Genomic DNA, 57,671 nt, shown 5'->3' with positions numbered 1-57,671 from the left:
AGCGTCAGTAAGTTAAATAATTGTTTTATTGATAATTTAAATATGAAACAAGACATAAATTTTCAGTCATAAAAAAAGCCAGTTCGAAAACTGGCTTTTGTTGTTCTGTTTAAACTGAATTATTGACCAGAACGGATGATGTAATCAAAAGCAGATAATGATGCTTTCGCGCCTTCACCTGTCGCAATGATGATTTGTTTGTAAGGTACTGTTGTACAGTCACCGGCAGCAAATACACCTTTCACATTGGTTTCGTTGCGCTCGTTAATTACGATCTCACCACGTTTTGAAAGTTCAACTGCTGTTTCTTTTAAGAAATCAGTGTTTGGTAACAAACCGATTTGTACGAAGATACCAGCCAATTCTATCGTTTTGATTTCATCTGTTGCACGATCTTTGTAGTTTAGTGCAGTCACTTGTGAACCATCACCGACCACTTCTGTAGACAATGCATTCATGATTACAGTGGTATTCGGTAAGCTGTTTAACTTGTCTTGAAGCACTTGGTCAGCACGAAGCTTAGTATCAAACTCAACAAGTGTTACATGTTCCACAATACCTGCAAGGTCAATCGCCGCTTCTACACCTGAGTTACCACCACCAATCACTGCAACACGTTTACCTTTAAACAATGGACCGTCACAGTGTGGACAGTATGCAACACCACGAGTACGGTATTCTTGTTCACCCGGAACGTTCATTTCTCTCCAGCGTGCACCTGTTGAAAGAATCACTGTTTTAGATTCAAGTTTTGCACCATTCTCTAAAGTCACTTCAACTAAGCCATTGGCTGTTTGGTCAGCACCTTTGATGTCAGATACACGTTGCAAGTTCATGATGTCCACACCGTACTCACGGACATGTGCTTCCATTTCAGCAGCAAACTTAGGACCTTGTGTCTTTTGAATCGACGTGTAGTTTTCAATGTCCATGGTATCCATAACCTGACCGCCCATGCGTTCAGCCACGATACCTGTTTTGATACCTTTACGTGCAGCATAGATTGCAGAAGTATTACCTGCAGGGCCACCACCAATCACAAGGACATCAAATACCTCTTTGGCATTTAGCTTTTCAGCATCTTTTGCAGCAGAGTTGGTGTCTAATTTGGCAATGATTTCTTCCAAGGTCATACGACCTTGACCGATGTGGTTGCCGTCTTGGAATACCATTGGTACAGCCATGATTTTGCGTTCTTCCACTTCGTCTTGGAAGAATGCACCATCAATCATGGTTGCAGTTGTGCCAGGGTTGTAAATTGCGATCAAGTTTAGTGCTTGAACTACGTCAGGACAGTTATGGCAGCTTAGTGATACAAATACATCAAAATCAGCTTTAAGACCTAAACCTTTAATGGTATTCAGTACTTCGTCAGAAACTTTCGGTGCATAACCAGAGGTTTGTAACAATGCCAAAATCAAAGAAGTGAACTCGTGGCCCATTGGTAGACCTGCGAAGAATACACGTGGTGTTTCACCTGCTTTTGCAATACCAAAGCTTGGCGCACGGCTGTTGTTACCGTCAAAACGTGCAGTCACTAAATCAGATAAAGCGGCAACTTCGGTCACCAATTCTTTAATTTTGTCTGATTTGTCCGTGCCGTTTAAAGTCGCGACGATTTCAATCGGGCCTTCAAGGCGTTCAAGTAAGGTTTTTAATTGAGCAGAAGTATTTTGATCTAACATTGCTAACGTCTCCAGAGGAGTAAATTTATTTGATGAGAGAATGATAGAACAAACCATTAAATAGGTGAAACGGTTTGTTTTTATAAAATTAATCGGTTTTATAAATCAAGTGATTAAATTTCTTTCTAAATCATAAGAATATACCGATGTGAATGCAGTCAATATTGGGCCACTATCGAGAAATACAAGTTAAATAGTGGAAAAATAAACGAATTCATCGCGCTTTAAGCGAGAGAATGCTAGAGTCAACGCTATTGTATTGAGAACTTTTTAGGGAAATGGCATGCAGGTTAAACAGGGAATTTATCAGCATTATAAAGGTCAGTTGTATCAAGTCTTTCATGTTGCAACACATAGTGAAACGCGTGAAAAAGTTGTGGTCTATCAGTGCTTGTATGACGACTATTCAATGTGGGTCAGACCCTTAGAGATGTTTATGGAAACCGTTGAAATTGATGGTGAAGTAATTCCACGTTTTAAACTGATCCAAGAAACCCACTGAGCAGATATTTAGTACTTTAATCTTTAAATATGAAAGAAATAACAAAAGGACAGAATCATGAACATGGATGCAAATTTTAAAAACTATATGCAACAACTCTATGCAGACTTTAGTGCTCACGATGCTGCGCAAAATCACCGACTTGCGCGTTACCGAAATATTGAGCCTGAGTCTGCACTGTTTTTGGCTATGCAAATTCGCTTAAAACAAGCCAAACAGATCTTGGAAATTGGAACATCTACAGGCTATTCCACGCTGTGGTTGGCAGATGCTGCCCAGTCTACACAAGGGCGAGTCGAAACCATTGAAATTGATGCAGCGCGTATCGAACAAGCTAAACAGCATGCGGAAAATTTAGCTTTATCCGAATACATTGAATTTCATCATGGCGATGCGCTGCATTTTTTACAGCAGTTAAATCAGCGTTATGACTTCATTTTATTGGATGCAGAACGTGATGCGTATATCGCGTATTGGCCATATTTAGCTGAATTGATACAAGTTCAAAGTGGCGTGTTAATCGTGGATAATGTGCTGTCACATGCCAATGAGGTCGCTGAATTTATCCAACGTGTTGAAGCGGATGATCGTTTTATCAGTACGACATTAAATGTGGGCGCAGGGCTCTTTATGGTGACTTGGCGCAACTAAAAATCAGGGCATTCAGCCCTGATTTGATCGAATTTTTTTTAATTAATAAAAATACTGTTGCTATAGCGCTAAACTTGTAGCGGTTTAACCCTGTAAGCTTACTCGTGAAAAATGTAGATCATATTCTAGATATTTGTGGACAAATGCCGTTTTATCACTACATCGAAGTAAATTATCATAAATAAAAGGTGAAACTGGATAAAAGAGATCCCCAGAACCATTCGCATAAAATATTTTTAAGTAACGTGAAGAAGAACTGTATTTCCAAGAAGTTACAACATTTGTTGTCATAAGCCACCCCCTTATTGCGTTGTTATAGTCATACTGCAGTTAAAGGTTTATCTCATTTGAAATTAAGACAAATTTAGGGCGTGGAGTATTGCAGAATTGTTAAAAAATAATGTTTTATCTCACATTTTTTTCATTTCTTTATCAACTAATTTGATAAAAAAATGCCAGTTCAAATAAATGCCATAAGTGTCATTCTCCCATATTAGTGTAAGGAGAGTTAAAAACTACGGCATTGTTCTGATTTATTGCCTTTGACTTGGTTGTTGCTGCCATTAATTGAAAAAGCATTTTCAAGACAAATCAAATTACCTGCGATTTCATTATTATTTAGAACAATATTGCCATTATTTTTCTTTAATTTGAGGTCGCCTGAAATTTGGTTATTGAGGAGTTGGATGTTTTTCCCAGTTGTAAAATCGACATTGCCACTGATATTGTTATGATTGGCAATGATCTTGGTAAAATTTTTATTCGATTCAATATTGCCTTTGATGTGGTTGTCATGCAGTTCAACACTTGCACCATTTTCTAAAATAACATTGCCATGAACAATTAAACCTTCAAGCTGACAATTTTTTTTGACTTTAATATCTTCACGAATACTTTGGTTTTTAATTTCACCTTCGCAGTTCATGGCAGCAAAAGTTGTAAACGAACATAAAATTAAACTGATTGAGACGAAATATTTTTTCATGGGCTTACATCTTCCTGAAATAAGCAATTGACCTAAAATTCATGTTAAAAATACTGAAATACTGGCAAAGATGTAAGCCTAGACAATCGGGTTTGCGGCGCATTTTTATTATATTTGTGTAAGCTCTAACTTGATGAATATCTACAGATATGTAGAAAGTGCTAGTACGTTAAAGTTGTATGAATAAAGTGTGAACTGCATAGGGTGTATAGAGGTATATACTCGCAGATAATAGGCATAAAAAAACCACGCTAAAAGCGTGGTTTTTGAATCAGTTCAATCTAATACAGATTAGATTTTACCAACTAGGTCGATTGAAGGAGCAAGAGTTGCGTCGCCTTCTTTCCATTTAGCTGGGCAAACTTCGCCTGGGTGAGCGTGTACGTATTGAGCTGCTTTAACTTTACGAAGAAGTTCTTGAGCATCACGACCGATACCACCAGCGTTGATTTCAACGATTTGGATTTTACCTTCTGGATCGATAACGAAAGTACCACGATCAGCAAGACCGTCAGCTTCGATTAATACGTCAAAGTTTTTAGCAAGAGTCCAGTTCGCATCACCAACCATTACGTATTGGATTTTTTTGATTTCTTCTGAAGAATCGTGCCAAGCTTTGTGAGTGAAATGAGTGTCAGTTGAAACTGAGTAGATTTCAACACCTAGTTTTTGGAATTCTGCATAGTTGTCAGCAAGGTCACCAAGTTCAGTTGGGCAAACGAAAGTGAAGTCAGCTGGGTAGAAGAATACAACAGACCATTTACCTTTAAGATCAGCTTCAGTTACTTCGATGAATTGACCATTTTGGAATGCTTGTGCTTTAAACGGTTTAACTTCAGTATTAATTAAGCTCATCATTGTCTCCATGATTGAGGTTTGTTTTTGATTTCCAATAGGGTACAGAAATTTTGCTTATTGCTGAAATAGTATTTTTACATAACTAATATCGGAAAATCCGAATTAGTACACTCCAGAACTATTTCAGCAATAACGATTATTTATCATTATTTCATTCGATATAAGCCATATCAATGCCATATAAAGTTTAAAGTAAAATGACAAAATCATCTTTTCAAAGTCTGTAACCAACATGATGCTTGTGACATAAGATTTCAAGGGTGATCTCTAAAAAAGTTATAAAAAATATTTCAAATTATAGAATTTGTTCATATAAGATGGCATGAACATAAAATGACTCCAGATTTGATCAGGTGCTTAGTCAATTTTTTCGTATCATTGCCATTCTCAGTCTTGCACTTGCATCACTATGTATTCTTAAAGTTGAAGACACAGGTACAAATTTATGTATCTATGAATACTTGCAACCTCAAAAAGCGACCTATTTTAATGAACTATTAGGAACTTCATCAGATGATCCTACGCTATTGAGTAGCATGGGAATCGTTGGAATCTTCTTTTTTTCCCACTGTTGCTATCATTTAGACGTGCTTGGTATGTGGTTATATTATGGCTATATGCGATTTTTCAATTCATCATCATTTTAATGATAGAAACTGCTTCAATTTCAAAAATTATCTATGACAGTATTGTTTATTGTCATAATGGTTGGTTGTTCGCATGGGTGATCGGGCAGAGCATATTTATTGTTTTTAGTTTCGTTTACATTTTCTATGGCACTGAAACTAATGTATAAAGCTTTCAAATGGATTGGCTTGAGTTGCCTATTCTAGTAAGCATGTGGCTTTATTATTCTGTACTGGATGAATCAAGAATGTGCTTTCATTTCAAGGTGCTAGCCCGAATCAAATTAATTATTATGCTGAAATGAATGGTTCTTCATCGGATGAACCTCTTTTATTTATTTTTATTGGGTAGATTTGCATTTTATTTTCAATTTTTTTGTGCTTAGCAAAATCTGTTCATCATTTCTTGATCTTCACTTTCACTTTATTGATGTTTTTAATTGTGCCGTTGAGTATGTCTTATACAGTGCTATTTTATCAGCTATTACATGACAGTATAGAAGCATTTGGCAATTATTGGTTATTGGCCGCAATTTTAGTTTTTTATCATTTTATTCTGTTCGGCTTTACCTATTGGTTTCAGGCACGCAAAAAATAGATTCATCTTTCACTATTTTTACATACAGCGTAAAATATTCGGTTCTATTTTTAATTATTAGGATAATGCATCTGTGCCAAGTCAGTTAAATGTCGATCAATTGGTCATGGTTCGTGATCGCCATCGCTTAAGTCGGCTGAAAAAAGGCAAAGAAGCCAATCCTGAAAAATTTCAAGATTTGTTTGAAAAGTCGAATGCGAAAGTGCGCGAACGGATTGCCCGCATTCCCAATATTAAATTAAATCAAGACTTACCTGTTACGCAGTATGCGGACAAACTAATTGAAGCGATTCAAAAGCATCAAGTGATTATTGTGGCAGGTGAAACCGGTTCGGGTAAAACCACGCAGTTACCGCAAATTGCCATGCTTGCAGGTCGTGGTTTAACGGGTTTGATTGGTCATACTCAACCCCGTCGACTAGCCGCGCGTAGTGTTTCGCAACGTATTGCAGAAGAAGTGGGCGAAAAGCTGGGGGAGTCGATCTCCTTTAAAGTTCGTTTCAATGAACAAGGTTCACAAGATTCCATCGTTCGGTTAATGACCGATGGTATTTTATTGGCTGAACTGGCTAATGACCGATTCTTAAATAAATATGACACGATTATTATCGATGAAGCGCATGAGCGTTCGCTAAATATTGACTTCATCATGGGCTATCTCAAACAGCTCTTGCCTCGTCGTAAAGATCTCAAAGTCATTATTACTTCAGCAACTTTAGACGTAAATCGATTCTCGAATTACTTTAATGGGGCACCTATTTTTGAAGTCGAAGGTCGAAGCTTTCCGGTAGAACTCCGTTATCGTCCGATTTCAGAGCTGAGTATTGTTGGCAGTGATGACGATGAGTTTGATGATTTTGAAGAAAATCTACCGCGTGCCGTTGTTTCGGCAGTAGAAGAATGTTTTCAAGATGCACAGGAAAAAGGTCATCCTGAACATGCCGACATTTTGATTTTTGCCAGCACTGAACAAGAAATACGTGAGTTACAGGAAACACTGCAAAAGTTTGGGCCACGACATACCGAAGTTTTACCCTTATATGCTCGATTGGCTTTGGCAGAACAGCAAAAGATCTTTAATCCATCAGGCGGTGGGCGACGGATTATTATTGCCACCAACGTGGCAGAAACTGCCTTAACTGTGCCAAATATTCGCTATGTAATTGATAGTGGCTTTGCACGTATATCCCGTTATAACTATCGCTCACGTGTACAGCGTCTACCAATTGAGGCTGTATCACAGGCGGCAGCAAATCAGCGTAAAGGTCGTTGTGGTCGTATTGCACCGGGTGTGTGTATTCGACTGTATTCAGAAGAAGACTTTATGAGTCGTCCTGAATTTACCGAACCGGAGATTAAACGAACCAACTTGGCCTCGGTTATTTTGCAAATGCAAAGTTTGGGCTTTGGTGAATTAGAAGACTTCGATTTTATTGAGCCGCCAGATCATCGTTTGGTGAATGATGGTCGTAAGCTGTTAATTGAATTAGGTGCTTTAAAAGAAAAATCGGCGTATGCACCGCAAGTTGCTTCGGAAAACCAAGCAAAACAAGGCACAAAACATGCGAATAATAAAAATGGTGCTTTAACCAAAATTGGTCAGCAAATGGCGAAAATGCCGATCGACCCACGTCTTGCACGGATGATTTTGGGTGGAGCGCATTTTGGCGTATTAAATGAAGTCTTGATTATTGTCGCTGCTTTAGCGGTACAAGATCCACGTGAACGTCCTGCGGATAAACAAATGCAGGCCGATCAGAAACATGCTTTGTTCCGTGAAGCTGACTCGGATTTCTTGTTCTATATTAAATTATGGGAAGCTCTAGTCGCAAATCGTGACATGAGTGAAAATAAGCGTCGAACCTTTGCACGCAACCATTTCCTCAGTTGGTTACGCCTCCGTGAGTGGAAAAAAACCCATGAGCAATTGGTGGATTTGGCTCAGGGCTTAAAACTGTCCTTTAATGAAAAGAAGGCCAATTATGAAAATCTGCACCGTGCGTTATTAACGGGTTTACTTTCATTTATTGCCAACAAAACCGATGAACGTAATGTGTTCATGGCAGTGCGTCAGCAAAAGGCACGTATTTTCCCTGCATCAACTTTGCATAAAACAAATACACCTTGGGTCATGGCTTTTGAGATGGTGGAAACCTCTCAGGTATATCTTCGTACATTGGCGAAAATTGAACCTGAATGGATTTTATTGGCTGCAGGCGATTTATTGAAGCATCATTATTTTGAACCTCATTGGTCCAAAAAATCTGGTGTAGTCAATGCCTATGATCAAATTTCTTTGTTTGGTTTGATTATTGAGCCACGTCGTCAGATTAATTATGAAAAAGTGGATCATCCGGCGGCGCATGAAATTTTCCTACGCGATGCGTTGACGACGGGACATTTGGGTATTACGCCGCCGTTCTTAAAACACAATTTATTAAAACTCGAAGAAGTTGAGCGTGTTGAAGATAAACTGCGTCGTCGTGATTTGGTGGTGGATGAAGAAACCATCTACCAATTTTATGCTGCAAAAGTGCCTGAAGAGGTGGCAAGTCGTCGTAGTTTTGAAGACTGGCGTGCAACTGTAGAACCGAAAAATCCACGGCATTTATTTATCGATGATGATGCGCTTTGGATGAATGACCGTCCAACGACCCAGCAATTTCCAGACTACCTACGAAATGGTGAACTGCGTTTGGCTGCAAGTTATCGTTTTGACCCAAGTCATGATGAAGATGGTGCAACGGTCAAAATTCCAGTTCAAGCTTTGCCGCAAGTGGATGAAAATATTTGGTCATGGGGCATACCCGGTTGGCGACAAGACCTGATTGAAGCTTTACTTAAAGCCCTGCCTAAGGATAAACGCCGTCACTTGGTGCCAATACCTGATACGGCTCGTAAATTGATGGATCGTGTCGATGCCGTGCATTTGCGCGAGCATATTTTTAGTTTCTTGGCATACCAACTGCGCGGTGAGCAAATCACAGACAAAGACTTTTCTTGGGAACGCGTTGAGCAATATCTGCTGCCTTTAATCAAAGTCATTGATGAAAAAGGCCGTGTGATTGAGCAAGGTCGTGATCTAGATGAACTCAAAGCACGCTGTCGTACGGAAACTCATAGCCCAGTCAAACAGTTAAAAGGTGAGTTTAAAATCTTCCCTGATAATTTTGTGTTCGAAGCATCACAAAAAGTCACGGGTGTGGTGGTGAAACAATATCAAGCGCTTGTTCCAGTCAAAGGCTTTGCAGAGTTGGATGCCAAAGACGAATCTGGTGTGGTGATTCAGACTTTCAATGACCAATTTGAAGCAGTCAAACAACACCGCGAAGGGATCATTCGTTTGGTTCATATGCAGTTGGGTGACTTAGTTCGTCAGTTGAAAAAACAGATATCTAAACCCTTGGCATTGGCTTATTCACCGCTAGGTGACAAAGCCAAACTAGAGCAAATGTTAGTTTATGCCACACTTCAGCTTGCAATAAATGAGCTACCTGTCAATGTGCAGGAGTACCAAAACCTGATTTTAAATGTAAAGAAATCTTTCTTAACCCATGGGCAACAAGCATTAGCCGTTTTAACTGAAACCTATATTCAATGGCAGGATATACGTCGGAAATTGTTGGTTTTAGATGATTCTGTGTTTGGAAAGAACATTGATGACATTGAAGATCAACTCGATTTGATGCAACTTTCAGATTTTGTTTATGGCAAAACTTCCGATGTGTGGCTCGAATTTCCAAGATATTTGAAGGCATTAGTCTTGCGTTTAGACCGCTTGCCAAATAATCTACAAAGGGACAATTCTGCCATTGATCAAGTTGACCCATGGATGGAAAAATTATTTAAGTTTAAAAATGACACTCGCCTTAAAGAATTGTATTTCATGGTTGAGGAGTTACGCATCTCTATTTTCTCTCAACCAATGAAGACCAAGATGCCAATTTCTCCATCCCGCTTGCAAAAAGTATGGGATAAGCTCGGAATCAGTTAAGATATAGGTAATTTCTAAAAGGAGTTTTACATGGGCATCCGCATTACGGGTACAGGTCTTTATCATCCAGAAGACGTAATTACTAACGAAGAGTTAGTTGAAGCTTTAAATGCTTATGTGGAACAGTACAACAGTGATAATGCTGAAAAAATTGAAGCCGGTGAGCTAGAAGCGCGCCGTGGTTCAAGTGCAGAATTTATCGAAAAAGCATCTGGCGTAAAAGCACGTTATGTTGCTGAAAAAAGCGGTATTTTAGATCCAAAACGTTTACGTCCAGTATTGCATGAACGTTCAAATGATGAGTTGTCTATTCAAGCGGAATGGGGCGTAGCTGCTGCTAAACAAGCGATGGAAAATGCAGGCGTGACTGCAGAAGACATCGATGTAGTGATTTTGTCTTGTTCAAATATTCAACGTGCATATCCAGCCGTTTCAATTGAAATTCAAACTGCGTTGGGTATTCAGGGTTATGCCTATGACATGAACGTTGCATGTTCAGCTGCAACTTTTGGTATCAAGCAAGCCTATGACGCGATCAAATCAGGCGCTCGTCGCGTGTTATTGGTAAACGTTGAGATCACATCTGGTCACACAGATTTCCGTATGCGTGACTGTCACTTCATCTTTGGTGACGTTGCAACGGCTTCGATCATTGAAGAAACTGAAACCAAAGCTGGTTTTGAAGTGTTGGATATTGACCTGTTTACTCAGTTCTCAAACAACATTCGTAACAACTTCGGTTACTTAAATATGAGTGAAGTCGATGCTGACATCGACAACAACCGTTTCCGTCAAGACGGTCGTAAAGTATTTAAAGAAGTGTGTCCATTAGTGGCGAAAATGATCACTAAGCAATTGGATGACAATAAAATTGCGGCAACAGATGTAAAACGCTTCTGGTTACACCAAGCGAATGCCAGCATGAATGAATTGATTCTGAAACTGGTTGTGGGTAAAGAACATGCTCAGCCAGACCTTGTGCCAATCATTCTTGATGAATTTGCCAATACTTCATCAGCAGGTGTCATTATTGCATTGCACCGTACTGCGAATGAAGTAAACCATGGCGAATATGGTGTGCTTTGCTCATTTGGTGCAGGCTACTCAGTAGGTTCTGTACTTGTTCAAAAACATGATGCTGCCTAAGGTCAGCACATTTGCAGGTTGAACATGATGCAAAATGGATAAAGCGTTTAAGCGCTTTATCCCGCATGTATTTCACGCCTACCTTTTTTGGCGCTGAATATATTGATGCATCAAAACCTGCAATGTATGTAGGGAATCATACAATTTACGGTGTACTCGATTCACCCGTAATTATTGATTATCTCTACAATGAACATAAAGTGGCTGTGGTCAGTATCGCTATCATAGCCATTTTTATTTGCCCGGTTGGCGTGGCATGGTCAAAAAGTTCGGTGCAGTCCAAGGTATTCAGGACTATGTCAGAACAGTGATGCAACAAGGTTATTCCATTTTAGTTTTTCCCGGTGGTGGTCGAGAGGTTTTGAAGCGAAAAGGGGAAGCCTATCAACTGATCTGGAAGCAACGTTATGGCTTTTTAAAACTGGCGCAAGAATTTAATTATGACATTGTGCCTTTTGCCGCTTTAGGTGGAGATGAAGTCTTTGAACTGGGCTTTGATGCCAGTGTGATCGTTGAACATCGTTGGTTTAAACAACTATTAAAAATACAAAAAATCGATAAATTATTACGTCATGGTGATGTGATTCCGTCTTTACCCAAACGTATTATCCCCAAGCGCATTCCATTCTATTTTCAATTTTTACCCCGTCAAAGTTTGAGTCATATTCAGAGTGTAGAGGATTTAAAGCTCTATCGAGAGGCACTACAACAAGATATTTACACTGCAATAGAACAGCTTAAGAAAATCCGTTCAGAACAACATTCTACAGATCAATAATAGTGACTACTCTTTAACTTCATCCATTTTTATTCGTCACAGCTCAAAATCATGGTGAATTTTGTCACAACAATAGCTTTTAGATTTTTTATTGAACGCCTTTGTATTGACCTTTTGTACAGCTATTTGGCTGATTAATGGCAGTAGTCGGAGCATTAAACTTTGACTATAGTGAAGGTTGAAAAATAATCAACGATCGTTAGGGCGGAAGATGGAAAAGAAAAGCTTGACCCCGCAGCTTGAGCATATTGCTCGGCAACTTATTCGAATATCTCCAAGTTTAAAGCAGTTGTATCAAGAGCAAATGGATCTTGCTACAGCACTCAATTTACAAAATATCTTTAAAATTGAACAAGAGCAGCACCGCATTCAACTGTGTAATGGACTGTGGACCTTACAGCTACAAAATCGTGAATCGATTGGCTATCAGTTTCCTAGAAGTCCATTTAGACCCATCAAAATTGCTGAATTGCATACGACAGTGCCATGTATTGAAGTAGTAGAAGATTTCTTATTTCATGAATTATATTTTTTTACTGGGGACTTAACGCCGCAACATTCACTCTTGCTCAGAGAAAAAGCACAGCAATTTAGACAATTGATCTTACAGTCGGTTTTTCTACATCTAAATGGGCCAGCGCGTGTTCAGCAGTTTTTAGCACAGATGACAGCGGTTGAAGCGCAAATTTTTGATCAGTTGATGCAAGAGCAGCAGATTTATCAGACACCGCTATTACAAACCTATATCGAATGCCAAATCTGTCTACCCCATTGGTTGATGCAAAAGATTGAGCAGATGTTTGCGCTCAATTCACTTACAGAAGCTGAAATATTGCCAATACAGCTCTTGATGGATAGTTTGGACGAGATTTGTTTTGCTACAGCACAATTTTTAGATCCAACGATTTACCGGATCATGAGTTTGAGCTATGAAGATCGGTTCAATTTACAAGAATTAAATGAACATATAGAAGATATTATTTTGTTGCTCGACCATGCATATGAGCGTCCCAATTTGTTGGGTTTTATTCGTTTGATGCATCGGGATGTTTGGGCAGAGCAGGACATATTAAGCCATAGTAATTTTGTGCAAGCCACAGCAATTTGGCAAAAAAAATGTGGAAAACTCCCTTTACTCGATAACAACCGTGCAGTGCGATGGATGTTCAAGCAGTCAGCCGAAGTGTTGGATTGGCTGAGTCGTAATTTTCAACACAGTAATGTACGTGTGGCTGTGACGGCATTAAGTTTTGTCGATACGCAGCATATTCATCCAACATTGATTCTTGCGACCTTACAACATTTTCAATTTGTTGCAGCGCGCTTATTTATTCAAAATTGCCATACGATTGCGCATGAACAAGATTGGTTTAATCATGAAAAAAATCTACAGTTTGTTTTACACCAAAAATATCAGCAGCATGATGATCATCGTGTAGTGATCAGCCCATCGATTTTGTATTTAGATGAGTGGTTGATCTTAATGCGACAGGTTTTGGGTGCAGAGGATCAGGCTATAAAAAAAGTCTATCTACCCTTGAGCCGTATTATGCAGGCCTATCTGCAGCATTTAGTACGTTGTACGCAGCATTTACCGCAGGCTTTGATGGATTATATCCGTCCAGAAACCCAAGAAAATCGCCAATTTTTAAGTGTTTTACGACAACATAAAATTCAACTGCAGGATTTTCGAAATTTATTTTATTTAAAGCATGCTAATTTAAGAGTATCTGTATTTGATGCATATGTGCGTGACTATGTTAGTGCGACTTATTCTACAGGTCATATAGTCCCTAAAAATATTACCTGGAATGGGGTCTTTCATCAGGCGGTGCATTGGCATGCCAAGCAACAAAAGCAGGAAGTGTTAACTCAATTAAAGCGTCAATTTGCGACAACGGTTTGGCAGCCATTTACAACAGAAGACAAAATCTATTTTCAAGAGTGGGTCTTTGAAGAATTAAAAACCATCGATCGAATTATTGATGAATCTATTCAATTTAAACATTGTTTGGCATCAAGTTATAGCGCCAGTATCATTGCAAGAGTATATGTAGCTTTTCATATGTACCATCCCATTTTGCATGTATCGATGACTTTGGGCTGTCATGTGCAAAACCACATTTTGGTTTTTGATCAACTCGAGTATTCAAATAATACCCAAGCAGAAATAGAAAAAGTAAATATCGCCAAAGAATTTTTAAATAGGTTCAATAGCTTAAAGTAAGATTGGCGAAATACGGATTTAGTAAACTGTGTTGTGCGCTTAACTTTTGAGTCAAAAATCGTTAGGCTATAGCCGTTCTTTTACGGTATAGGTCTTATGAAACAAGAAACTGCACTCAAGCTGCTCAAAGCAGGCGAAAATGTGTTTTTAACAGGTTCGGCTGGTGCAGGTAAAACTTATACTTTAAATCAGTACATCAATTATCTAAAAGCGCGCAAAGTGCCGGTGGCAATTACGGCTTCTACAGGGATTGCTGCAACCCATATGAATGGCATGACAATTCATACATGGGCAGGGATTGGGATTAAAGATGCGATTTCCGAAGATGAGTTAAAGCGCTTAAAAGAACGTAAATATTTAAAAGAGCATTTGGAAAATGCCCAAGTTTTAATCATCGATGAAATTTCGATGTTGCATGCCAAGCAATTAAACTTGGTGAATAAAGTTTTAAAATTTTTTAAAGACAGTGAAGATGCTTTTGGGGGGATTCAAGTCATTGTTGCAGGTGACTTCTTCCAGTTACCCCCTGTGGGACGCAAAGGTGAATTAAACCGTGACAAGTTTTGCTTTATGTCTGAGGCATGGGTAGAAGCGAAGTTTCGCGTGTGTTATTTGACCGAACAACATCGTCAGGGTAATGACTATCTCAATGATATTCTAAATGCGATTCGTGCTCAGCAAATTACGGGCGATCATTTGCATGCTTTAAGGCAGACAAGTTCACAAAATATAGGTGAAACCTTTACGCGCTTATATACCCATAATATGGATGTAGATAGTATTAACTATAAACATCTAAATGAAATTGAGCAAGAATCTCGCCAGTTTGATGCCCAATGTGATGGTAATGATAAACTGATCGAAACCTTAAAATCTTCAGTGCGTGCGCCGGAAACTTTGACCTTAAAGAAAAATGCCAAAGTGATGTTTGTAAAAAACAACTTTGACGTGGGCTATATCAATGGCAGCCTCGGTGAAGTGATAGGTTTTGAAGAAGATGATGAATATGGCATCTTGCCTAAAGTAAAACTTACGGACGGCACGACCTTGGTGGTAGAACCTGAAACATGGTCTGTCGATAATGATGATGGTAAAACCATTGCCAGTTTCCAACAAATTCCACTGCGTTTGGCCTGGGCGATCACCATTCATAAATCTCAAGGGATGACCCTTGCAGCGGCTGAAATTAACTTGACGCATACTTTTGAAAAGGGTCAGGGGTATGTGGCATTGTCTCGTTTAAAAACATTAGATGGTTTGCGTTTACTTGGTTTTAATGAACAAGCCTTAGAACTCGACAGTTTGGCCATTAAAGCCGATCGACGCTTTCAGGAACTCTCTGATGAAGCGGAAACCAATTTTGCAGAGGCTGATTTAACAGTACAACACAAAGCCTTTATTCGCCACTGTGGCGGAACACTGAATGAAGTGGAAATCGAGCGCAATGAAAAGAAAATTGCCAAAACTGGTGCGAAACAAAGCTTTGCCACAGCGACTTTAGATCAAACTCGTGAATTATTTGAAGAAGGTTATGAAATTCAAGATATTGCAGTGGAGCGTGGTTTAACACCTGCTACGATTATTAACCATTTGGCTCGTCTGCAAAAAGAGCAAGGTTTAGATATATCGGTGGCACATCCGGGAGAAGACGTGGTTGAACAGGTGCGTAAAATTTATAAACGTTTGGCGAAACGACAAGACCCAGCACATTATAACGATGATGGTACTGTTAAGCTGCGCCCAATTGTGGAGTTGACCAGTCCACGCATGGGATATGACCAAGTTCGTTTGGCTTTATTATTTGTGGAATAACACATTCTTTGGATTACATACATTTAAAGCCAGATTGATCAATCTGGCTTTTTTAATAAGGGGCATCGTGTTTATTTTCATCCTTTGCATCTGCGTAAAAACGATGAATTGGTGGTTAAAGTTCCAAATAAAACTTTAAATGAATAAAACTTAATAAAATAATGATAAGATGAGTATAATTCATTAATGCTTTGCGAAAACTATTCGATTGCAAAGTTGCTCCCAAGTTTAGTTGAGAACAATCATGTTGGAATTACGCCATCTCAAAACCTTATTGGCACTCAGAGAACACGGTTCTTTGGTCGCTGCATCTAATGATCTGTGTTTAACGCCTTCTGCACTTTCACACCAGTTGAAAGAGCTAGATCATTGGTATGGGGTAGAGGTGGTGAACCGACGCACACGTCCTGTGTCTTTTTCGAATGTTGGGCAACGTTTACTACGCCTTGCCGATGACATTTTGCCGCAAGTTCAAATTGCGCAATCGGACATTACACGTATTGTGCATGGTCAAACTGGCCGAATTATTTTTTCTTCAGAATGTCATAGTTGCTTTGACTGGCTGATGCCGTTATTGAATGTCTACCGTCAGCAATACCCCGATGTAGATTTGGACTTTGCTTCTGGCTTTGAAGCCAATCCGCATGAACTATTACAAACTGGCGAGTTTGATCTTCTGATTACGGCAGATCCGATTAATTTAAAAGGTGTGGAATATTTCCCAATCTTTGAATATGAGTCTCGTTTGGTATTGTCGAATACACATCCATTGGTTCGTGCGACAAATGTGACTGTTCAAGAATTAGCAGAAGAAACGCTGATTACCTATCCGGTCGATAAACATCGTTTAGATATCATGGCAAAATTATTTTTACCGGCCAATATTCAGCCTAAACACGTTCGTACTACAGATTTGACCCAGATGTTGATTCAGTTGGTTGCAAGTGGTCGTGGTATTGCGGCATTACCAGATTGGGTGGTAAATGAATATGAACAAAAAGGTTGGGTGACCTCTCGACGTTTAGATTGTGTTTCACCTGAAGGTTTAAGACGGACCTTGTACGCAGGCTATCGTACCGAAGAGGCTGAAAAAAGCTATTTTGAAGGCTTCCTAAAACAGTTGGCGAAATTCTCACAAAAGCGCAATCAATATTATTCCAACTAAGGAGGATCTATGACACAGAGTCTTTTTGTATACAAGACATGACGTCTAGGTCAACCCAATGATCACGTGATGGACCGCATTGGTGGCGAGTGGAAGAAAGGTGTGGTGTGGGGTGAATTAGAACATAAAGGCTGGGGTGCGGCGATGGGCAGTCCGGGCATTCGTTTATCGAAGGCAGGTCATGCGATTGAAGGTTATGTTTTTATCTCTGAAAACTTAGCCGCACATTGGGCGGCTTTAGACGAATTTGAAGGTACTGAATATCAACGTGTGGCTGTAGATGTGCAACTGGAAGGCGGAGAATGGATGCAGAGTGAAATTTACGCATTGAAATAATATCCAGGGGGAGAGTCGGAAAATACGTGGGTCATCCAAACATCATGACTTTCCCCAACCTTCAATATGTGTATCGATGATTCTGCATGCTCTGTTGTTTCCTTGAGTGCAATTTTTTAAAGAGCCGTATCTAAAAGAGTTGTATCTAAAGTGCTTGAATGCACAGAAATCACTTTAAGATTGCTATACAAGTGGATGAATAATTTTTAGAATTGAGCTGTATCTCACATTGAACCCTGTTTGAACTCAATCATGCCCAATTCTATAGAACCATCACCAGCTCAACTCATGTCTGTGATTCAAACGCAGACAGCTATTGCCAAACTGGGTTTAGATCTAAATGCAGTGATGACCGTGGTTGCAGAACAGGCGCAGCAGATTACACATGCTAAAGGTGCAGTTGTAGAGTTGGCTGAAGATGGTGATATGGTCTATCGTGCAGTGTCTGGCGGGGCGAGCCATTTACTAGGTTTAAGACTACATATTGAAAATAGCTTATCGGGGCTATGTATAGCGCAAAAACAAACACTGTATTGCCAAGATTCGGAAACAGATGCGCGGGTAGATCGCGTGGCATGTCGACGTGTCGGGTTGCGTTCGATGGCTGTGGTGCCATTGATTCACTGTGATGAAGGTGTCGGTGTATTAAAGATTTACTCCGACCAAGTCGATGCCTTTCAGGAAGCCGATTTACATATATTAAGTTTGATGTCTGAGTTGATCGCTGCGGCGATGTACCATGCGACACGTTTCGGTGCGACAGAGCTATATAAATTGGCGACGCAAGATAGCTTAACCGGCTTAGCTAATCGGGCTTTGTTTGTCGACTTTTTACGCCAAGGGATAGAAAAAGCACGTGCGCAGAAAAAAGTGTTGGGTATCTTGATGATTGATATGGATGGTCTGAAGCCGATTAATGATCAGTTTGGACATCGCATTGGGGATGCTGCACTGAAAGAAATTGCACAGCGCATTTTGCGTGAAACACGTCAAGATGACTTGGTTGCACGCTTGGGTGGTGATGAATTTGCTGTGATCTTAACCAATATTGCCAACTTAGAACGTGCGCAAACGGCGATGAATCGAATCGCAGAAAGTTGCGGACTGCCGTTTGCATTTGAGCAAATGAGCTTGAAAATTGGTGCCAGTATAGGCATGGCTTTATTTCCAGAAGATGCTCAATCTATCGATCAATTGGTCGAAATGGCTGATTTAAAAATGTACGCCAATAAGCGTGAACGGAAACAAATCAATCCTGAATAACTCACTGCCTAAATATCTCACTGCTTAAATAATTCACTCATAGTTATGCAGGTAAATTCGTTCACTACCTTCATATTATCTAAAGTATCGCAAAACGTTTTGATGAAAACTTGTCCTGTCTCAAACAAATGCGGATGACATGACTAAGTATCGTTGTTTAATTTGAATCAAAGTACGCTTCGAATGTGACGGTGTAACATCATTTAGTAATTGAAAAATCATCTAAGGTCATTTGTTTTTTGACTCAAAATAATATTTTGAATTGTTAAGCTGTGCACTATTGCATGGCGAAAAGAGCATGACAATTCAATGAAAGGGATGTCAAAAGATTTATTCATTATTGCGGCAGGTTTTATTGCTGCAATGCATATCGGGAAACTACCGCCCGCAATACCTGTATTACAACAGCAACTCGGCATTAGCTTTATTCAGTCTGGTTTATTGCTCTCACTAGTACAGGGTGCAGGAATGTGCTTTGCATTGTTGATTGGTAGTTATATCCAAAAAATTGGATTTAAACTGTGTATCTTATTGGGCTTAAGTCTATTGACGATAGCAAGTGCATGGGGGAGCTTTGCACAAAGCTTTGATGTCTTGTTGCTACTGCGTGTCATAGAAGGATTTGGCTTCTTATTGGTGACACTCACAGGGCCTGCATTTATCCGTCAGCTTGTACCGCTACAGCACATCAGCGCAAAGATGGGACTGTGGAGTGCTTATATGGGCGGAGGTATGGGGATAGCATTATTGGTTGCGCCATTTCTAATTGCTCAATATGGTTGGAGTGTGGTTTGGCTCAGTTTCGCTATGATTACTGCAGCATTACTACTCTGTATCGCCATGTTTATTCCTCAGCCTAATGTGGCGCTGAATACAACACCTATTATTGGTCTCATTAGAGATACTTTGAAACATCCTGCAGCATGGCTTTTGGCGCTCATTTTTGGGACATATGCAGGGCAGTGGTTTGCATTGGTAGGCTTCTTACCGATGATTTATGCTCAAAACCAAATTTCAGCAGAGCTGGCGGGTGCTTTAACAGCCAGTGTTGCCGTTGCGAATGCTGTGGGCACATGGGGTTGCGGACTGTTATTACAGCGTGGTTTTCAAGCTAAAACTTTAGTCCAACTGGGTTTTGCTGTTTTAATCATTTGCTCCTTAGGATTTTATCTCTTTAAAGATGCGTTACCGTTTTTACTGCAATATTTAACGGTGTTTAGTTTTTCGCTTTTTGGGGGCTTGGTTGCTGCAACGGTCTTTGCACAAGCACTGCATTTTGCACCTTATCCTGCGGCAATTAGTACGACGGTCGGCATGATTTTACAATGCTCTGCCATATCACAATTTGTTCTGCCTCCTGTGATTGCCACTGTGGTTTCACAAACTGGAACGTGGTTTTGGGCGGGTATATTGATGTCAGCATTATCATTCGTTGGAATCATGCTTAGTCGACGTTTATTTCAAATGCAGTATGGCTCAAATTAAAATTTTGTTAAACCGCTATGTCAGCAACGGTCTTATTGTTTAATCCCAATCAGTAGCGACAAGATGCCTGCTGCAATGAGTGGGCCGACAGGTACACCACGCAGCATGGCAACACCTGCGACTGTCCCAATTAATAGTCCGGCAACTACATCTGGCTGATTGGACATCAGTTTGACACCACGTCCGCCTAGCCATGCGACAAAGATGCCAATGGCGATTGCGACGAGGGATTTCCAACTTAAAAAGGATTTTAAAATTGAATCGCCGGGTATTTTCCCGCTTGCGATCGGCGTGAGTACGCCAATGGTTAAAATAATAATGCCAATGTTTAAGCCATATTGTTGCAGATAGGGGAAAAATTCACTCAAAGGCGTGATGCGGAAAACAATCAAGACACCTGCAGCTATGGTGATCGCTGTATTGTGGCTAAAGATGCCACAAGCCAATAACACCAATAACACGATCAGATTTAAATCCAACTGAGACATAGGATATTCGTGAGAAACTTCAATAAATAATCAATAGTGTAGCGCAGAAACATTAAAAACTGGCGTTCAAGATCATTTCCGCTATTTTTCCTGCAAGTTGGCTCGTTGTTCAGTATAAAATAGCAATATATGGTGTTTATTAGGTTGTTCTATGTTTTTGGATAAAATGCTGCAATCACAAGGTTTTGGTTCGCGTAAATATTGCCAACAGTTGATTAAAAATGGTGCGGTCGAAATACGCGGTGAGATTGTAGATAATCCAAAGCAAAAACTGGACTTAAATGATTTAACTTACAGTGTGCATGGACAGGACTATACCTATCGTGAGCATGTTTACATCGCGTTAAATAAACCCCAAGGTTATGAATGTTCGCATCAGGCAACCCATCATTTTAGTGTTTTTGAATTATTTGATGATGTGCTGTTAAATCGTGGTTTGCAATGCGTCGGGCGGCTGGATCAAGACACCACTGGACTGTTGCTGCTCACGGATGATGGTCAATATCTACAAGCGCTGACACACCCTAAAAAGCATGTTGCCAAAGTATATTCGATGCATACCGCAGATCCTGTGACACCTGAGCAAATACAACAATTAGAACAAGGCGTGGAGCTGCGAAACGAAAAAGGCATTTTCGCTGTAACCGATGTGCAGCTATTGGCTTCACAGCAATTACAAATGACTGTTCATCAAGGGGTATATCATCAAGTGAAGCGGATGTTGGCGGCTGTCGGCAATAAAGTTGAAACTTTACATCGTGCTCAAATAGGACAATTAAAGCTTGATGATCTCGCTGAGGGTGAATGGATCTATTTGAATGCAGCGCAAATTGAACAATCGAAATTTCGCGAAAATATCGCTCCACAGTAATGGGTACTGGGCTTTGATAGGTCATCATTTGAAGGATGAATGTGGGGTATTAAAGCCCGTAAATATGTCTGCTAATTATTTAAAGATGCGTTTCTAATATGCGTTGATTGTGTATTTAATGTAGAGCAAGGCATTAACGAATAAAGTAATGATAGGTTTGAAATTCATCATCTTTAATGAAGCCCATCGATTCATAGAGCTGATGCGAGTGATAGTTATTTTTTTGAGTTTCGAGGCTGATTCGAAGTGCGCCTTCATGTTGAGCAAAGAGAACAGCGGTATCGATCAATTGTTTAGCTGAACCTTGACGACGATATACAGGGCTGACATAGACATCATCTAAAATATAGTAAGTTGAACAAGCCACAGATGAAAAGCCCAAATACAGTAAGATAAACCCAGTAATCACATCATCTTTTAAGCAAATAAAAATTACGCTTTCATTATTTTCAAAACGTTGTCTTAGAAATTTATATGAGATATCAAGATTAGAAGAGGTGCCATAAAATTGGCGATATTCATCAAATAAAACAGCAAGTGGATGAAGGTCTGCTTCTGTTGCGCGTCGAACGATCATTTTTTTCTATACTCCATGCTATTTTTATCAGTCTTGCATGAAGCATATCGAAATTTCGAAATTGGTTGATTTATAAATTGTTTATAAATGCGACAGTGTTAAGTTTTGTCACCCTCACCCAAAATTGCATTGAGTTCTTCAAACAAGTCGAGATGATCATCATCTAATAATGGATCATTATTTAAAATTTCTAATTCAGCAGGGCTAATTTCAATGGTTGAAATAGCTTGGGCTTCTTGTTGTTTTAATTTGCGTAACTTAATCAATTGTTCAATATTGATATTTTGGTTTTCAATAGAGAAGGGGATCGATTTGGTTAAAACAACTTGTTTAAAGAATAGACGTACAGCCTGTGCAGGTGTAATGCCTAATTGTTTAAAAACGGCAAAGGCCTGTTTCTTTTCCTGTGAATCGAGACGGATTTGGTAGACTTCAGTTTTTCTCATATTCTTAGAAAGCTTTTAAATACTTAACTTTTCGCATTTATTCTAATCAAAACTGTTATAAATTCAAGAAAGTTTGGCAGTATTTTATCAATTTAATGTAATGACAATAGATTTACAGTGTCAATTCATAGGCAGAACTGAATTGAAAAGCCTGCTCTGTCACAGGATCGATAAACTCAAGCTGTTTCGCAAGTAGTTGTAAAGGTTGGCTGAAATCGTCATCTGCCTTATGTTGTACTATTGGATAAAAGGGGTCATTTTGAATTGGAATGCCCAAAGCATTTAAATGTACACGAAGTTGGTGTTGCTTGCCGGTATGGGGATTTAATTCATACTTTGCATGGTTTCCATGCTGCTGGAGGAGCTTAATGTATGTTTCACTATTAGGCTCACCATCTACCAGTTGCATTGTATAAAAAGGCTGACCTTTTTCCATACGATAGCGAGTTGTGATAGGGAAATTTAATTCATCTCGATAAGCTGCAATGGCATGATAGGTTTTTTGAACTTGCCGCTTGGCAAACATCTGTTGATATAGCCCACGGCTTTCGACACATTTGGAGAAGAGCACCACGCCGGCAGTTTCACGATCTAAACGATGAATCGGTGTTAGGTGTTCAAGCTGCGTTTGTTTTTTGAGTCGAACCAACAAGGTTTCTTGTACATACTGACCGGTCGGACTCATGGTAAGAAAATGCGGTTTATCGACCACGATGAAATGATCATTTTCAAATAAAATCTGATGCTCAAAGGGAACATGAATTTCATGCGCTAAGAATCGATAATAATAAGCATGACGATTTGCTTCAAAAGGACTGTCTATCGTTAAAGCGTCACCATCTGCAGCATAGACCAATCCATCTTTAAATCGTTGTTGCCACTCTGCTGCTTGGATATGAGGAAATTGCTCACACAAATATGCATAGACCGTTGTGGCTTGTGTGTGTTGACCATCAAGGAAGACTTTACTGGCACTAACACCATTGATCATTGGGGGAGTAAATTCAAAACTGTGCATGAAGAAAGATCTAAAAACTGAGCAAATAAAGCAGAGAACACATCATGAAAAATGCTCAATCTATAGTGTGAACATATCCATTTTAGCCAGTGCGATGCTATCATATTTAATTCTTATGTACATGTTGTGAGTAATATGCAGTATTCATTCAGTCTGGAACTTAATAGTGAAGTCGATACCCAAAACTTAGCTACCGTACTGGCGACGCATTTTACGACGGGTGTAGCGTATTTAATTGGTGAATTGGGTGCAGGAAAGACCACGTTAACACGTTATTTTTTACAACACTTGGGTCATCAAGGTGCGGTAAAAAGTCCAACCTATACATTGGTTGAACCTTACAATATTCAAGGACAAGATATTTTTCATTTTGATTTATATCGTCTGAATGACCCTTATGAGCTTGAGCTTATGGGTATCCGTGATTATTTAGAAACGCCGAACGCCCTATTTTTATTTGAATGGCCGTCTAAAGGGGGCGACGAAATCCCTGCGGCTGATTTAATTATTAATATTGAAAAGTCTGCGGATGAAAGCACCCGTACAGCGACTTTAAGCTCTTCTTCAGAAACTTTGCAAAACGCTTTGGAGCAAAAATTTAACCATGCTGAATGAAATCAGTGCCCGCCGCATTCGAACGCTTGATCCTGCCTTAGCCAACCAAATTGCCGCAGGGGAAGTGATTGAACGTCCTGCTTCTGTGGTCAAAGAATTACTGGAAAATGCCATTGATGCAGGGGCGACTGAGCTGATTGTTCGTATTGAACAAGGCGGCAGTACACTGATTGAAATAATAGACAATGGTCGGGGCATCCACCCTGAAGATCTACCTTTGGCGGTCATGCGCCATGCCACAAGTAAAATCCAAACTGCTGAAGATTTGCATGCCATTGTAAGTCTAGGTTTTCGTGGGGAAGCCTTGGCTTCGATCGCTGCGGTGTCTCGTTTGACATTGACCAGTAGCCAAAATGATGACGGTGTAGGCTATCAGGTCGAAGTAAATGGCACTGCATTTGATTCGCAAGAAATTCAGCCTGTGGCTGCGACGCAAGGCACCACCATTCGTGTGCAAGATTTATTTTTTAATGTGCCTGCACGGCGTAAGTTTCTCAAAAAACCGGGGACTGAATTTGGACATATCGAAGAAATTGTCCGTCGTTTGGCACTGACCCATTTTGATATACGTTTTGTCCTTGAGCATAACAATAGTATTAAGCTGAACTTGCCTATTGCAGACAGTGGTAAGCTGCGTTTTCAGCGGGTGCAGCAGTTACTAGGCCGTCAATTTACTGAAAATGCGTACTGGATAGATGCTGATAGCGTCAATATGCGTCTCAGTGGTTGGTTAGGCCATCCTTCAGACGCACGTGCGCAGGCCGATATGCAATACGTCTATGTGAATGGACGTATCGTAAAAGACAAGACAGTTTCACATGCACTTCGGATGGCTTATGATGGTATTTTGCATGGACATCAACATGCCGCTTATTTGTTATTTATGGAAGTTGATCCTGAAAATATCGATGTGAATGTGCATCCGACCAAGCATGAAATTCGGTTTCTAAATCAACGTGAAGTACATGAATTTGTTCGTCATTTTGCCAAATCGACATTAGCGCAATTTCAAACCGCGACCGCCGAATTGTCATCTGCAATGAAACTTGATGGGCAGGCACACGAAAATATTATTCCGCAGCCGCGTCATCAGGAACAATTTTCATTACATCAACCTCAGCCAGTTGCAGAGCAAGGCACAAATTTTGTCAGTCCAGAGATCGCAGGCGGGCTTACTGATTTTAGTTCGCCAACTGCTGTGCAATATGCGTCAAATCATGCGTCAACAGGGCAAGAAGGGTATACACAGCAAAATTCAAATGTATCGATCAATAGCGCCGGATATCAGTCAAATATAGCGGGTTCCAGACAGCTCAATAATGCATTGCAAAGTTATTTAGCGCCTTTACGTCAAACTGAATCTACAAATGATCCTGATACTTCTTTGGCTGAACATATTCAGCAGAAAGTCGATGAGCATCCTTTGGGGATTGCCATTGCGCAATTGCATGGTATTTATATTTTGGCCCAAAACACCGAAGGTTTAATCATTGTTGATATGCATGCTGCGCATGAGCGCATTGTTTTACAACAAATGAAAACGGCTTGGGATAAACCTGAGTTTTGGACATCACAGCAGTTGCTGATTCCTAAAGTCGTCAGTATCAGTCGGATGCAAGCGATGCGCGTCGATGAGCTCAAAGAACAATTGGCACGCCTAGGTTTAGAAATAGACCAATATGGCGATGAGCAAGTCATTGTCCGAGGTGTTCCTGCCATTTTGCATAAAGCAGACTTTGATGCGCTGATTCCAGATTTATTAAATGATTTAGACCCAAGTGATCAGGTTGCAGGGTTACTACAAAAGCGTGATCAAATATTGGCAGGCATGGCTTGTCATGGCGCTGTACGCGCACACCGTATTTTAAGTCTATCTGAAATGAATGCATTACTGCGTCAGATGGAACAAACTGAATTTGCCAGCCAATGTAACCATGGACGTCCGACGTGGCGTGCGTTTCCATTGGCACAGCTAGATAAACTTTTTGCTCGGGGAGAGTAGTTTTACATGTCAAATAAATTGCCGGTCATCAACTTAATGGGACCAACTGCAAGCGGTAAAACCGCCTTGGCATGTGAGTTATACGAGCAAGGTGGATTCGAATTAATTTCAGTCGATTCTGCTTTGGTTTTTCAGGATATGGATATTGGTACGGCCAAGCCAAGTAAAGCTGAGTTGGAGAAATATCCACATCATTTGATTGATATTATCAGTCCGCTAGAAGTGTATTCGGCAGCGAACTTTGTGGAAGATGCGTGTGTACTGATTGATGATATGCATGTACGAGGTAAAACACCGATTTTAGTCGGTGGTACAATGTTGTATTACAAGGCTTTATTGGAAGGGTTGTCTTCAAACTTACCAAGTGCAGACTATGCTGTACGTGCTGAAATTGAAGCCAAAGCTGAGTCGCAAGGTTGGGATGCTGTATATGCAGAACTGTGCAATGTAGACCCATTGGCAGGTGAAAAATTTAAACCGAGTGATAAGCAACGAATTATCCGTGCGCTCGAAGTTTTTAAATTAACAGGTAAACCCATTACGCAGTTACAAGCTGAGCAACCTAAAAACGTACCATACCGTTACAATTTTCATAATTACGCATTATTGCCAGACCGATTAGAATTACATGAGCGTATAGCTCAACGTCTAAAAACAATGTGGGAAATTGGATTTTTAAATGAAGTGAAAGCTCTCATTGAAAAATACGATTTAGATGAAAATTTACCCTCTATGCGCTCAGTTGGATATCGTCAAGCTTTAGATTTTTTGAAAAATAGTGATCAAAGTAGCGAAAAACAGCGTGAAATGGAGGATAAGGCACTCTTTGCAACACGACAACTTGCAAAACGTCAATATACTTGGTTAAGATCTTTGCAAGAAACGCATAAATTTACTACATATTTAACTGCGCAGCAGGCTCAAGAAGACTTGCGAAAGTGCTACGGATAAAGCAAAATTTACAGACTACCTTTTTGATAATTTTTAATTGAAAAGTAAAGGTAGCTTTTGCGCTGATTTTTATTATTTTTTGGAGTTATAACATGTCTAAAGGTCAAACTTTACAAGATCCGTTCTTAAATTCTCTCCGTAAAGAACGTATTCCTGTGTCGATCTTCCTTGTCAACGGTATTAAATTACAAGGTCATATTGAATCTTTCGACCAATACGTTGTTTTATTAAAAAATACTGTAAGCCAAATGGTTTACAAACACGCTATTTCAACTGTTGTTCCAGCACGTAACCCACGTCCTGCTGGTGCTCCTGCTGGTGCTCAAGGCGCTGCCGGCTTCGGTGGTCAACAAGGCGGCTTCGGCGGTCAACAAGGTGGCTTCGGTGGCCAAGGTGGCTTTGGTGGTCAAGGTGGCTTCGGTGGTCAAGGTGGCTTCGGTGGTCAAGGTGGCTTCGGTGGTCAAGGTGGCTTTGGCGCTCAAGGTGGCTTCGGTGGTCAAGGTGGCTTTGGCGGTCAAAGTGGTTTCGGCGGTCAAAATGCTGGTTTTGATGGCGAAACTAAATTTGAAGATGCTCAAGACGACGAAAACAACAATCGTTAATTGAGTTAAAAAAACCTCCCAAATGGGAGGTTTTTTTTGCCTATAAAAGAGTAGATTGTTTTCATAACGGGTATGTAATAATTACTAAAGTGCTGAATGATGATAAGAATCGACATAAAAAAACCAGCTGAAGCTGGTTTTTTTATTTATTCACTTATTTCTTTTTACGATCTAGAGTAGGATCTTTAATTTCAACATAAGCATTGTTGCGAATTTCACGTAACCAGCTGTCCAGTTCAGTGTCAAATTGACGCTCACCTAAAATCTGACGGGCCATACGTTCTTGTACTTCATGTGTCATATCTTGTTGACGTGTATCGGTCACTTGAAGGATGTGCCAACCAAACTGTGACTGAAAAGGCTTGCTGATTTCACCTTTCGCTGTTGATTTCATCATTGCTTCAAATTCTGGAACCATAACACCTGGGCTAACCCAACCTAAACTACCACCATTGGCAGCAGAACCAGTGTCATTCGAGAACGTTGAAGCCAAGACCGCAAAATCTTCACCCTTTTGCAGGCGATTATACAAGTTGTCGATCATTTGCTTGGCATTTTCAGGACTCACGACCTCAGATGGTTGAATCAGGATATGGCGAGTTTGGTATTGAGGAACAATGGCTTTTTGTTCGCCACTTTTACGGTCGACCAATTTTAAAACATGAACGCCATCACGTACTGAAATTAGTTCAGTGGTTTGACCAACTTGCAAAGGAGCTACACGTGCAGCAAGTTCATCTGGAATATCAGATAAGTTGCGGAAGCCCATATCGGCACCGTCAACTTTAATATCTTTGGTACTGTATTTGCTAGTAATCGCTTTTACATCGTTGCTTGCTGCAAGTTCTTTACGAATGTCTTCCGCGATTTTAACGGCATTATCACTGCTAGCTACACGTACATGTAAGACATGAACTTGATTACCTAACGCAGCTTGACCTTGTGGTGAGCTTAAGAAGTTTTTCACATCTTGGTCACTGATTTGAATGCGAGAAGTGACCAACTGTTGGCGTAGACGTTGTAAAGCGATGTCTTCAGCGATGCGTGCACGTAAACCTGCATAGGTATTTGGCGCAACAGCATCTAATTTTTGCTGAAACGCTTCTAGGCTTGGGGAGCCTGCGTCTTTTGCAACTTTAAGTACGGCTTCATTGAGCGATTTTTCATCCGCTTTGACATTGTATCGTTTAACCTGTTCAAGCTGTGCTTGGCGCGAAATCAGCTGTTCTAAAGCTTGTTGCTGCAAATATTCAGTCGGTGGGACGGTTTGTTTTTTTGCTTGAAATTGATGAGTGATCTCGGCAATGCTTTGATCAAGATCACTACGTAAAATCACGCTATTGTCAACGACAGCTACAATTTCATCTTTAGGTTGCGCAGCAGCAAATACAGATACAGAAGTCGATAGGCAAAGTGCCAAGGCTGACGCTTTAAAAATTTGTTTTAACTGTTTTGTCTTCATTAACGTTCTGTCCAAGATTGATTAATATTGTTAAAACCCAACACTCGGTTTTCAAGCAAAGAGGTTAATTTATTGTTGAAGCCACCTAAACCTTTTAGAGTGAACTCCGCCATAATGGCACGTTTTGGTTTAACATCTGAAGATGTTACATCATCTAAATCGTTATAGTACGAACGACCATAAACTGAAACACCCCAGCAGCATGACTCGTAGTTCACACCCAGTAAATATTCACGCGCAATACTGTTGTCGAGGTCATATTGTGCATGACCAATAATACGCCAGTTATTGTGTATAGGTTGAATAAACGATGCTACTGCTTGGTCATAGCTGTCTTGGCGATTAGGAATGTCTTTACGATAGAAATAACCGACATTGTATAAATTGCCTTTATTTCCTGTGTAATACATTTGAATATCGCGCTGAGCATTATCACCATTCGCCATCCATGCTGAATTGGCATTCACACTGATGCTGTCAGATAGCTGGCTAGAAATGCTCACGACAGGGCCGGTATGGCGTTCGGTATCAAATTTATCAGAGACGTTGTTTAGCGTGACGCGGCGGTCTTCAAAATAGAAACTTTGACCAACGCTGGCTTTTAAACGCTCAAGACCAACATCATCAAATAAACTATAGCTCAAGCCTAGAGATGCGAAGTTGTTGTCTTCTAAACGGTCATTACCATAGAACCGACGCGGACTAAACAATTGGTCATAATTAATTGACGCTGTGGTTGAGTCAAAGTTCGGATTAGTGTCTTGGTTTTTGTATGGAGAATACGCATAGAAGAAGCGTGGCGTTAAGGTTTGAAGATAACGACCTTCGCGCTCCATCACAAGACCTGCATCTAAAGTAAATTGCGGTACAACGACCGATTTACTTTCATTTGATGAACTAATGTTTTGTGCATTAACGGTATCTTGATCGTAAATCGTGTTGACGTTACGAATAGACACTTCTGGGATTACAAAAGACCATGGGTTACGATAGTTATAACGCACACTAAAGTCGTTATAAATACGTGCACCACTTGGCTCATACATTGGCGAATCGCCAGTATTGCTTGGAATATTATTACTACGTAAGTTCTTTTTGAAGTAAGCCGTATCATTGTTAAATTCGTACTGTAAGCCGAGCGGATTACCAGTCTTGTAGTTCAGTAGGAATTGCGGCAAGCGCGCATATGGACGGTCTTCATCACTGACAGTTTTATCTAGTGTTTGGAAGTCTTCCACTTTAAGCTGTGCTTTTAGGCCAGGGATACCATTTTTATAATTGAGTTCCCATGCACGGCGTAAGTTCAGGTCAGTTTTTGAGTTTGGATTATTATTGAGATCTGAGAAATAGTCTTTATCAGATGCATAATTGTATTCTAAATTGGTTGTAAATTGATCGTTAATTTTCCAGTTATGTAGGAAATGTAAGTCTTTACGATCCTGATCATCATACTTTTGGTCGGATGGTAAATAACCACCCCACACCATCCCTGAACCAAAGTTTTTGGTCAAATAACGGAATTCACCTTCCATCATTGCGCCACGGTCTGCAATATAACGTGGTGTGACCGTTGCATCATAGTTTGGTGCAAGGTTGAGATAGACGGGAACGGCAAGTTCAACACCACCATCATTGGTAAAACCAAAGCTTGGGGTCAAAATACCTGTGGTACGACGGTCATCAATCGGGAAGTTGAAATAGGGCACAGCCATCACAGGTACGTTTTTTACATATAATGTTGTACCTTTGGTTTCACCACGACCAGTTTCTTGATTCAGCTTAATTTTGTCTGCTTGAATTTTCCACGTTGGTTTTTCATCAGGTGGACAAGTGGTATAAACCGCATTTTCTAATTCGAGTGTTTCGGTTGAAGTACGTGAAATTTTCTCAGCGCGACCGTGTGCATGCTGCTGTTCAGCAATAAAGAAACTGTTATTTAAATCACCCTGTTGGGTTTTTAAATTGTAATCAATCGAATCACTTTGCGAAATCAGCCCAGACTGTGCCATTTGCACGCGGCCAGAAGCATTGGCATAGGTTTGGGTTTTATCAATTTTGATTTGATCGGCACGAATTTGACGACCTTCTTGGTCAATCAGAACATTACCTTCAAGAATGGAGTCGCCATTCGGGTCAAAATGACCATAGTCTGCGGTAATGGTAGAGGTTGCGTCTTCAGGTGCGACCGCTTTTGTTGTTGGAGCAACTGGGGTAATCCAGGTGCCTGTACAAAACGCAGAACTTAATTGATTGGTGTTGCGAATCTGTGCTTCAGGTGCAGATTTATCGACATAATATTGTTCGAAGAACTGCTGCCCCGGATAAGCTTCTGAAATGCTTTGTTTGAGTTGTTCTGTATCGTCATCCGTGGACGGGTTTGAAACAGGTGCTGCATAGCTTGGTAACGAGCTACCACATAGAAGGGTTAAGATCGCAGTCGCTAAAGGATTAAATTTAAACTGATGCTTCATTTGTCTCATTAACCAGGTATGCTTAATCGCAATTAATTATTGTCGCATCATAGAGAAAAAGTTGATAAGTAGCTACACTTAGCACTTTAAAAACTCAGCCTGTATTAGAATTTATCGCAAATGAATACACAACGTGAACAATTGATACAAACATGGATTTCATCTGTACTCGGTTCAGATCAATTTGAAATTAACTTCTTAGCAGGCGATGCAAGCTTCCGTCGTTATGCACGAATCAAATTGAATAATAAAACATTTATGCTCATGGATGCACCACCAGAAAAAGAAGATTGTGGTCCTTTTGTGTCGATTGATGAATTTTTTGATGCACATGGCGTGCGTGTACCACATATCGTGGCCAAAGACCTCGATCAAGGCTTCTTATTGTTAGAAGATTTTGGTGATGTTTTATTGTCTACGTTGTTGAATGATCAAACCGTAGACGCACATTATGCTCAAAGTTTTAAACAGTTGATTCAATTGCAGTCAATTGATGGAACTGCTCATTTTCCTGCATATACCTATGAAAAGCTGATTTCTGAAATGGAGCTGTTAACCGATTGGTTATTGCCATCTCTACAAGTGCAGCCTACTGAAGAAGAATCGGCACTGATTAAACGTACCTTTGCTATCTTAGCCAATGCTGCATTGGCTCAGCCTCAAGTGATTGTGCATCGTGATTTTCATAGCCGTAATTTGATGGTACTTGATGGTGAGCAAGATCAGGGTGTGATTGACTTCCAAGATGCTGTGATTGGCGCAGATACTTATGATTTGATTTCTATTACACGTGATGCTTATGTGCAGTGGAATGCAGATCGTGTTTATGCATGGTTTAAGACGTTCTATGATTTGCTACCTGCATCGGCTAAAGAAGGTCGTAACTTTGAGCAATTCAAACAAGACGCTGACCTGATGGCGATTCAACGCCATATCAAAATTTTAGGTATTTTTGTGCGCTTATTTGAGCGTGATGGTAAGTCAGGTTATCTCAAAGATTTGCCTCGTGTGATGTGGTATTTACTTGAAGAAAGTAAACCATATGCAGAATTACAACCTTTTATGCAATTTATTCAGGATAAAGTATTGCCGAAATTTGAAGCCAAATACGGCACTTATGAGGTTGTTGCATAATGAAAGCCATGATTTTAGCTGCGGGTCTCGGAAATCGGATGCGCCCTTTAACATTGTATAAGCCAAAGCCTTTGCTTGAAGTGGGTGGGAAACCACTGATTGTTTGGCATATAGAAAAGCTAAAAAAAATTGGCGTAACTGAAATTATCATCAATTCTGCATGGCTTGCAGATATCCTGATTGGTACTTTGGGTGATGGTTCGCAGTTTGGTGTTAATATTCGCTGGACACGTGAAGCGGAAGGTCTGGAAACAGCTGGTGGCATTATTAATGCTTTACCTTTGCTTGGGACAGAACCGTTTATTTTGGTGAATGGTGACGTTTGGACGACCTACGATTTTTCAGCCTTGCTCAATATTGAGCTAAAAGATGACTTGGCACACTTGGTCTATGTGACTAACCCAGCGCAACATCCAAAGGGTGATTTTATCTTGGATGCTGGGCGTAGTTATACCTTTGAGCAAGAACATGCAGGCGAGGCACTCACCTATAGCGGAATCGCAGTTATACATCCAAACATGTTTAATGGATTGGAAGCTGGCAAGCGTCCGCTCGCACCTTTATTGAAACAAGCTATGTTGGATGGAAAAATTTCTGCAGAGAAAATGCAAACTGCGTGGGTTGATGTTGGCACACCTGAGCGTTTAAGTGATCTAGATCTACAGATTCGCCAAGGCATGTACGATTAAGTGCATATTCGCTAAGCGTTAGCTACTGTTCCACGGCTTAGAAATCGGTATACTTCAGTTAATTTTTATTGAGATGTCTTCTTTATGCATCCTTTTTTTCAAGACTTAAAGCAAGGTAGTCAAAAGCTTGGCTTAGATTTGAGTGAAGAAGCATTAAATCTATTGCTGAAATACCAAGATGCCCTAGTGCTGTGGAACAAAGCGTATAACTTGACTGCTATTCGTGATCCTAAAGAAATGTTGGTTAAGCATTTATTGGATAGCTTAAGTATCCTAAATGATTTGCCTGCAGGTCGTTTATTGGATATCGGTACGGGTGGTGGCATGCCGGGCATGATCATTGCACTGTGTCAGCCTGAACGTGAATGTGTGCTTTTAGATGCCAACGGTAAAAAAATTCGATTCTTAAAACAATTTATTGCTGACTTAAAACTAAAAAATGTCATTGCGGTACAAACACGTGTCGAAAATGAAGACAGCATTAATGAACTGGGGCAGTTTGATGTGATTACCAGTCGTGCTTTTGCATCGTTAACGGATTTTGTGGATGCGTCTAAACCGTATATGCATGCGCAAAGTATTATCGCGTCGATGAAAGGCTTAATTCCTGAAGAAGAAGTTGAAACACTGAAAAGTGATTTCAAGATTGATATCGTTGCATTAAAAGTTCCACGACTTGATGAGCAGCGTCATTTAATTTTTCTTAAACGTATTTAAAATTTTCAAAGGACTGGGGTTACCATGGCTCAAATTATTGCGATTGCAAACCAAAAGGGTGGCGTAGGTAAAACCACAACTGCTGTGAACTTGGCTGCATCTTTAGCCATATTAAAAAAACGAGTTTTACTTGTGGACATGGATTCACAAGGCAATGCCACGATGGGTTCGGGCATTCAAAAAAATGATTTGTTGTATTCAGTCACGGATGTCTTACTTGGTGAAGTGCCAATTGAAACCGCTATTTATAAAGCAGAAGTGGGCTATAAAGTTTTAGGTGCAAACCGTGACTTAGCTGGCGTTGAGCTTGCAATTGCAGATCAAGACGGTCGTGAGTTTATTTTACGTGAAGCATTGGCAAGCGTCGAAAAAGACTTCGACTATATTATTGTCGATTGTGCACCAAGTTTAAGTTTGATCACTGTCAATGCACTTGCAGCGGTACGTGCTGTGCTTATTCCAATGCAGTGTGAATATTATGCCCTAGAAGGTTTGGCTGACCTAACCCAAACCATTGACCGTATTCAGCAAGCTTTAAACCCTGATCTAGAGATCGTGGGTGTGCTTCGTACCATGTACGATGCGCGTAATGCCTTAACACGTGATGTGTCTGCTGAGCTTGAACAATACTTCGGTCAGAAACTTTATGACACGGTCATTCCGCGTAATATTCGTTTGGCTGAAGCGCCTGCGCACGGTTTACCAGTGATTTATTTTGAAAAAAGCTCGAAGGGTGCAGTTGCTTATTTGAACTTGGCAGCTGAGATGTTAAAAAAAACCAAAGTAAAAAAAGGAACTAAAGCATGACCGTAAAAAAACGCGGACTGGCTAAAGGTCGTGGTCTGGATGCCTTACTCGGCTCAATCCAAAAAGAAAAACTACAGCTCGAAGCAAAAGCTTTAGATCATGGACAGTTAAAACAAATTGATGTGCATTTATTGAAACGTGGTGAGTATCAACCGCGTCGTTTCATTAAAGAACAAGATTTACAAGAACTTGCTGCATCGATTGAAAAGCATGGTGTCATGCAACCAATCGTGATTCGTCCTGTCGAAGATGAAAAGCATCCCTACGAAATTATTGCAGGTGAGCGTCGTTGGCGTGCGGCTCAGCTTGCGGGTTTAACCGAAGTTCCAGCCATTGTTCGTGAGTTGAGTGACCAAGTTGCCATTGCTTTGGCATTGATTGAAAACATTCAACGTCAAGATTTGAACCCAATCGATCAAGCCATGGCTTTGCAACGCTTCCATGACGAGTTCGGTTTAAGTCATCAAGAGATTGCTGACACGGTCGGTAAAGCACGTACCACGATTAGTAACTTGCTACGCCTCTTGTCTTTAGCGGATCAAGTCAAAGACTTTATGCAGCAAGGTTTGCTCGATATGGGGCATGCACGTGCGATCTTGACGTTAAAAGCCAAAGATCAGCTTAAAGTTGCTGAAATGGTGATTGAAAAAAGTATGTCTGTACGTCAAACCGAACAATTTGTTCGTGATTTGAATGCACCAAAACAACAAAAAGCTAAACCAATTGTTTCATCAGACATTCAACAACTGACACAACGTCTCTCTGATCGTTTCAGTGCAGACGTGAAAATTGATCATAATAAACAAGGGAAAGGCAAGCTGGTGATTAGCTACCATACTCTTGAAGAGCTAGATGGTATTTTAAATATTTGTCTAGCTGAATAATTTTTAAATTCGATTTATTGGGGAAAATCAAATGTGGGAATTAGTCAAAGCGGGCGGGTGGTTAATGATCCCGCTCGTCATTTGTTCGATCTTTACGGTAGCCATTACCATTGAGCGCTTTATTCGTTTAAAGAAATCAATGGTGTTACCAAAAGACTTGATGATGAATGTAAACACATCGGTGAAAGATGTGGTGCAGCAGCTAAAGCAAAGTCCAACTTTACAACAAAGTACATTGGGTCGTGTATTGGGCGCAGGTTACGCTAGTAAAGATCAAAACGAGCAATATGCACTTGCGCAAATGGAAGTCACAGCGTCACAAGAAATTGGTTATTTAGAAAAAAATATCAACTTTTTGGGCACTTTAAGCGCTGTTGCACCTTTACTAGGTTTGTTGGGTACGGTGATCGGTATTATTGAAGCATTCTTAATGATTGATATAGGCACCAATAGTGATCCAGTGTTGATGATGCCGGGTATTTCTAAAGCCTTGATTACCACTGCTGCCGGTATGTTAATTGCTGTACCTGCATTATTTGCACATCGCTATTTCCAACGTTTGGTTCAGGAATATGTGGCTGAGTTAGAACAGCAGTCGACGTTATTTCATGCCGCTTTGTTTTATAAAAAAACACCTGAAGTAGAAAGTCAGGACATTCAGAAAGCCAGCTGAGTGGAGACTGCGCATGAAATTTAAACGTCGTCAGGTTGAAGATATTCATATCAACCTCACACCGATGATTGACTGTTTGATGTTCATTTTGGTGTTCTTGTTGCTCTCGACCACCTTTAACCAGATGAGTCGAATGAACCTGACTTTGCCAGATGCACAGGGTGTTCCACCTAAAAACTATGATCAAAAGATTGAAGTTGTGGTGGATTCAACAGGACATTATTCTGTCAATGGTCAGTCATTGGCGAGTAAAGAAGTCTCTGATTTGAATACTGCAATTAAACAGACAGCCAATGATCGTCGTGATTTAATGTTTGTGATTGCAGCAGATGCAAAAGCAACACATCAGGATGTGATTCGGGTGATGGATGTTGCAGGTCAACTTGGATTTGTGAATATCAACATCAGTACCAAAGTTCCAACTCGAGGTTATTAGTGAAGCACGATTTTAAGGTCTATTTACGCCTATTAAGTTATTTAAAACCTTTTTGGGGAATCGGCCTGCTGGTTTTGCTTGGTTTCGGTATTAATGCTGCGACAGAAGTTTCTGTCGCAAAATTATTGGAACGCATTATTGAAGCCATTCAAAACAAAGATCAAAGCTTTACAACCTTATTTCCACTCTTGGTGGTTTTATTGATGTTCTTCCGTGGACTCGGTTTGTTCATGGGGGGATATTTTACCGCAGTGATTTCTCGAAACTTAATTTTTAATATTCGTCAGCAAGTGTTCGCAAAACTCATGCGTTTGCCTTCGCAATATTATTTAGATAATTCGAGCGGTCATATCACTGCAAAAATTATGTATAACGTTGAACAGTTGACGGCGGCATCGTCTGAGTCACTGAAAACGATTGTACAACAGGGTCTGATTACCATCGCATTATTGGGTTATTTGCTCTATACCAATTGGCGTTTAACCCTGTGTATTTTGATTTTTGGCCCAATTATTGGTCTGATCATCCGTAAAGCGTCCAAGCGCATGCGTAAATTATCCATGCAAGTACAAAGTACCATGGGTGATGTTAACCATGTGGTGCAAGAGACAGTGCAAGGCAACCTAGTGGTGAAGGGCTTTGCAGGGCAAGATTATGAACAAAAACGTTTTTATGAAAGCTCGATGGAGAACTTACGCCGCGGCTTAAAAATGGTTGTGGTGCAGCAACTCAATAGCCCGATTGTTCAGCTTATCATGTCGATCGCGCTCAGTATCGTGATGTATATCGCGCTACGCCCAGAGATTTTACAAGATACAACAGCAGGTGAGTTTGTTGCCTATATTACTGCCGCAGGTATGCTGAGTAAGCCAATTAAAACCTTGACGGATGTCAATGAAAAACTACAACGAGGCATGGCAGCAGCTTATTCAGTTTTTGAATTGCTAGATATGCCTGAAGAAGTGAATAACGGCACGCTGAAGCCTGCTTTGAAAGGTGATGTCGAATTTAAAAATGTCAATTTGATCTATGCTGATGGTCACCATGCGATTCATGACTTCAATTTAAAAGTTAATGCAGGGCAAACCGTTGCATTGGTTGGGCGTTCGGGTGCAGGTAAAACTTCATTGGTCAATCTGTTGGTGCGTTACCAAGAGGTGTCTTCTGGACAGTTGTTGCTTGATCAGCATGATATTCACGACATAGAACTCAATAGCTTGCGTACTCAGATTTCGATGGTCAATCAGCAAGTGGTTTTGTTTAACCGTACTGTGCGTGAAAATATTGCTTATGGACAGCTCGAGCATGCAACAGATGAACAAGTCATTGCTGCTGCTAAAGCTGCATTTGCACATGATTTTATTATGGATTTACCGCAAGGTTATGACACACCATTGGGTGCCCAAGGTTTAAATCTATCAGGTGGTCAACGTCAACGGATTGCGATTGCACGTGCCATTTTGAAAAATGCACCGATCTTAATTTTAGATGAAGCGACCAGTGCGCTAGATAACGAATCTGAATTTTTTATCCAGCAAGCATTTGACGCTGCGATGCAAGATCGTACCACGATCGTGATTGCGCATCGTTTATCGACCATTGAAAATGCAGACTGTATTGTAGTGATGGATAAAGGGCGTATTATTGAACAAGGTTCGCATACAGAATTGATGGCACAACGTGGTGCATATTACCAACTTCATCAGCGTAATTTTGAGGAAAATTAAGACATGTCTTTTGCACAATTGATTCAGGATGCTTGGAATGAACAGGCAAAGTGGCTCGTTGTGTTTAGACCTTTGTCATGGCTTTATCGTGGTGGATTTTTACTTAATAAAAAACTCTATCAATCAGGTATTAAGCAAAGTTATAAAGCGCCTATTCCAGTCATGGTCATTGGAAACATCACAGTGGGTGGAAGTGGTAAAACCCCATTGCTCATTCACTTGGTCAGTTATTTAAATAGCTTAAAGCTGCGTGTTGGTGTGATCAGTCGTGGCTATGGTGGTCAAGGACCATTTCCGGCCTATGTGGATTTGGACTCGACGGCTGAAATCGTGGGTGATGAACCGAGCTTAATCGTTCAGTCTACAGGTGTGCCAATGGCGGTCGGTCCAAATCGCCAGCAGAGTATTGAGTTGCTGCTCTCTAAGCATGAATTGGATTTGATTATCTGCGATGATGGTTTACAGCATTGGGCGCTTCAACGTCAGTTGGAGTGGATCGTACTGGATAATAACCGTGGTTTAGGCAATGAAAAATTATTACCCGAAGGTTATTTGCGTGAACCGAAAAAGCGCCTTGATACTGGGACGGTCATTGAACATTCAGCAGATCCAAGTTCTCCACTGAATATGCACCTAGAAGCGGCGCAGCCTTATTTGCTCAATAAAGATCTTGTGACGACATTTGATGCAAATAAAGATTTTTATGCTGTGGTCGGTATCGGCTTTCCGCAACGATTTTATAAAACCCTTGAAAACATGGGGATTCATCAATTTCAATGTCATGAATTCCCAGATCATTATGAATATGAACTGAGTGATTTGCAGTTTGAAGATGCCAATCCCATCATTACCACTGAAAAAGATGCAGTGAAAATTTTAGCGATCCTCAAAAATAATCCAGATTTTAAAAGAGAAATATGGGTTGTTCCTGTAGATGCAGTGTTGTCACCTGCGTGTTATGAAACTTTGCATGCGCAGTTGAAACAACTGGGTCTGAAACTTCCCGAAGGCATTTAATTTATGAAACATATTGTTATTCCTGCACGTTTTTCAAGTTCACGTTTACCGGGTAAGCCATTGCTTGAAATTCACGGCCGTCCGATGATTTTACGTGTGGTTGATCAAGCCAAAAAAGTTGCAGGATTCGATGACCTTTGTGTCGCTACAGATGATGAGCGTATTGCAGCAGTATGTCGTGCGGAAGGAGTTGATGTGGTATTGACCTCTACAGAGCATCCATCTGGGACAGATCGTTTAAGTGAAGTTGCGCGCATCAAAGGTTGGGCGAGTGATGATATTATTGTCAATGTGCAAGGTGATGAACCTTTGCTTCCCGCTCAATTGGTAAAACAAGTTGCACAATTACTCGTTGATCAGCCGAAATGTTCAATGTCGACACTCTGCGAGCCGATTCATAGTCTAGAAGAATTTCAACGTGACAGCATTGTCAAAGTGGTGATGTCAAAGCACAATCAAGCGCTGTATTTCAGTCGTGCGACTATTCCTTATGACCGAGACGGTGCAAAGCAAGCTGAAAAAACCTTGCATGATCAAGCTTTTCGTCATTTAGGACTTTATGCATACCGCGTAAAACTCCTTCAAGAATATGTCACTTGGGATATGGGTGTACTCGAAAAATTAGAAAGCCTTGAACAATTACGTGTTTTGGAAAATGGTCACCGTATTGCCATTGCTGTGGCAGAAGCGAACCTACCACCGGGCGTAGACACTCAAGCTGACCTTGATCGTTTGAACCAAATGGATGTTTCAAACTTCGAATAAGGTTAAACGATTTATGCAAAATGACATTGTGGCGCAAGTGTACCCTTGGCAGCAAAATACATGGAATACATTAACCAGCCGTTTTCCACAACTGGGACATGGCGTGCTTTTGTATGGCAAAAAAGGCTGTGGTAAAGAGGCATTTGCAAAACAATTTCTTGCATGGGTGCTGTGTCAAAAACGTGATGAGCGGACTGAGCCATGTGGTGAGTGTGGGAGTTGCCAGTGGTTAAAGTCAGATACACATCCAAATTTTGTCCACATCAGTACAGATGAAGATAATAAGAAGCAAAATGCCAAAATTAAAATCGAAAAAATTCGTGATTTATTGCCCTTTGTACAACAAACCGTAGACGGTTGGCGAGTTGTGTTGATTGAGCCCGCTGAAGCATTAAACATTGCGTCATCGAATGCTTTGCTGAAGACATTGGAAGAGCCTGGCGAACGCATTGTGATTATGTTGTTGGCAGAGCATTATTTGAAATTGCCGGCAACCATTCGCAGTCGAATGCAGCACTATGCATTGGATCGTATTGAACCCGAACAATCACAGCAATATTTACAGCAGCATTTGCCCGATAGTGGTGAAACTCAGCGCAAAGTTCTCATGAACTTAGCCAGTCAAATGCCATTACAAGCAATTTCATTGGCAAGTAGTGAATGGCTAAATATGCGCCAAGAGTTTCTACAAGATTGGCAAAAACTTGTGACACAAAAAAACATGCCGATGGCAATTGCGACCAAGTGGAATAAAGCACTGAGTTTTAGTGATTTTAGTCAAATGTTTGAATACTTGTTGTCCGATATAATTTGTGTCAAGCTAAATCAATCCATAAAAAATATAGATTTGGATTTTGGGGTGTTGGCAGAGCAATATTCGCTCGAAACACTCTTTGGGATTTATACAGAATTACAGCAGTCTAAGCGGTTCATTGAGCAGAACGTACAGGGGAATCTGGTCGTAGATGAGCTTTGCATCAAACTGATGAATGTTTAATTAAGGGGAAACATCATGCAACCACGTATGGGCGGGATCGTTCACGCTAATATTCCAGATGTGGAAACACTTTTTGCGAGCTACATGCCTTATGTCGTTGGTGGCGGTTTATTTGTACCATCAAAGCAAGCTGTGAAAATGGGTGATGAGGTTTTCTTATTGGCGACTTTGCCTGAACAAAGTATAAAAATTCCTTTGACAGGAAAAGTGATTTGGATTTCGCAAAAGCAAAATGGCATTAAACCACAAGGCTTTGGAATTCAATTAAGCGGCGAAAAAGGTGTTTATTTCAAAACAGAAGCAGAACGTTTACTTGCAGGGCTTAAATCTGAGGGGCGTAGAAGTTACACTATGTAGTTACAACAGTGAAGACTTGTAGGTACATATTGTGTTTGTAGATACCCATTGCCATTTAACCATGCTCGACTTAAGCCCTTATGAGGGTAATTTAGATCTTGCATTGGATCAGGCTCGTCAAGCCGGGGTCTCAAAATTTATGAGTATCTCGGTTGATCTAGATGACCATATTGAACTTTCAAAAATTGCTGCACGTCATGCCGATGTAGGTTATTCCGTTGGGGTACACCCATGTGAAGATCCTGCAACGATGGCTCGGGCAACAGAAGAATATCTCATTGAATTAGCACAACCTGAAAAGGTTTGGGCGATTGGTGAAACAGGGCTGGACTATTTTCATAGTACAGACTTTATTGCAGAGCAAAAAGAATGCTTTGCCCGCCATATTCACGCATCACAAGCTGTAAAAAAACCAGTGGTTGTTCATACCCGTTCTGCAAAGCATGATACGGTGGATATTATCCGTGCAGAGAAATCCACTCACGGGATTTTGCATTGTTTTACTGAAGATTGGGAAACAGCAAAAGCGGTCTTAGATTGTGGTTATTACGTGTCATTTTCAGGCATTGTTTCTTTTAAAAATGCGCAAGATTTACGTGATGTGGCTAAGCAAGTACCACTGGATCGCGTGCTGATTGAAACAGATAGCCCATACCTTGCACCGATGCCCTATAGAGGAAAGTCTAATGAACCAAAATACGTTCCTTATGTAGCCAAAGCCTTAAGTGATGTATATGATAAGTCAATTGAAGAGATGGCTTTCATTACAATGCAAAACTTTGAAAATCTCCTCAATCTTAAGTAAATAATTTGAATTGATATAAGAGTAAGAGAGTATAGGGTGAAGATGGATCGTCAAGCTCAGTTTAGAGCAAGAGAGGCATTAATTTTCCAAGTGGCAGAGCAGCTGCTACTGGAAAATGGCGAAGCAGGGATGACACTAGATGCGCTAGCGGCAGAACTCGACTTGGCAAAAGGGACGTTATATAAACATTTTCAAAGTAAAGATGAACTATATATGTTGCTCATTATTCGTAATGAACGCATGTTATTGGAAATGATTAAAGACACCGATAAAGCTTTTCCTGAACACCTTGCTTTCTTTATGTTGCATCACTTACATCACCCAGAACGTACAGTGTTGTTTCATCAAATTGAAGAGCGTTTATCGACAACGGGTGTGGGTATTCAACACTTGTTTAGTGAACTTTATCAAGTGCGCAAACAACGCCTACGATTGATCATTCGTATGACTGAGCATTATTTGGAGTCGATTCAAAGTAGCATGCCAGTACGTGATTATCTTGCTTCAATTTGGTCACTTACACATGGCGCTGCAGCAATTTTGAACTCTAGTTTTTATCAGCGTTATTTGGGTTCAAGAGACACCTTGCGGGTTGCGTATATTGATCAAGCCTTGGCCTTACCAAAACAAGTGCATGCGGTTGCTCAATTCGCTTAAAGGCTGCTTATGAAAAGTGCATCACCATCATTGGTTCGTGGCTTCACCCTCGTAGAATTGATGGTGGTGATTGTAATTATGGGCATCATGGCCTCATTGGTGCTTTTGAATATCGGTGGGACAGATCAACGCAAAGCCATGCAAGCACGCGAAGTGTTTGTGATGGATCTGAAACGAATTTTACGTGATGCAAATGATCAAGCTTTGATATTGGCTTTACAGCAAAAAGCTGGAACGGATGTCAACACGCAAAGCTATGCGGTACAAGAATATTTACCAGAACAAAAACGTGTAGAAAATAGTATTTTAAATCAAAATAATAAATGGCAAAACTATAAAGATTTTGAAACCCGAGTATTACCTGAAAATGTCTCTTTTACAATTCAGCCTTTAGATCAGCAGTATGAAAATGCCAATAATGATGATTTGTTAAATACCAATGCACCCAAGTTGATATGGTTGGGCAATGGTGAGGTAAAGCCTGTGCGTATACAGTTTTATTTTGAAGAACGTCCCATTGGTAATGAAATCGAAATTGATCATTTAGGGAAAGTCAATGCGGGCTAAAGGGTTTACGCTACTTGAAGTCATGGTGGCATTGGCGATTTTTGCGACGGCGGCAATGGCTTTGTCTAATGTTGCGATGCAATATACACAGTCGACAGCACACGCAATTTTAAGAAATAAAGCACAATTCGTCGCGTTGAATGAAATCGCTAAGATGGAAATCAATCGTGAATGGATGACAGGTACTGCATCTAAACAAGTCACTGAACAAGGCGAACAATGGCAAATTGACAAAAAAGCCCAAGCCACCATTAGTCCAAATGTACAACGTATTGATATCCAAGTGAGTTTTATGAATGCTGAAACAGGCGATGTTGAAGCAGGGATTAGCAGTTTGGTGTTCTTTAACTATAAGGCTCCGTTGGATGAAAATAATAACTAGAAAAAAACGTACATCTCAAGATATGCCTGTGCTTGTGCAGCAAGGAATGAGGAATCGAGCAGGATTTACCTTAGTTGAGCTTTTGGTTGCGATTGCTATTTTCGCAGTGCTGTCTGCTTTGGGCTGGAAGGTCTTTGATTATGTCTCGAAAGTGAAAGAGCGAAACGCAACCCATGAAGTAAGGCTCAGTCAGTTGCAAGATGCCCATCAGCAAATACTCAGAGACACTGTACAAGTTGTGCCGTTAACTGCCAATATTAATGGAGATATTCAACCAGCGTTAGTATTGCAAAATGGCCGATTTAATTTCAGTAAGACAGGTGTCACTGATCCATTAAATCAGGGCATTGCACCTGACGAGCGAGTGGAATATCAATACAAAGCTGATGAAAAAAAATTGTATCGGCTAAAATTTAAAAATCTCAACCAAACGGGGCATGATCAGCCAGATTCGAGTGTTTTACTGGATAATGTTGAACAATATAAAATCACGGTACTCAATCCAAATGAGTTCGAGAATTGGCCAGATGCTGCCGCTGATTTGAATAATGAAAAAACCATTCAACTGTTACCGCGGGGTATCAGGATGCAGCTCACAGTTGATGGGACAAACTACGAATGGTTATTCAGTTTGTTAAATACTGATTTTTTATTGGATAAAAATAAGAATGGTTAGCGGTCAGGTAGTAGAGTCATTTGAAGTTCGGAGTTGCGTATGAAACAGCAACGTGGCATCGCTTTGTTAACTATCCTGATGATGGTAGCTTTGGCAACCATAGTTGCAGCAGGCATCGCAAAACAACAAGCCCATACTTCTGAAAATACCGCTTATGTGATGCGCCAAAATCAGTCGTTGTTATATGCGAAAAGTGCCGAAGCATTTTTTGCTGAACTTTTAGTAAATGATGCCGAAAATGCAGGGCAGGTGGATCACCTCCAAGAAAATTGGGCTCAGCCTATGCCCGCCTTTCCAGTGGAAGGTGGAACTGTTGCAGGTGTGCTGCAAGACGAATCTGGAAAATTTAACCTCAATAGTTTGGTTTCAGAAGAGGGTGTGGTAAATGACAAAGCAAAGCTATGGTTTGAAAAAATATTGCAGCGTGTTGGTTTACCCGCAGAATTAAGTCAAGCCGTGATTGATTGGCAAGATGAAAATGATGAGACCTCTGGCCCGATGGGAGCAGAGCTGGCGTACTATCGTGGTTTAAATAATGCGGCAATACCGCCAAATGCAAAATTTCATAGTGTGGAAGAACTGAAATCAGTCCGTGGTTTTGAAGGTGCTCAATATAAACTGATTGCGCCCTATGTGAGTAGCTTGCCCTCGCATGAAACAACGGTAAACATTAATACCGCTCCTGCATTTTTGTTAGCGACTATGGATGATCGTTTAGATGTCAATGCAGTTGAGCAAGCTTTGCAACAAAAAGCTGCCAAATTTGAACATTTCGAAAATATCAATGATTTATGGGCAATGGAGCCATTTGCACAGGTGAGCACAGAAAATAGGGAAGTTTTAAATTCACAATTGGGTGTGCAGTCGAACTATTTTAAAGCGCAAATTGAAATTATTTTAAATGAAAGAAAGCGTCAATTTACCAGTGAGTTAGTGCGAAAAGATAAAGATGTATATGTGGCTTTTCGCAGTATGGCACCATTTTAGGTCTTAAAGGTCGCTAAATTTTCATGATGCCTTTTCCCAATTGTGCTGAATAGCAAAATTAATGCCTCTTGTTAGACTTTTGCATTATAATCTCTGAGAACCCATAGATTATTTGATTGCATTACGACATATGTTAATTCGTAAGTTATTTAAGTTTGAAAACGCGCATATCGTGCGTAATTGCACGTCAGACCGTTGCAAACGTTCCATTCATGGACACAGTTATAAAGTCGAACTATTACTTAAAGCGTCGAAACTTGACCATGGGCAAATGGTTTACGATTTCGGTTTGCTCAAAGGGGTAATTAAAGACTTATTTGACAGTTTTGATCACGCGATTTGTTTTTGGCAACACGATGATGCTGAGTACATTCGTGCCTGCAAACAGTTCAGTGCACGTTGGGTTGAACTACCCGTATCGCCCTCAGCAGAACAGTTTTCACGAATCTTCTTTTACTTAGCACAACAAGTTCTAAAATCAACAGAAACTCAAAATGGTGAGGGTGATGTTGAGGTGTATTCTGTGATTGTGCATGAGACAGACACAGGCTATGCGCAAAGCTTCTTAGAAGATATCAACAACGCACAAATGGGGTTGTTGCAGTTAGATCAAATCGTCTTCTCCGAACAGGTTCAGTCGGAATGGAACGATACTCAGATGTATGAAAAATTAAAACAGGGTCAAAAATTTTTAAACCCTGCAGTTGATTTACAAGTTAGAATTTAAGTAAATATTTGGTTTTATTAGGATTGGTTAACAGTGATGTCTTTAACAGAAGAGCAACAAGCAAAACTCGCTAAAGTGCAGCTTGAGCCTAGCTGGAAATATGCCCTAAGTGAGTTTTTGCTTAGCCCCCGCATGGATGAGTTAAAAGACTTTCTGCTACAACAAATCAAACAGGATAAAGTGATTTATCCACCGAATCCGCTGATCTTTAATGCCCTAAACACGACGCCTATGGCAAATGTAAAGGTGGTGATTTTAGGCCAAGACCCGTATCATGGGCCAAATCAGGCACATGGTTTAAGCTTTTCGGTACAAAAGGGGGTTGCATTACCACCTTCTTTACGTAATATCTTCCATGAGTTAAATGCTGACCTCGGGGTTCCTGTGTCAAAACATGGGGACTTAACACGCTGGGCAGAACAAGGTGTCTTGCTGTTAAATGCGGTACTGACTGTTGAGGCTGGGCAACCAACTTCACATCAAAAACGTGGATGGGAAGATTTTACAGACCATGTGATTGATGTTTTAAATGAACAACGTGAGCATATCGTCTTTATTTTATGGGGGGCATATGCACAGCGTAAGGGACAACGCATTGACCAAAATAAGCACTTAGTGCTAAAAGCCGCGCATCCATCTCCTTTGGCTGCAAACCGCGGTGGATTTTTTGGTTGTAAGGTGTTTTCAAAAAGTAATAATTATCTTAAACAAAATGGCATTGAGCCAATAGACTGGCAGCTGGACGCATGACTTATTCTCCCGTTTCAAAAAATTATCACCCAGATCTGATTGTTGAAGAAGCGAAAAAGGGCTGGCGCATTGTTCGCTTGAATCGCCCAAAATCGCTTCATGCATTAGATGAATCAATCTGTACAGCGTTGCTTGAAGTCTTTCAGGACTTTCAACACGATGATGCTGTAAAGGCGATTTGGTTAGATTCCACTACGCCAAAAGCATTTTGTGCAGGTGGCGATGTACGCAAATTGCGACAATTGGTGGTCAATGATGAAGTTGAAACGGCGAATAAATTCTTTGAACAAGAATATGCCCTAGATTTGCTGCTGCATAACTATGCAAAGCCGATTTTGGTTTGGGGCGAAGGTTATGTGATGGGTGGTGGCCTAGGTCTATTTATGGCCGCACCTTTCCGTTTGGTAACACCTTATTCACGTCTAGCAATGCCTGAAATTAATATCGGTTTGTATCCAGATGTGGGTGCGACGCGTTTCCTTGCTGACCGTGGTGCCATTGGGTTGTTTACTGGGTTAACTGGCTCTATTATGACCGCAGCAGGTGCTTATGGTATCGGTTGGGCAACGCATATTTGTGATGCACAGCGTGATAACGTACTTGAAACTGTCATCAATATTGATTGGGATCATTATCCAGCAGGCGATTTTCGTGCCATTGATGACACTTTAAATAGTATGCATCGTCCTGTGGGGCCGGGGCCATTACAAAACTCGTTAGATGTGATTCAAAGTGTGTGCCGTGGGCATAATTTTGAACATGACTATGAATCAATTATTGGTTTAAGCGATGCACGCAGTGATTGGCTACGTCAAGCCAGTGAAAATCTACAAAAAGGTTCACCTGCAACAGCAGCATTAACATGGTTATTGTGGCAGTGGGGCAAGCAAGTGCATTCTTGGAATGAAGTGTTTGAACTGGAAACCCAAATTTCGGATTGGAAAATTCGTCATGCAGACTTTGTGGAAGGTGTGCGCGCCCGTCTAGTCGATAAAGACTTATCTCCAGAATGGAAAAAAGGTACAGATCTTTCCCTCAAAGGAATTCTGGCTGATGAGCCTCCTGTAACCAATATTGACAGTTGGAATGCGCTGTTAAGACAGTATGGTGTAATTTAATTAATTGATGTCTGAACCAAACTTATATAGTGATGAACATTGGATGCAGCTTGCTTTTGAGCAGGCTGCACAAGCTGCCGAATTGCAAGAAATTCCTGTAGGCGCAGTCATTGTGAGTCAAAATCAAGTCATAGGTGCAGGGTTTAATGCGCCGATTTCTCTGAAAGATCCCACCGCACATGCGGAAGTACAAGCTTTGCGTCAAGCTTGTTTAAATATCGATAATTACCGGTTACCTGACGATGCAACCTTATATGTAACTTTGGAACCATGCACAATGTGTGTGGGCGCTTTGGTACATTCAAGAATAAAACGAGTGGTATTTGCGACGACTGAACCTAAAGCAGGTTCTTTGGTCAGTTCGCGTCAATTATTAAATTCAGGCTACTATAATCATATCTTTGAGTTTGAGCATGGTTGCCTACAAGAGCAATGCTCCCAACAATTAAGTGATTTTTTTAAAATGCGTCGTGAACAAAAAAGACTGATGAAGTTACAGGAAAAAGCCACTTTGACTGAACTTAATTTAAAAAATCAAGTAAACTCTACTGACAATTAATATTGTCAAATAAAATAGGGTACACCATGAAATCCATTCAAGTAAAAAAAGAATTTAATGCACCGGTCGAGCAAGTTTTTGACTTACTTTCAAAACATTCGACCTACAACGTGGCTTTTGCGCCGATTCAAGTGGTGCGTGTTAAAGATTCAGCAGATCCTGAACGTCCTGATGGTGTAGGTTCTGTACGTCGTATGGGCTTTGGGCCAGTGAAGCCGTTACAAGAGCAAATTACCTTGCTTGAGCCAAACCAACGCATTGAATATAAGATTATTAAAAACCCACTGGTGAAACATCATTTGGGCGTGATTCAATTCGAAGCGATCGATGCCGGGCGTACTTTAGTCACTTATACGATTGAATTACAGGCGCGTGCGCCATTCGTTAGTCAATTAATCCTTGCGCAACTGAAGTCAGCGATTAAAATTGGTTTTTCAAAACTTGCAAAAACCGTATAAACAAAAGTGGAAGAGCAATGACAGTTCAAATCATTACAATTGATGGCCCAAGTGGCTCAGGTAAAGGAACATTGGCAGCAAAAATTGCGGCACATTATCAGTTCCACTTACTCGACTCAGGTGCGTTATATCGTCTGTTGGGATTGTCATTGCATAAGCAAGACTTAATTGATGCATTAGACTCAAAGCTCGATGAATGCGTAAAAATTGCAACAAATTTAGACATACAATTTGTGACAAATGAAGCAGGTGTTTCGGTGCTTTTAGATGGTGAAGATGTCTCAAAAGTTATCCGTACTGAGAGAGTTGGAGAGTTTGCTTCAAAAGTTGCTGCAATTCCTGCACTTAGAACTGCGCTTTTAGAACGTCAGCATGCCTTTGCTCAAGCACCTGGTTTGGTTGCAGACGGCCGTGATATGGCAACTACGATTTTTCCAAATGCTCAAGCCAAGATTTATTTAACGGCTTCTGCTCAGTCCCGTGCGGAGCGCCGTGTAAATCAGTTGCAGGCTATGGGCGTGGATGTTAAAATAAACGACATTTTAGCTAATATCGAAGCGCGTGATAAGCGAGATATGGAACGCGCAGTCGCTCCACTCAAGCCTGCGCCAGATGCTTACTTCATTGATAGTTCAACTTTGAGTATTGATGAAGTATTCACGCTGATGACGAATTACATCGATCAGCAATTAGCAAACTAAAGAATTTTCAGCAGAAGCATAGCTTGATCAGTCTTATACGGACTATGTAGACGCTTAATTAAACCGGCCTTGTCTGATCCAAGACCGCTGACTTTACTAGGTATATCATGACCGAATCTTTTGCAGCCCTCTTTGAAGAAAGCGAATTAAACCTCAACGTTGAAAAGGGTGCAGTCATCCAAGGCGTTGTAGTAAGCATCGACTCTGACTGGGTAACAGTTGACACTGGCCTTAAATCAGAAGGTATTGTTGACCGCGCTGAATTCTTAAATGAACAACGTGAACTTGAAGTTCAAGTTGGCGACACTGTTGATGTAGTTGTTGAAGCTCTTGACAACGGTATGGGTCAAACAGTTTTATCACGTGAAAAAGCTAAACGTGCTGAAACTTGGACTAAACTTGAAAAAATCTTTGAAGACGGCGAAATCGTTACTGGTGTTATCTCTGGTAAGGTTAAAGGCGGTTTCACTGTTGACATCGGTCCAGTTCGTGCGTTCCTTCCAGGTTCTTTAGTTGATACTCGTCCTATTCGTGATACTACTCACTTAGAAGGTAAAGAGTTAGAATTTAAAGTAATCAAACTTGATGCTAAACGTAACAACGTTGTTGTATCTCGTCGTGCTGTTATGGAAGCTGAATCTTCAGCTGACCGTGAAGCTCTTCTTGCTCAGCTTGAAGAAGGTCAAACAGTTACTGGTACTATCAAAAATCTTACTGACTACGGCGCGTTCGTTGACCTTGGTGGTATTGATGGTCTTCTTCACATCACTGACATGGCTTGGAAACGTATCAAGCATCCTTCAGAAGTTGTTGAAGTTGGTCAAGAAGTTACTGTTAAAGTACTTAAATTCGACCGCGAACGTAACCGCGTATCTTTAGGCCTTAAACAATTAGGCGAAGATCCATGGTTAGCGATCATGAACCGTTACCCTAAAGGTTCTATCGTTAAAGCTCGTGTAACTAACTTAACTGACTACGGTTGCTTCGCTGAAATCGCTGAAGGCGTTGAAGGCTTAGTACACGTTTCAGAAATGGACCATACTAACAAAAACATCCACCCATCTAAAGTTGTTCAGATCGGTGACGAAGTTGACGTTATGGTTCTTGAAGTTGATGAAGAGCGTCGTCGTATTTCTCTTGGTATCAAACAAACTCGTGCTAACCCATGGGAAGAGTTTGCTAAAGAACACGACAAAGGTGAAAAAGTTTCAGGTACTATCAAGTCAATCACTGACTTCGGTATCTTCATCGGTTTACCAGGCGGTATCGATGGTCTAGTTCACTTGTCTGACATTTCTTGGAACGAACAAGGCGAAGAAGCTATCCGTCGTTACAAGAAAGGTGACACAGTTGAAGCGGTTATCCTTTCAGTAGACGCTGAAGGCAACCGTATCAGCCTTGGCATCAAACAAATGAACAGCGATCCGTTCAACGATTTCTTAGCTGCTAACGAACGCGGTGCGCTTGTTAAAGGTACTGTAACTGCAGTTGACGCTAAAGGCGCTACTGTTAAGTTAGCTGACGAAGTTGAAGCGACTCTTAAAGCATCTGAAATCAACCGCGACCGCGTTGAAGATGCAACTAAGTTCCTTGAAGTTGGTCAAGAAGTTGAAGCTAAAATCATCAACGTAGACCGCAAATCACGTTCTATCAACTTGTCTATCAAAGCGAAAGACGAAGCTGAAGAAAAAGAAGCAGTAGCTAACTTGAACAAGACAGCTACAGCAACTTCAGACAATGGTCCTAAGACTATTGGTGATTTGATCAAAGCTCAAATGAACCACTAAGTAAGTGTTTGAATTGTATTGTTAATGTAAATTAATTAATATATTTTACACAATTACTGTAACGGTAGCGTAGTAAGTGATTATTACGCTACCGTTTTGTATTTAAACAGGTTATTATCAGGAAACTGATCCTAGGTAGCTTGATAATTAAAGAGGTCGCAGATGACTACTGAAGCACTTAATAAGTCTGACTTAATAGAGCGTATTTCTCTTAAAAACCCACACTTAGCTGAACCCTTAGTGGAAGAAGCCGTTAAGATAATGATCGATCAAATGATCGAAGCTTTGTCTACAGACAACCGAATTGAAATCCGTGGTTTTGGTAGTTTTGCATTACATCACCGTGAACCACGTGTGGGTCGTAACCCAAAAACCGGCAAATCAGTTGAAGTTGCAGCAAAAGCTGTACCGCACTTTAAACCTGGTAAAGCTTTACGTGATGCGGTAAACGAATCTGCAAACTAATTTAAAACATAGTTAGGGGTGTTTATGCGTTACGTATTGGTCGTCATTCTATTAGTCCTATTTGGATACTCATTGGCTTTGGTGCTGCAAAACGGAACTGAACTTTCAGTCGATTTGTTGTTTACACAAGTGCCTGCAATGCGTTTAGGGCTTTTATTGCTATTAACATTGTCATTAGGTTTGGTTTTAGGTCTTTTATTGGCAGTGCAAGTATTCCGAGTATTTCAAAATAACTGGGAAATTAAACGTCTACGTAAAGATATTGAGCGCCTACGTAAAGAGCAAATTCAAACTGCTCAACTGGCTGCTGCTGAAGCGGCTGCACATACACGTCATGAAAAAACAGTTTTAGATATTGATGCAAATGAGCGTCCTTCTAACCCGTTATAATTGGGTTTATGAAGTAAATTAACTACTTTTATGAGTATAGTTAAATTTTATATTAAACACTCTGGTGGATCATCGGGGTGTTTTTTTATGGGCTGAAAAAATAAGCCATATATCTTAAATAAAATAATGAGATAGCTAAATTCAAATTAATCATTTCAATTAACATGAGTTTTATGACTTTCTGATCAAGTTGAATCCATCTATAATGCACTAATTTTGTCAAAATGAAGGGTAAGTCTCTTGAGTATCATCGTTGCACTAGATGCTAAAAGCCAATATGACGCACTTACAATTGCAGAGCAGTTAGATCCTGCATTATGTCGAGTTAAGGTTGGTAAAGAGTTATTTACCCATGAGGGTTCAAGTATCGTTAAAGCATTGCACGATAAAGGTTTTGAAGTATTTCTAGATCTTAAATTCCATGATATTCCAAACACCACAGCACAAGCAGTTTGTGCAGCTGCGGATATGGGGGTGTGGATGGTCAATGTCCATGCATCAGGTGGCCGTAAAATGATGGAAACCTGTGTAGAGCGCCTGAAGGCGGGCAATTACAATACTCAGCTAATTGCTGTTACGGTTTTGACATCAATGGGTCGTGAAGATCTTGCGGAATTAGGCTTAGATGTGGAACCTTTTGAACATGTGAAGCGTCTTGCGACTTTAACGAAAGAAAGTGGTTTGGATGGTGTAGTTTGTTCGGCACAAGAAGCGAAAATGTTACGTGAAACTTTGGGTGCTGACTTTGCATTGGTAACACCGGGTATCCGTCCTAAGGGTTCTGCAGCGGATGATCAAAAACGAATTGTGACACCTAAACAAGCCATGCTTGATGGTTCTACACATTTGGTGATTGGCCGTCCAATTACTAAATCGGATAATATGCGTCAGACTTTAAAAGATATTTTGGCGACTTTGTAAGAATCCCACCCGACCTCCCTTTGAAAAAGGGAGGAGAAAGTCCCTCTTTTTTAAAGAGGGGTTTAGGGAGATTAAAATCGTTAAAGCACCGCCAATATACTCACCAATATAGGTGCAAGGACAGAAAGGATAAAGCCGCTGACCATGGCATGTGGAATAAAATCATTACCACAGGCTTGTTTGACCATAGGTAAGGTGACATCCATAGCTGTTGCACCCGCAGATGAAATTGCAGAGCGTGGGTAACGCCAGCCAATAATATACATAAACACAATCGCAAAGATTTCTCTGAATAAATCATTCATCAGCGCGATACTGCCTAGATGCGCATTTTTTAATTCAGTCACGACGATGCCTGTCATCGAATAGAAACCATAGCCTTGTGACAGCATAATCAAATCTTTCAGGCTGATTTGTGGCAATAGATAGGCTGCAGCAAAAGCGCCCAAAAGTGAACCGACGATACAGCCCAGAGGAACAAGTAGAATTTTCCAATTTAACCAAGAATGATCGAGTGGTGAGTAGGCGAGATCTAGACCAATCAGAAACATGAAGGCTAAAAGTAGATCCCAAGTACTCATATGTGGCTGAAGACTAAAATGTGCTGCAATTTCGGCAAAAGCATAACCTAAACCTAATGCAATAAAAGCATAGCTAATATTGATGAGTGAGCTTGTCACTAACTGCATGGACACTTTGCCATGACTAGGTTTGTAGCCTAAAAGCTTAAACAAAATATAGCAGCAAATAAAAGCACCCATTGAGGTCAATAGTGCAATAACTACTGATGAAGAGAGGATTTGCAGAGGTGCTGGAATAGTGTGTAATGTTTCAGAAAATTCGATCGCAATCGCAAATAACAAAATATAAGTAAAGTACGGCAGGAGTTTAAAGGCGATTTTTTCAAGCCAAGTGGGTAGGCGACGTGCAAGAATAAAACCAAGCCCTAAACAGGCTAAGAGCTGGAAAATCAACCAGAAAGATTGCATACAAAAATAGGCAGATAATGAATACCTGCCTATTATGACCTGTTATTGCTTAAGCTGCATGACTAGATTTTGTTTTACTGAGGAGTCGAAAATCGGCTGGATTTATTTTTCGAGTAGCCAGCCAATATTTCCATGTATAAGTTGGCCACAGTGCAAAATTTTTACCGCCATTTTGCTGATACCAACTCACGCAGCCTGATTGCCATACCGTACCATCAAGCATGTCTTGTACATGAGTGTTAAATTGATCTTGAACCTGATCTTTAACAGCGATGGCTTGAACATTAGATTTTGAAACCAATTGCATCATTTGTAAGATGTAATCGACTTGTGCCTCAATCATAAATACCACTGAATTATGGGCAAGCACAGTATTGGGGCCTAATAATTGGAACAGGTTTGGAAAGCCTTTGGTGCAAATGCCATAAAAGCTTTCTGCGCCAGCCTGCCACACTTGTTTGAGTTCTTGAGCATTTTCACCAATACATTCAAATGATTTTAAATAAATTCTTGGATCGGTAATAAAGCCTGTGCCATAGATCAGACAATCGATTTCACGGGATTTTCCATCTTTGGTAATAATGGCATTTTCAGTGATTTCTTGTATTGCATCACTGACCAATTCCACATTAGGTCGAATAAAGGTTGGAAAGTATTTATTAGAAATTAAAATGCGTTTACAACCCATGATGTAGTTTGGCGTTAGTTTCTTGGCAAGTTCAGCATCTTTCACTTGATACTTAATATACAGTTCTGCCAGTTTTTGCGCATACTTCATGGTGGTCGGCTTAACAATTGGCACGACACGTGATTCGTTGGTCCAATACAGGCGAGCACGGTGAATTTTTCGAAACCAATCATATTTTTTAAATAGTAATTTTTCTAAACCATGATAACTACGCTCATCTCGTGGAATGACCCAAGCCGCGGTACGCTGAAAAACATACAGTTGCTTTGTTTGTGGTGCGATTTCAGGAATGTATTGGATGGCACTGCCGCCTGTACCAATCGATGCGACCTTTTTACCTGCTAATGAATATTGATGATCCCATTGAGAAGAATGGAACACTTTACCCTTAAATTTTTCAATGCCTTGAATATGTGGAATTTGTGGGACATGTAAAGGGCCTGATGCAAAAATCACATATTGAGCGGTAATTTTAAAGCCATCTTTGAGTTCTAAATGCCAGTCACAGGTTGATTCATTGTATTGGCTTGAAAGCACTTCACTGTTAAAGCGACAGAATTGTTTTAAATTATATTCACGGGTGACGTGTTGGATATAGTCAAATATTTCCGGCGCTTCGGCGTAACGCTTTGACCAATCTGTTTTGGGTGCAAAAGAAAGTGAATACATATGTGATTGCACATCGCAGGCAGCGCCAGGGTAGCGGTTTTCACGCCAGGTTCCACCAAAATCATTGGCTTTTTCGAGGATCAGAAAATCTTGATTGCCTTGTTGTAAAAGTCGTATCGCCATAGCAATACCACCAAAACCACCGCCGATGATGGCGATTTGTGTATGTATTTCAGAATTGGCGTTTGGGGTTTGCACTGTTTTTGTTTGCGCTTCCTGCATCATTTTTTTAATTCCAAGCGAGATTACAAGCTAAGCATACTTGAGTTCATAACCAGAACAATATGATTGAGGTGACAGAAAAATTGATCGAAACGGCAATGTTCATAATTGCAAATTTGTAGTAAAAAAGAAGAAATTTAATGTCATTTTACGATTTATGAAACGATCTATTCTAAGCCTGATGTATTTAGTACAAGGAATGCGTAAAGCAGGCGTAGATGTCGATCAACGTTTGCAAACCATTGGGCTACGTGTCGATGCGCTCGATCCTACTTCAGTGATTCATCCGAGTTTAGAGTGGGATGTACTGAAAGTCATTGGTAAAGATGTAGAACCTGAGCAAGGGTTATTTATTGGTCAGCATTATACGTTGGCGGGTTATGGCCCGTTGCTGATGTTATTGGTCACCAGTGATACTTTACGCCAAGCTTTAAATCAGGGGATTCGCTTTCAACAGTTGACACATCTAACTGGGCGTTTGAGTTTGCAAATCAGTCAGCATAAAGTGGCTTTGTGCTATCAACCGCAAGATGTGTATGCGCCACTGGGTGCATTATTGGCGCAGTCAGAGATTTCAGGAACTTATAAATTCATCCGTGATCTGTACAAAATGATGGGTCTATCTACGCCACAAGTTCAAATTGATTTGCCGTTTGCTGAACCCAAAGATCCTGAAAAATTAAAAATGTTTACTGATTATTATGGCTCACAAGTTCGATTTGGTGCGCCATTTGCGGCATTTTGGTTTGATGAAGATGTTTTAGATATTCGGATCCCTTCCGCAGATATTATCACTTTTCGATTATATGAGTCGAAATGTATTGCGGAGTTAGAACGTTTAAGCGCCGATGAAGATGCGCCATCATTGGTTCAACGTGTGCAAGATTATTTGGAATTACAAAGTGGTGTGATGCCAAGTATGGCAGCAACTGCTCAAGCGTTGAACTTGCCTGAAAGAACTTTGCGTCATCAACTGCAACAGTTAAATACCAGTTATAAGCAAATTCGTGAAGATATTATTAAAGATAAAGCACTCCGTATGATTGAATATAATGAATATTCAATTGAAATGATTGCAGAATTGCTGGGCTATTCAGAACCTGCGGCGTTTAATCATGCGTTTAAACGTTGGTTTGGGCATAGTCCGAGACAATATAATAAATAGCCAATGCGCTTTACTGCCAAAGTGTTATATCTTCGAGTTTATTCTTCGTTATAATTCATTTAGCCCAAAAAAGTATTTAATGATATGTCAGATTTTCAGTCACCACACAACACCGCATTTACTCCGATTTCACCGGCTGAGCGTTATGCTCAAGCCTTAGCATCTGGTCAG

The 57,671-nt window shown here is 40.4% G+C and carries 57 protein-coding genes and 1 pseudogene (1 of these 58 cut by a window edge); 46 read left to right on the top strand and 12 right to left on the bottom strand.

Features of this window, described 5'->3' with window-relative positions; genetic code table 11:
* Window positions 1-119: 119 nt before the first annotated feature.
* Window positions 120-1,685 carry an alkyl hydroperoxide reductase subunit F gene (ahpF, locus tag M5F03_RS03760; protein WP_249706715.1) on the bottom strand — a complete coding sequence of 522 codons (1,566 nt, stop codon included), beginning with the start codon at window positions 1,683-1,685 and terminating at the stop codon, window positions 120-122.
* 283 nt (window positions 1,686-1,968) lie between these two features.
* Between ahpF and M5F03_RS03755 the strand changes: the two genes are divergently transcribed.
* Window positions 1,969-2,187: a DUF1653 domain-containing protein gene (locus tag M5F03_RS03755; protein ID WP_078189028.1), complete on the top strand. Its 219-nt coding sequence runs from the start codon at window positions 1,969-1,971 to the stop codon at window positions 2,185-2,187.
* 57 nt (window positions 2,188-2,244) lie between these two features.
* Window positions 2,245-2,838, top strand: coding sequence for an O-methyltransferase (locus tag M5F03_RS03750; protein WP_249706713.1), 594 nt, complete (start codon window positions 2,245-2,247; stop codon window positions 2,836-2,838).
* 84 nt (window positions 2,839-2,922) lie between these two features.
* Here M5F03_RS03750 and M5F03_RS03745 read toward each other — a convergent pair whose 3' ends face one another.
* The 3 genes from M5F03_RS03745 to ahpC all read right to left on the bottom strand — a co-directional run bounded on the left by M5F03_RS03745 (window position 2,923) and on the right by ahpC (window position 4,678).
* On the bottom strand, window positions 2,923-3,129 hold the full coding sequence (locus M5F03_RS03745; protein WP_249706711.1) for a KTSC domain-containing protein: 207 nt from the start codon (window positions 3,127-3,129) through the stop codon (window positions 2,923-2,925).
* Between the two features lie 217 nt (window positions 3,130-3,346).
* Window positions 3,347-3,823 (bottom strand): hypothetical protein, encoded by a 477-nt coding sequence (locus M5F03_RS03740; protein ID WP_180119739.1) that lies wholly within the window; start codon window positions 3,821-3,823, stop codon window positions 3,347-3,349.
* A gap of 291 nt (window positions 3,824-4,114) precedes the next feature.
* Window positions 4,115-4,678: an alkyl hydroperoxide reductase subunit C gene (gene ahpC, locus M5F03_RS03735; protein WP_078193727.1), complete on the bottom strand. Its 564-nt coding sequence runs from the start codon at window positions 4,676-4,678 to the stop codon at window positions 4,115-4,117.
* A gap of 1,333 nt (window positions 4,679-6,011) precedes the next feature.
* Between ahpC and hrpA the strand changes: the two genes are divergently transcribed.
* The 9 genes and pseudogenes from hrpA (at window position 6,012) to M5F03_RS03690 (ending at window position 20,111) form a co-directional block, all read left to right on the top strand.
* The gene (gene hrpA / locus M5F03_RS03730) at window positions 6,012-9,899 is read left to right on the top strand and encodes an ATP-dependent RNA helicase HrpA (protein WP_283773850.1); all 3,888 of its coding nucleotides are present in this window, start codon (window positions 6,012-6,014) and stop codon (window positions 9,897-9,899) included.
* Between the two features lie 30 nt (window positions 9,900-9,929).
* Complete coding sequence (locus tag M5F03_RS03725; RefSeq protein WP_111885081.1) at window positions 9,930-11,045, top strand: beta-ketoacyl-ACP synthase III; 1,116 nt, start codon at window positions 9,930-9,932, stop codon at window positions 11,043-11,045.
* An 11-nt stretch (window positions 11,046-11,056) separates the two neighbouring features.
* Window positions 11,057-11,823, top strand: a pseudogene (locus M5F03_RS03720) (1-acyl-sn-glycerol-3-phosphate acyltransferase).
* 211 nt (window positions 11,824-12,034) lie between these two features.
* Window positions 12,035-14,050, top strand: a complete 2,016-nt coding sequence (locus M5F03_RS03715; protein ID WP_249706707.1) for a hypothetical protein — start codon at window positions 12,035-12,037, stop codon at window positions 14,048-14,050.
* Window positions 14,051-14,146: 96 nt separating this feature from the next.
* Window positions 14,147-15,862 (top strand): DEAD/DEAH box helicase, encoded by a 1,716-nt coding sequence (locus M5F03_RS03710; protein ID WP_180003112.1) that lies wholly within the window; start codon window positions 14,147-14,149, stop codon window positions 15,860-15,862.
* Window positions 15,863-16,106: 244 nt separating this feature from the next.
* Window positions 16,107-17,027, top strand: coding sequence for a LysR family transcriptional regulator (locus M5F03_RS03705; RefSeq protein WP_180132980.1), 921 nt, complete (start codon window positions 16,107-16,109; stop codon window positions 17,025-17,027).
* Between the two features lie 69 nt (window positions 17,028-17,096).
* The gene (locus M5F03_RS03700; protein ID WP_249706705.1) at window positions 17,097-17,363 is read left to right on the top strand and encodes a gamma-glutamylcyclotransferase family protein; all 267 of its coding nucleotides are present in this window, start codon (window positions 17,097-17,099) and stop codon (window positions 17,361-17,363) included.
* A 252-nt stretch (window positions 17,364-17,615) separates the two neighbouring features.
* On the top strand, window positions 17,616-18,626 hold the full coding sequence (locus M5F03_RS03695) for a sensor domain-containing diguanylate cyclase (RefSeq protein WP_249706703.1): 1,011 nt from the start codon (window positions 17,616-17,618) through the stop codon (window positions 18,624-18,626).
* Window positions 18,627-18,944: 318 nt separating this feature from the next.
* A complete protein-coding gene (locus M5F03_RS03690) occupies window positions 18,945-20,111 on the top strand; it encodes an MFS transporter (protein WP_249706701.1) in 1,167 nt (388 codons plus the stop codon).
* 32 nt (window positions 20,112-20,143) lie between these two features.
* Here M5F03_RS03690 and M5F03_RS03685 read toward each other — a convergent pair whose 3' ends face one another.
* On the bottom strand, window positions 20,144-20,599 hold the full coding sequence (locus tag M5F03_RS03685) for a DUF441 domain-containing protein (protein WP_111885075.1): 456 nt from the start codon (window positions 20,597-20,599) through the stop codon (window positions 20,144-20,146).
* 151 nt (window positions 20,600-20,750) lie between these two features.
* Between M5F03_RS03685 and M5F03_RS03680 the strand changes: the two genes are divergently transcribed.
* Window positions 20,751-21,470, top strand: coding sequence for a pseudouridine synthase (locus M5F03_RS03680; RefSeq protein ID WP_249706699.1), 720 nt, complete (start codon window positions 20,751-20,753; stop codon window positions 21,468-21,470).
* Window positions 21,471-21,603: 133 nt separating this feature from the next.
* Here the strand turns inward: M5F03_RS03680 and M5F03_RS03675 are convergent, their stop codons facing one another.
* The 3 genes from M5F03_RS03675 to M5F03_RS03665 all read right to left on the bottom strand — a co-directional run bounded on the left by M5F03_RS03675 (window position 21,604) and on the right by M5F03_RS03665 (window position 23,511).
* On the bottom strand, window positions 21,604-22,047 hold the full coding sequence (locus tag M5F03_RS03675; protein ID WP_168378877.1) for a GNAT family N-acetyltransferase: 444 nt from the start codon (window positions 22,045-22,047) through the stop codon (window positions 21,604-21,606).
* A 98-nt stretch (window positions 22,048-22,145) separates the two neighbouring features.
* Window positions 22,146-22,493: a type II toxin-antitoxin system RelB/DinJ family antitoxin gene (locus M5F03_RS03670; protein ID WP_078193683.1), complete on the bottom strand. Its 348-nt coding sequence runs from the start codon at window positions 22,491-22,493 to the stop codon at window positions 22,146-22,148.
* A 112-nt stretch (window positions 22,494-22,605) separates the two neighbouring features.
* A complete protein-coding gene (locus tag M5F03_RS03665) occupies window positions 22,606-23,511 on the bottom strand; it encodes a pseudouridine synthase (RefSeq protein ID WP_249706697.1) in 906 nt (301 codons plus the stop codon).
* A 135-nt stretch (window positions 23,512-23,646) separates the two neighbouring features.
* Between M5F03_RS03665 and tsaE the strand changes: the two genes are divergently transcribed.
* The 4 genes from tsaE to hfq all read left to right on the top strand — a co-directional run bounded on the left by tsaE (window position 23,647) and on the right by hfq (window position 27,681).
* The gene (gene tsaE / locus M5F03_RS03660; protein ID WP_249706694.1) at window positions 23,647-24,126 is read left to right on the top strand and encodes a tRNA (adenosine(37)-N6)-threonylcarbamoyltransferase complex ATPase subunit type 1 TsaE; all 480 of its coding nucleotides are present in this window, start codon (window positions 23,647-23,649) and stop codon (window positions 24,124-24,126) included.
* The gene (gene mutL, locus M5F03_RS03655) at window positions 24,116-26,128 is read left to right on the top strand and encodes a DNA mismatch repair endonuclease MutL (protein ID WP_249706683.1); all 2,013 of its coding nucleotides are present in this window, start codon (window positions 24,116-24,118) and stop codon (window positions 26,126-26,128) included. Before tsaE ends, mutL begins: the two co-directional genes overlap by 11 nt.
* Window positions 26,129-26,134: 6 nt before the next feature.
* Window positions 26,135-27,079 carry a tRNA (adenosine(37)-N6)-dimethylallyltransferase MiaA gene (miaA, locus tag M5F03_RS03650; RefSeq protein WP_249682613.1) on the top strand — a complete coding sequence of 315 codons (945 nt, stop codon included), beginning with the start codon at window positions 26,135-26,137 and terminating at the stop codon, window positions 27,077-27,079.
* A 92-nt stretch (window positions 27,080-27,171) separates the two neighbouring features.
* Window positions 27,172-27,681, top strand: coding sequence for an RNA chaperone Hfq (gene hfq, locus M5F03_RS03645; protein ID WP_180023922.1), 510 nt, complete (start codon window positions 27,172-27,174; stop codon window positions 27,679-27,681).
* Between the two features lie 154 nt (window positions 27,682-27,835).
* Here the strand turns inward: hfq and M5F03_RS03640 are convergent, their stop codons facing one another.
* A complete protein-coding gene (locus M5F03_RS03640) occupies window positions 27,836-29,143 on the bottom strand; it encodes a peptidylprolyl isomerase (protein WP_078193677.1) in 1,308 nt (435 codons plus the stop codon).
* Window positions 29,143-31,614: an LPS-assembly protein LptD gene (locus M5F03_RS03635; RefSeq protein ID WP_249706681.1), complete on the bottom strand. Its 2,472-nt coding sequence runs from the start codon at window positions 31,612-31,614 to the stop codon at window positions 29,143-29,145. The genes M5F03_RS03640 and M5F03_RS03635 overlap by 1 nt, the downstream gene beginning before the upstream one ends.
* Window positions 31,615-31,734: 120 nt before the next feature.
* Between M5F03_RS03635 and M5F03_RS03630 the strand changes: the two genes are divergently transcribed.
* From M5F03_RS03630 to pyrF, 28 genes are all read left to right on the top strand, one after another.
* Window positions 31,735-32,748 carry an aminoglycoside phosphotransferase family protein gene (locus M5F03_RS03630; RefSeq protein WP_249706679.1) on the top strand — a complete coding sequence of 338 codons (1,014 nt, stop codon included), beginning with the start codon at window positions 31,735-31,737 and terminating at the stop codon, window positions 32,746-32,748.
* The gene (murU, locus tag M5F03_RS03625) at window positions 32,748-33,437 is read left to right on the top strand and encodes an N-acetylmuramate alpha-1-phosphate uridylyltransferase MurU (protein WP_111885067.1); all 690 of its coding nucleotides are present in this window, start codon (window positions 32,748-32,750) and stop codon (window positions 33,435-33,437) included. Before M5F03_RS03630 ends, murU begins: the two co-directional genes overlap by 1 nt.
* Before the next feature lie 84 nt (window positions 33,438-33,521).
* Window positions 33,522-34,154 (top strand): 16S rRNA (guanine(527)-N(7))-methyltransferase RsmG, encoded by a 633-nt coding sequence (gene rsmG, locus M5F03_RS03620; RefSeq protein ID WP_180003083.1) that lies wholly within the window; start codon window positions 33,522-33,524, stop codon window positions 34,152-34,154.
* A gap of 24 nt (window positions 34,155-34,178) precedes the next feature.
* Entirely contained in the window at window positions 34,179-34,961 is a 783-nt protein-coding gene (locus M5F03_RS03615; protein ID WP_078188958.1) for a ParA family protein, read from the top strand.
* The gene (locus M5F03_RS03610) at window positions 34,958-35,845 is read left to right on the top strand and encodes a ParB/RepB/Spo0J family partition protein (protein ID WP_180084215.1); all 888 of its coding nucleotides are present in this window, start codon (window positions 34,958-34,960) and stop codon (window positions 35,843-35,845) included. Before M5F03_RS03615 ends, M5F03_RS03610 begins: the two co-directional genes overlap by 4 nt.
* A gap of 31 nt (window positions 35,846-35,876) precedes the next feature.
* A complete protein-coding gene (locus M5F03_RS03605; protein ID WP_249706669.1) occupies window positions 35,877-36,518 on the top strand; it encodes a MotA/TolQ/ExbB proton channel family protein in 642 nt (213 codons plus the stop codon).
* A 13-nt stretch (window positions 36,519-36,531) separates the two neighbouring features.
* Window positions 36,532-36,954 carry an ExbD/TolR family protein gene (locus M5F03_RS03600; RefSeq protein WP_078193671.1) on the top strand — a complete coding sequence of 141 codons (423 nt, stop codon included), beginning with the start codon at window positions 36,532-36,534 and terminating at the stop codon, window positions 36,952-36,954.
* Window positions 36,954-38,681 carry a lipid A export permease/ATP-binding protein MsbA gene (gene msbA, locus M5F03_RS03595; protein ID WP_180007340.1) on the top strand — a complete coding sequence of 576 codons (1,728 nt, stop codon included), beginning with the start codon at window positions 36,954-36,956 and terminating at the stop codon, window positions 38,679-38,681. The genes M5F03_RS03600 and msbA overlap by 1 nt, the downstream gene beginning before the upstream one ends.
* 3 nt (window positions 38,682-38,684) lie before the next feature.
* The gene (lpxK, locus tag M5F03_RS03590; protein ID WP_249706666.1) at window positions 38,685-39,698 is read left to right on the top strand and encodes a tetraacyldisaccharide 4'-kinase; all 1,014 of its coding nucleotides are present in this window, start codon (window positions 38,685-38,687) and stop codon (window positions 39,696-39,698) included.
* 3 nt (window positions 39,699-39,701) lie between these two features.
* Window positions 39,702-40,463, top strand: a complete 762-nt coding sequence (gene kdsB, locus M5F03_RS03585; RefSeq protein WP_249706665.1) for a 3-deoxy-manno-octulosonate cytidylyltransferase — start codon at window positions 39,702-39,704, stop codon at window positions 40,461-40,463.
* Window positions 40,464-40,476: 13 nt separating this feature from the next.
* Window positions 40,477-41,460 (top strand): DNA polymerase III delta subunit-related protein, encoded by a 984-nt coding sequence (locus M5F03_RS03580; RefSeq protein ID WP_078193725.1) that lies wholly within the window; start codon window positions 40,477-40,479, stop codon window positions 41,458-41,460.
* Between the two features lie 15 nt (window positions 41,461-41,475).
* Entirely contained in the window at window positions 41,476-41,817 is a 342-nt protein-coding gene (locus tag M5F03_RS03575) for a PilZ domain-containing protein (RefSeq protein ID WP_111885061.1), read from the top strand.
* A gap of 31 nt (window positions 41,818-41,848) precedes the next feature.
* A complete protein-coding gene (locus tag M5F03_RS03570; RefSeq protein ID WP_111885060.1) occupies window positions 41,849-42,622 on the top strand; it encodes a TatD family hydrolase in 774 nt (257 codons plus the stop codon).
* Window positions 42,623-42,664: 42 nt separating this feature from the next.
* Window positions 42,665-43,279: a TetR/AcrR family transcriptional regulator gene (locus M5F03_RS03565; RefSeq protein ID WP_078193665.1), complete on the top strand. Its 615-nt coding sequence runs from the start codon at window positions 42,665-42,667 to the stop codon at window positions 43,277-43,279.
* Between the two features lie 9 nt (window positions 43,280-43,288).
* Window positions 43,289-43,846 carry a type II secretion system protein gene (locus tag M5F03_RS03560; protein ID WP_180084220.1) on the top strand — a complete coding sequence of 186 codons (558 nt, stop codon included), beginning with the start codon at window positions 43,289-43,291 and terminating at the stop codon, window positions 43,844-43,846.
* Complete coding sequence (gspI, locus tag M5F03_RS03555) at window positions 43,836-44,228, top strand: type II secretion system minor pseudopilin GspI (protein ID WP_249706663.1); 393 nt, start codon at window positions 43,836-43,838, stop codon at window positions 44,226-44,228. Before M5F03_RS03560 ends, gspI begins: the two co-directional genes overlap by 11 nt.
* A gap of 46 nt (window positions 44,229-44,274) precedes the next feature.
* Window positions 44,275-44,904, top strand: a complete 630-nt coding sequence (gene gspJ, locus M5F03_RS03550; RefSeq protein WP_249706821.1) for a type II secretion system minor pseudopilin GspJ — start codon at window positions 44,275-44,277, stop codon at window positions 44,902-44,904.
* Between the two features lie 39 nt (window positions 44,905-44,943).
* Window positions 44,944-45,891 (top strand): type II secretion system minor pseudopilin GspK, encoded by a 948-nt coding sequence (gene gspK, locus M5F03_RS03545; RefSeq protein ID WP_249706659.1) that lies wholly within the window; start codon window positions 44,944-44,946, stop codon window positions 45,889-45,891.
* Window positions 45,892-46,021: 130 nt separating this feature from the next.
* Complete coding sequence (locus M5F03_RS03540) at window positions 46,022-46,618, top strand: 6-pyruvoyl trahydropterin synthase family protein (protein WP_249706657.1); 597 nt, start codon at window positions 46,022-46,024, stop codon at window positions 46,616-46,618.
* A gap of 36 nt (window positions 46,619-46,654) precedes the next feature.
* Window positions 46,655-47,368: a uracil-DNA glycosylase gene (gene ung, locus M5F03_RS03535; protein WP_111885056.1), complete on the top strand. Its 714-nt coding sequence runs from the start codon at window positions 46,655-46,657 to the stop codon at window positions 47,366-47,368.
* Entirely contained in the window at window positions 47,365-48,486 is a 1,122-nt protein-coding gene (locus tag M5F03_RS03530) for an enoyl-CoA hydratase/isomerase family protein (RefSeq protein ID WP_078188941.1), read from the top strand. Before ung ends, M5F03_RS03530 begins: the two co-directional genes overlap by 4 nt.
* 7 nt (window positions 48,487-48,493) lie before the next feature.
* A complete protein-coding gene (tadA, locus tag M5F03_RS03525; RefSeq protein ID WP_078188939.1) occupies window positions 48,494-49,045 on the top strand; it encodes a tRNA adenosine(34) deaminase TadA in 552 nt (183 codons plus the stop codon).
* Window positions 49,046-49,071: 26 nt separating this feature from the next.
* The gene (locus tag M5F03_RS03520; RefSeq protein ID WP_249706655.1) at window positions 49,072-49,503 is read left to right on the top strand and encodes an SRPBCC family protein; all 432 of its coding nucleotides are present in this window, start codon (window positions 49,072-49,074) and stop codon (window positions 49,501-49,503) included.
* A gap of 17 nt (window positions 49,504-49,520) precedes the next feature.
* Complete coding sequence (cmk, locus tag M5F03_RS03515; RefSeq protein ID WP_078193656.1) at window positions 49,521-50,204, top strand: (d)CMP kinase; 684 nt, start codon at window positions 49,521-49,523, stop codon at window positions 50,202-50,204.
* 107 nt (window positions 50,205-50,311) lie between these two features.
* The gene (rpsA, locus tag M5F03_RS03510) at window positions 50,312-51,991 is read left to right on the top strand and encodes a 30S ribosomal protein S1 (protein ID WP_078193655.1); all 1,680 of its coding nucleotides are present in this window, start codon (window positions 50,312-50,314) and stop codon (window positions 51,989-51,991) included.
* 162 nt (window positions 51,992-52,153) lie between these two features.
* Complete coding sequence (locus M5F03_RS03505; RefSeq protein ID WP_067767464.1) at window positions 52,154-52,456, top strand: integration host factor subunit beta; 303 nt, start codon at window positions 52,154-52,156, stop codon at window positions 52,454-52,456.
* Between the two features lie 24 nt (window positions 52,457-52,480).
* Window positions 52,481-52,846, top strand: coding sequence for a lipopolysaccharide assembly protein LapA domain-containing protein (locus M5F03_RS03500; RefSeq protein WP_180023907.1), 366 nt, complete (start codon window positions 52,481-52,483; stop codon window positions 52,844-52,846).
* 240 nt (window positions 52,847-53,086) lie between these two features.
* Window positions 53,087-53,767: an orotidine-5'-phosphate decarboxylase gene (pyrF, locus tag M5F03_RS03495; protein WP_180171544.1), complete on the top strand. Its 681-nt coding sequence runs from the start codon at window positions 53,087-53,089 to the stop codon at window positions 53,765-53,767.
* 80 nt (window positions 53,768-53,847) lie between these two features.
* On the opposite strand, the gene M5F03_RS03490 is transcribed toward pyrF, so the two are convergent.
* Together M5F03_RS03490 and M5F03_RS03485 are read right to left on the bottom strand one after the other, a co-directional pair.
* Window positions 53,848-54,756 (bottom strand): LysO family transporter, encoded by a 909-nt coding sequence (locus tag M5F03_RS03490; protein ID WP_249706653.1) that lies wholly within the window; start codon window positions 54,754-54,756, stop codon window positions 53,848-53,850.
* 49 nt (window positions 54,757-54,805) lie between these two features.
* Window positions 54,806-56,335 carry a flavin-containing monooxygenase gene (locus tag M5F03_RS03485; protein ID WP_249706812.1) on the bottom strand — a complete coding sequence of 510 codons (1,530 nt, stop codon included), beginning with the start codon at window positions 56,333-56,335 and terminating at the stop codon, window positions 54,806-54,808.
* Between the two features lie 157 nt (window positions 56,336-56,492).
* Between M5F03_RS03485 and M5F03_RS03480 the strand changes: the two genes are divergently transcribed.
* Together M5F03_RS03480 and zapE are read left to right on the top strand one after the other, a co-directional pair.
* Window positions 56,493-57,500 (top strand): AraC family transcriptional regulator, encoded by a 1,008-nt coding sequence (locus M5F03_RS03480; protein WP_249706652.1) that lies wholly within the window; start codon window positions 56,493-56,495, stop codon window positions 57,498-57,500.
* Between the two features lie 84 nt (window positions 57,501-57,584).
* Window positions 57,585-57,671: the 5' portion of a cell division protein ZapE gene (zapE, locus tag M5F03_RS03475; protein ID WP_111885050.1), read on the top strand. Its footprint extends 1,065 nt past the window's final position; the window shows 87 of its 1,152 coding nt (coding positions 1-87); its start codon is at window positions 57,585-57,587; its stop codon lies off the right edge, out of view.

Source organism: Acinetobacter amyesii (assembly GCF_023499985.1).
GTDB lineage: Bacteria > Pseudomonadota > Gammaproteobacteria > Pseudomonadales > Moraxellaceae > Acinetobacter > Acinetobacter amyesii.
This window is presented reverse-complemented; position numbering and strand designations above follow the sequence as displayed.

Excerpts from the sequence above, each read along its gene's own strand:
- ahpF (WP_249706715.1), bottom strand. The coding sequence starts at position 1,685 with ATGTTAGATCAAAATACTTCTGCTCAATTAAAAACCTTACTTGAACGC.
- M5F03_RS03755 (WP_078189028.1), top strand. The coding sequence starts at position 1,969 with ATGCAGGTTAAACAGGGAATTTATCAGCATTATAAAGGTCAGTTGTAT.
- M5F03_RS03750 (WP_249706713.1), top strand. The coding sequence starts at position 2,245 with ATGAACATGGATGCAAATTTTAAAAACTATATGCAACAACTCTATGCA.
- M5F03_RS03745 (WP_249706711.1), bottom strand. The coding sequence starts at position 3,129 with ATGACAACAAATGTTGTAACTTCTTGGAAATACAGTTCTTCTTCACGT.
- M5F03_RS03740 (WP_180119739.1), bottom strand. The coding sequence starts at position 3,823 with ATGAAAAAATATTTCGTCTCAATCAGTTTAATTTTATGTTCGTTTACA.
- ahpC (WP_078193727.1), bottom strand. The coding sequence starts at position 4,678 with ATGAGCTTAATTAATACTGAAGTTAAACCGTTTAAAGCACAAGCATTC.
- hrpA (WP_283773850.1), top strand. The coding sequence starts at position 6,012 with ATGGTTCGTGATCGCCATCGCTTAAGTCGGCTGAAAAAAGGCAAAGAA.
- M5F03_RS03725 (WP_111885081.1), top strand. The coding sequence starts at position 9,930 with ATGGGCATCCGCATTACGGGTACAGGTCTTTATCATCCAGAAGACGTA.
- M5F03_RS03715 (WP_249706707.1), top strand. The coding sequence starts at position 12,035 with ATGGAAAAGAAAAGCTTGACCCCGCAGCTTGAGCATATTGCTCGGCAA.
- M5F03_RS03710 (WP_180003112.1), top strand. The coding sequence starts at position 14,147 with ATGAAACAAGAAACTGCACTCAAGCTGCTCAAAGCAGGCGAAAATGTG.
- M5F03_RS03705 (WP_180132980.1), top strand. The coding sequence starts at position 16,107 with ATGTTGGAATTACGCCATCTCAAAACCTTATTGGCACTCAGAGAACAC.
- M5F03_RS03700 (WP_249706705.1), top strand. The coding sequence starts at position 17,097 with ATGGACCGCATTGGTGGCGAGTGGAAGAAAGGTGTGGTGTGGGGTGAA.
- M5F03_RS03695 (WP_249706703.1), top strand. The coding sequence starts at position 17,616 with ATGCCCAATTCTATAGAACCATCACCAGCTCAACTCATGTCTGTGATT.
- M5F03_RS03690 (WP_249706701.1), top strand. The coding sequence starts at position 18,945 with ATGTCAAAAGATTTATTCATTATTGCGGCAGGTTTTATTGCTGCAATG.
- M5F03_RS03685 (WP_111885075.1), bottom strand. The coding sequence starts at position 20,599 with ATGTCTCAGTTGGATTTAAATCTGATCGTGTTATTGGTGTTATTGGCT.
- M5F03_RS03680 (WP_249706699.1), top strand. The coding sequence starts at position 20,751 with ATGTTTTTGGATAAAATGCTGCAATCACAAGGTTTTGGTTCGCGTAAA.
- M5F03_RS03675 (WP_168378877.1), bottom strand. The coding sequence starts at position 22,047 with ATGATCGTTCGACGCGCAACAGAAGCAGACCTTCATCCACTTGCTGTT.
- M5F03_RS03670 (WP_078193683.1), bottom strand. The coding sequence starts at position 22,493 with ATGAGAAAAACTGAAGTCTACCAAATCCGTCTCGATTCACAGGAAAAG.
- M5F03_RS03665 (WP_249706697.1), bottom strand. The coding sequence starts at position 23,511 with ATGCACAGTTTTGAATTTACTCCCCCAATGATCAATGGTGTTAGTGCC.
- tsaE (WP_249706694.1), top strand. The coding sequence starts at position 23,647 with ATGCAGTATTCATTCAGTCTGGAACTTAATAGTGAAGTCGATACCCAA.
- mutL (WP_249706683.1), top strand. The coding sequence starts at position 24,116 with ATGCTGAATGAAATCAGTGCCCGCCGCATTCGAACGCTTGATCCTGCC.
- miaA (WP_249682613.1), top strand. The coding sequence starts at position 26,135 with ATGTCAAATAAATTGCCGGTCATCAACTTAATGGGACCAACTGCAAGC.
- hfq (WP_180023922.1), top strand. The coding sequence starts at position 27,172 with ATGTCTAAAGGTCAAACTTTACAAGATCCGTTCTTAAATTCTCTCCGT.
- M5F03_RS03640 (WP_078193677.1), bottom strand. The coding sequence starts at position 29,143 with ATGAAGACAAAACAGTTAAAACAAATTTTTAAAGCGTCAGCCTTGGCA.
- M5F03_RS03635 (WP_249706681.1), bottom strand. The coding sequence starts at position 31,614 with ATGAAGCATCAGTTTAAATTTAATCCTTTAGCGACTGCGATCTTAACC.
- M5F03_RS03630 (WP_249706679.1), top strand. The coding sequence starts at position 31,735 with ATGAATACACAACGTGAACAATTGATACAAACATGGATTTCATCTGTA.
- murU (WP_111885067.1), top strand. The coding sequence starts at position 32,748 with ATGAAAGCCATGATTTTAGCTGCGGGTCTCGGAAATCGGATGCGCCCT.
- rsmG (WP_180003083.1), top strand. The coding sequence starts at position 33,522 with ATGCATCCTTTTTTTCAAGACTTAAAGCAAGGTAGTCAAAAGCTTGGC.
- M5F03_RS03615 (WP_078188958.1), top strand. The coding sequence starts at position 34,179 with ATGGCTCAAATTATTGCGATTGCAAACCAAAAGGGTGGCGTAGGTAAA.
- M5F03_RS03610 (WP_180084215.1), top strand. The coding sequence starts at position 34,958 with ATGACCGTAAAAAAACGCGGACTGGCTAAAGGTCGTGGTCTGGATGCC.
- M5F03_RS03605 (WP_249706669.1), top strand. The coding sequence starts at position 35,877 with ATGTGGGAATTAGTCAAAGCGGGCGGGTGGTTAATGATCCCGCTCGTC.
- M5F03_RS03600 (WP_078193671.1), top strand. The coding sequence starts at position 36,532 with ATGAAATTTAAACGTCGTCAGGTTGAAGATATTCATATCAACCTCACA.
- lpxK (WP_249706666.1), top strand. The coding sequence starts at position 38,685 with ATGTCTTTTGCACAATTGATTCAGGATGCTTGGAATGAACAGGCAAAG.
- kdsB (WP_249706665.1), top strand. The coding sequence starts at position 39,702 with ATGAAACATATTGTTATTCCTGCACGTTTTTCAAGTTCACGTTTACCG.
- M5F03_RS03580 (WP_078193725.1), top strand. The coding sequence starts at position 40,477 with ATGCAAAATGACATTGTGGCGCAAGTGTACCCTTGGCAGCAAAATACA.
- M5F03_RS03575 (WP_111885061.1), top strand. The coding sequence starts at position 41,476 with ATGCAACCACGTATGGGCGGGATCGTTCACGCTAATATTCCAGATGTG.
- M5F03_RS03565 (WP_078193665.1), top strand. The coding sequence starts at position 42,665 with ATGGATCGTCAAGCTCAGTTTAGAGCAAGAGAGGCATTAATTTTCCAA.
- M5F03_RS03560 (WP_180084220.1), top strand. The coding sequence starts at position 43,289 with ATGAAAAGTGCATCACCATCATTGGTTCGTGGCTTCACCCTCGTAGAA.
- gspI (WP_249706663.1), top strand. The coding sequence starts at position 43,836 with ATGCGGGCTAAAGGGTTTACGCTACTTGAAGTCATGGTGGCATTGGCG.
- gspJ (WP_249706821.1), top strand. The coding sequence starts at position 44,275 with ATGAGGAATCGAGCAGGATTTACCTTAGTTGAGCTTTTGGTTGCGATT.
- gspK (WP_249706659.1), top strand. The coding sequence starts at position 44,944 with ATGAAACAGCAACGTGGCATCGCTTTGTTAACTATCCTGATGATGGTA.
- M5F03_RS03540 (WP_249706657.1), top strand. The coding sequence starts at position 46,022 with ATGTTAATTCGTAAGTTATTTAAGTTTGAAAACGCGCATATCGTGCGT.
- ung (WP_111885056.1), top strand. The coding sequence starts at position 46,655 with ATGTCTTTAACAGAAGAGCAACAAGCAAAACTCGCTAAAGTGCAGCTT.
- M5F03_RS03530 (WP_078188941.1), top strand. The coding sequence starts at position 47,365 with ATGACTTATTCTCCCGTTTCAAAAAATTATCACCCAGATCTGATTGTT.
- tadA (WP_078188939.1), top strand. The coding sequence starts at position 48,494 with ATGTCTGAACCAAACTTATATAGTGATGAACATTGGATGCAGCTTGCT.
- M5F03_RS03520 (WP_249706655.1), top strand. The coding sequence starts at position 49,072 with ATGAAATCCATTCAAGTAAAAAAAGAATTTAATGCACCGGTCGAGCAA.
- cmk (WP_078193656.1), top strand. The coding sequence starts at position 49,521 with ATGACAGTTCAAATCATTACAATTGATGGCCCAAGTGGCTCAGGTAAA.
- rpsA (WP_078193655.1), top strand. The coding sequence starts at position 50,312 with ATGACCGAATCTTTTGCAGCCCTCTTTGAAGAAAGCGAATTAAACCTC.
- M5F03_RS03505 (WP_067767464.1), top strand. The coding sequence starts at position 52,154 with ATGACTACTGAAGCACTTAATAAGTCTGACTTAATAGAGCGTATTTCT.
- M5F03_RS03500 (WP_180023907.1), top strand. The coding sequence starts at position 52,481 with ATGCGTTACGTATTGGTCGTCATTCTATTAGTCCTATTTGGATACTCA.
- M5F03_RS03490 (WP_249706653.1), bottom strand. The coding sequence starts at position 54,756 with ATGCAATCTTTCTGGTTGATTTTCCAGCTCTTAGCCTGTTTAGGGCTT.
- M5F03_RS03485 (WP_249706812.1), bottom strand. The coding sequence starts at position 56,335 with ATGCAGGAAGCGCAAACAAAAACAGTGCAAACCCCAAACGCCAATTCT.
- M5F03_RS03480 (WP_249706652.1), top strand. The coding sequence starts at position 56,493 with ATGAAACGATCTATTCTAAGCCTGATGTATTTAGTACAAGGAATGCGT.